The sequence below is a fragment of the Ruegeria sp. CDSA077 genome (genome assembly GCF_059612265.1).
Genome location: NZ_JBXWQG010000017.1, coordinates 1 through 54,269, shown reverse-complemented (window position 1 = coordinate 54,269; position 54,269 = coordinate 1). Strand labels below are relative to the sequence as shown.

At 56.4% G+C, this 54,269-nt stretch carries 66 protein-coding genes and 1 tRNA gene (1 of these 67 running past the window's edge); 16 read left to right on the top strand and 51 right to left on the bottom strand.

The window, feature by feature from the left end:
• Positions 1-673, bottom strand: the 5' end (the start) of a protein-coding gene (locus tag AC2FLE_RS19965) for a tetratricopeptide repeat-containing sulfotransferase family protein (protein ID WP_496699229.1). It extends 1,427 nt beyond the left edge of the window; the window shows 673 of its 2,100 coding nt (coding positions 1-673); it begins with the start codon at positions 671-673; the stop codon falls past the left edge of the window.
• A gap of 231 nt (positions 674-904) precedes the next feature.
• Here AC2FLE_RS19965 and AC2FLE_RS19960 point away from each other — a divergent pair, with 231 nt between their 5' ends.
• Positions 905-3,781 (top strand): autotransporter family protein, encoded by a 2,877-nt coding sequence (locus AC2FLE_RS19960; protein ID WP_496699227.1) that lies wholly within the window; start codon positions 905-907, stop codon positions 3,779-3,781.
• Positions 3,782-4,441: 660 nt separating this feature from the next.
• Here AC2FLE_RS19960 and AC2FLE_RS19955 read toward each other — a convergent pair.
• The 4 genes from AC2FLE_RS19955 to AC2FLE_RS19940 all read right to left on the bottom strand — a co-directional run bounded on the left by AC2FLE_RS19955 (position 4,442) and on the right by AC2FLE_RS19940 (position 8,136).
• Positions 4,442-4,518, bottom strand: a tRNA-Arg gene (locus AC2FLE_RS19955).
• 64 nt (positions 4,519-4,582) lie between these two features.
• Positions 4,583-5,965 carry an ATP-binding protein gene (locus AC2FLE_RS19950; RefSeq protein WP_496694402.1) on the bottom strand — a complete coding sequence of 461 codons (1,383 nt, stop codon included), beginning with the start codon at positions 5,963-5,965 and terminating at the stop codon, positions 4,583-4,585.
• A gap of 18 nt (positions 5,966-5,983) precedes the next feature.
• A complete protein-coding gene (locus AC2FLE_RS19945) occupies positions 5,984-7,402 on the bottom strand; it encodes a dihydrolipoyl dehydrogenase family protein (RefSeq protein ID WP_496699225.1) in 1,419 nt (472 codons plus the stop codon).
• A 2-nt stretch (positions 7,403-7,404) separates the two neighbouring features.
• A complete protein-coding gene (locus AC2FLE_RS19940; protein ID WP_496699223.1) occupies positions 7,405-8,136 on the bottom strand; it encodes a TVP38/TMEM64 family protein in 732 nt (243 codons plus the stop codon).
• Between the two features lie 297 nt (positions 8,137-8,433).
• Between AC2FLE_RS19940 and rpmH the strand changes: the two genes are divergently transcribed.
• The 12 genes from rpmH (at position 8,434) to AC2FLE_RS19880 (ending at position 18,932) form a co-directional block, all read left to right on the top strand.
• The gene (gene rpmH / locus AC2FLE_RS19935; RefSeq protein WP_005632162.1) at positions 8,434-8,568 is read left to right on the top strand and encodes a 50S ribosomal protein L34; all 135 of its coding nucleotides are present in this window, start codon (positions 8,434-8,436) and stop codon (positions 8,566-8,568) included.
• Between the two features lie 25 nt (positions 8,569-8,593).
• Complete coding sequence (gene rnpA, locus AC2FLE_RS19930; RefSeq protein WP_496699220.1) at positions 8,594-9,019, top strand: ribonuclease P protein component; 426 nt, start codon at positions 8,594-8,596, stop codon at positions 9,017-9,019.
• Positions 9,016-9,252: a membrane protein insertion efficiency factor YidD gene (yidD, locus tag AC2FLE_RS19925; protein ID WP_496694398.1), complete on the top strand. Its 237-nt coding sequence runs from the start codon at positions 9,016-9,018 to the stop codon at positions 9,250-9,252. The genes rnpA and yidD overlap by 4 nt, the downstream gene beginning before the upstream one ends.
• Positions 9,253-9,318: 66 nt before the next feature.
• Complete coding sequence (locus AC2FLE_RS19920) at positions 9,319-10,926, top strand: acyl-CoA dehydrogenase family protein (RefSeq protein ID WP_496699218.1); 1,608 nt, start codon at positions 9,319-9,321, stop codon at positions 10,924-10,926.
• 44 nt (positions 10,927-10,970) lie between these two features.
• The gene (gene ttcA / locus AC2FLE_RS19915) at positions 10,971-11,864 is read left to right on the top strand and encodes a tRNA 2-thiocytidine(32) synthetase TtcA (protein ID WP_496699216.1); all 894 of its coding nucleotides are present in this window, start codon (positions 10,971-10,973) and stop codon (positions 11,862-11,864) included.
• Between the two features lie 73 nt (positions 11,865-11,937).
• Positions 11,938-13,482 carry a putative bifunctional diguanylate cyclase/phosphodiesterase gene (locus AC2FLE_RS19910; RefSeq protein WP_496699214.1) on the top strand — a complete coding sequence of 515 codons (1,545 nt, stop codon included), beginning with the start codon at positions 11,938-11,940 and terminating at the stop codon, positions 13,480-13,482.
• Positions 13,483-13,605: 123 nt separating this feature from the next.
• On the top strand, positions 13,606-15,435 hold the full coding sequence (gene yidC, locus AC2FLE_RS19905) for a membrane protein insertase YidC (protein ID WP_496699212.1): 1,830 nt from the start codon (positions 13,606-13,608) through the stop codon (positions 15,433-15,435).
• The gene (locus tag AC2FLE_RS19900) at positions 15,432-16,169 is read left to right on the top strand and encodes an MOSC domain-containing protein (protein ID WP_496699210.1); all 738 of its coding nucleotides are present in this window, start codon (positions 15,432-15,434) and stop codon (positions 16,167-16,169) included. The genes yidC and AC2FLE_RS19900 overlap by 4 nt, the downstream gene beginning before the upstream one ends.
• Positions 16,166-16,819, top strand: a complete 654-nt coding sequence (gene yihA / locus AC2FLE_RS19895) for a ribosome biogenesis GTP-binding protein YihA/YsxC (protein WP_496699208.1) — start codon at positions 16,166-16,168, stop codon at positions 16,817-16,819. The genes AC2FLE_RS19900 and yihA overlap by 4 nt, the downstream gene beginning before the upstream one ends.
• A 60-nt stretch (positions 16,820-16,879) precedes the next feature.
• Positions 16,880-17,743, top strand: a complete 864-nt coding sequence (gene argB, locus AC2FLE_RS19890) for an acetylglutamate kinase (RefSeq protein ID WP_496699206.1) — start codon at positions 16,880-16,882, stop codon at positions 17,741-17,743.
• Positions 17,744-17,763: 20 nt separating this feature from the next.
• Entirely contained in the window at positions 17,764-18,438 is a 675-nt protein-coding gene (locus AC2FLE_RS19885; protein WP_496699204.1) for a ferredoxin, read from the top strand.
• Positions 18,435-18,932, top strand: coding sequence for a SixA phosphatase family protein (locus AC2FLE_RS19880; RefSeq protein WP_271951999.1), 498 nt, complete (start codon positions 18,435-18,437; stop codon positions 18,930-18,932). Before AC2FLE_RS19885 ends, AC2FLE_RS19880 begins: the two co-directional genes overlap by 4 nt.
• A 47-nt stretch (positions 18,933-18,979) precedes the next feature.
• On the opposite strand, the gene AC2FLE_RS19875 is transcribed toward AC2FLE_RS19880, so the two are convergent.
• From AC2FLE_RS19875 to AC2FLE_RS19830, 10 genes are all read right to left on the bottom strand, one after another.
• Positions 18,980-19,771 carry an amino acid ABC transporter ATP-binding protein gene (locus tag AC2FLE_RS19875; protein WP_142639743.1) on the bottom strand — a complete coding sequence of 264 codons (792 nt, stop codon included), beginning with the start codon at positions 19,769-19,771 and terminating at the stop codon, positions 18,980-18,982.
• 12 nt (positions 19,772-19,783) lie between these two features.
• Complete coding sequence (locus AC2FLE_RS19870; protein ID WP_142639745.1) at positions 19,784-21,088, bottom strand: amino acid ABC transporter permease; 1,305 nt, start codon at positions 21,086-21,088, stop codon at positions 19,784-19,786.
• Position 21,089: 1 nt separating this feature from the next.
• On the bottom strand, positions 21,090-22,358 hold the full coding sequence (locus AC2FLE_RS19865; protein WP_496691910.1) for an amino acid ABC transporter permease: 1,269 nt from the start codon (positions 22,356-22,358) through the stop codon (positions 21,090-21,092).
• A gap of 127 nt (positions 22,359-22,485) precedes the next feature.
• On the bottom strand, positions 22,486-23,502 hold the full coding sequence (locus AC2FLE_RS19860) for an amino acid ABC transporter substrate-binding protein (RefSeq protein WP_142639749.1): 1,017 nt from the start codon (positions 23,500-23,502) through the stop codon (positions 22,486-22,488).
• Positions 23,503-23,708: 206 nt separating this feature from the next.
• Complete coding sequence (locus tag AC2FLE_RS19855) at positions 23,709-24,416, bottom strand: ATP12 family chaperone protein (RefSeq protein ID WP_496699201.1); 708 nt, start codon at positions 24,414-24,416, stop codon at positions 23,709-23,711.
• 4 nt (positions 24,417-24,420) lie between these two features.
• Positions 24,421-25,092, bottom strand: a complete 672-nt coding sequence (locus AC2FLE_RS19850; RefSeq protein ID WP_496699199.1) for an HAD-IA family hydrolase — start codon at positions 25,090-25,092, stop codon at positions 24,421-24,423.
• Complete coding sequence (locus tag AC2FLE_RS19845) at positions 25,089-26,132, bottom strand: RluA family pseudouridine synthase (protein ID WP_496699247.1); 1,044 nt, start codon at positions 26,130-26,132, stop codon at positions 25,089-25,091. The genes AC2FLE_RS19850 and AC2FLE_RS19845 overlap by 4 nt, the downstream gene beginning before the upstream one ends.
• Before the next feature lie 109 nt (positions 26,133-26,241).
• Entirely contained in the window at positions 26,242-27,555 is a 1,314-nt protein-coding gene (locus tag AC2FLE_RS19840; RefSeq protein WP_496699197.1) for a replication-associated recombination protein A, read from the bottom strand.
• A 4-nt stretch (positions 27,556-27,559) separates the two neighbouring features.
• On the bottom strand, positions 27,560-28,942 hold the full coding sequence (locus tag AC2FLE_RS19835) for a trypsin-like peptidase domain-containing protein (RefSeq protein WP_281973751.1): 1,383 nt from the start codon (positions 28,940-28,942) through the stop codon (positions 27,560-27,562).
• A gap of 182 nt (positions 28,943-29,124) precedes the next feature.
• Positions 29,125-29,508: a hypothetical protein gene (locus tag AC2FLE_RS19830; RefSeq protein WP_496699194.1), complete on the bottom strand. Its 384-nt coding sequence runs from the start codon at positions 29,506-29,508 to the stop codon at positions 29,125-29,127.
• 91 nt (positions 29,509-29,599) lie between these two features.
• Here AC2FLE_RS19830 and AC2FLE_RS19825 point away from each other — a divergent pair, with 91 nt between their 5' ends.
• Positions 29,600-30,202 (top strand): TetR/AcrR family transcriptional regulator, encoded by a 603-nt coding sequence (locus AC2FLE_RS19825; protein WP_496694392.1) that lies wholly within the window; start codon positions 29,600-29,602, stop codon positions 30,200-30,202.
• A 104-nt stretch (positions 30,203-30,306) separates the two neighbouring features.
• Here the strand turns inward: AC2FLE_RS19825 and rplQ are convergent, their stop codons facing one another.
• From rplQ to AC2FLE_RS19785, 8 genes are all read right to left on the bottom strand, one after another.
• Positions 30,307-30,729: a 50S ribosomal protein L17 gene (gene rplQ / locus AC2FLE_RS19820; protein WP_142639761.1), complete on the bottom strand. Its 423-nt coding sequence runs from the start codon at positions 30,727-30,729 to the stop codon at positions 30,307-30,309.
• 117 nt (positions 30,730-30,846) lie between these two features.
• Complete coding sequence (locus tag AC2FLE_RS19815) at positions 30,847-31,863, bottom strand: DNA-directed RNA polymerase subunit alpha (protein ID WP_281995981.1); 1,017 nt, start codon at positions 31,861-31,863, stop codon at positions 30,847-30,849.
• Between the two features lie 115 nt (positions 31,864-31,978).
• Positions 31,979-32,368 (bottom strand): 30S ribosomal protein S11, encoded by a 390-nt coding sequence (gene rpsK, locus AC2FLE_RS19810; protein WP_037311698.1) that lies wholly within the window; start codon positions 32,366-32,368, stop codon positions 31,979-31,981.
• 14 nt (positions 32,369-32,382) lie between these two features.
• A complete protein-coding gene (gene rpsM / locus AC2FLE_RS19805) occupies positions 32,383-32,751 on the bottom strand; it encodes a 30S ribosomal protein S13 (protein WP_142639766.1) in 369 nt (122 codons plus the stop codon).
• Positions 32,752-32,951: 200 nt separating this feature from the next.
• Entirely contained in the window at positions 32,952-33,596 is a 645-nt protein-coding gene (locus tag AC2FLE_RS19800; RefSeq protein WP_142639768.1) for an adenylate kinase, read from the bottom strand.
• Positions 33,593-34,957 (bottom strand): preprotein translocase subunit SecY, encoded by a 1,365-nt coding sequence (secY, locus tag AC2FLE_RS19795; RefSeq protein WP_271951986.1) that lies wholly within the window; start codon positions 34,955-34,957, stop codon positions 33,593-33,595. Before secY ends, AC2FLE_RS19800 begins: the two co-directional genes overlap by 4 nt.
• A 109-nt stretch (positions 34,958-35,066) precedes the next feature.
• Positions 35,067-35,540 carry a 50S ribosomal protein L15 gene (gene rplO, locus AC2FLE_RS19790; RefSeq protein ID WP_142639772.1) on the bottom strand — a complete coding sequence of 158 codons (474 nt, stop codon included), beginning with the start codon at positions 35,538-35,540 and terminating at the stop codon, positions 35,067-35,069.
• 489 nt (positions 35,541-36,029) lie between these two features.
• The gene (locus AC2FLE_RS19785) at positions 36,030-36,242 is read right to left on the bottom strand and encodes a DUF1127 domain-containing protein (RefSeq protein ID WP_496691902.1); all 213 of its coding nucleotides are present in this window, start codon (positions 36,240-36,242) and stop codon (positions 36,030-36,032) included.
• Positions 36,243-36,616: 374 nt separating this feature from the next.
• Here AC2FLE_RS19785 and AC2FLE_RS19780 point away from each other — a divergent pair, with 374 nt between their 5' ends.
• Positions 36,617-37,768: a radical SAM/SPASM domain-containing protein gene (locus AC2FLE_RS19780; protein ID WP_496699191.1), complete on the top strand. Its 1,152-nt coding sequence runs from the start codon at positions 36,617-36,619 to the stop codon at positions 37,766-37,768.
• Positions 37,769-37,893: 125 nt separating this feature from the next.
• Here the strand turns inward: AC2FLE_RS19780 and rpmD are convergent, their stop codons facing one another.
• The 28 genes from rpmD to AC2FLE_RS19640 all read right to left on the bottom strand — a co-directional run bounded on the left by rpmD (position 37,894) and on the right by AC2FLE_RS19640 (position 53,392).
• Positions 37,894-38,082, bottom strand: a complete 189-nt coding sequence (rpmD, locus tag AC2FLE_RS19775; RefSeq protein ID WP_008757946.1) for a 50S ribosomal protein L30 — start codon at positions 38,080-38,082, stop codon at positions 37,894-37,896.
• A 12-nt stretch (positions 38,083-38,094) separates the two neighbouring features.
• The gene (gene rpsE / locus AC2FLE_RS19770) at positions 38,095-38,664 is read right to left on the bottom strand and encodes a 30S ribosomal protein S5 (protein WP_142639778.1); all 570 of its coding nucleotides are present in this window, start codon (positions 38,662-38,664) and stop codon (positions 38,095-38,097) included.
• Between the two features lie 116 nt (positions 38,665-38,780).
• Positions 38,781-39,140, bottom strand: a complete 360-nt coding sequence (rplR, locus tag AC2FLE_RS19765; RefSeq protein WP_142639780.1) for a 50S ribosomal protein L18 — start codon at positions 39,138-39,140, stop codon at positions 38,781-38,783.
• Positions 39,141-39,151: 11 nt separating this feature from the next.
• On the bottom strand, positions 39,152-39,685 hold the full coding sequence (gene rplF / locus AC2FLE_RS19760; RefSeq protein WP_058272374.1) for a 50S ribosomal protein L6: 534 nt from the start codon (positions 39,683-39,685) through the stop codon (positions 39,152-39,154).
• Between the two features lie 12 nt (positions 39,686-39,697).
• Positions 39,698-40,090, bottom strand: coding sequence for a 30S ribosomal protein S8 (rpsH, locus tag AC2FLE_RS19755; protein ID WP_142639782.1), 393 nt, complete (start codon positions 40,088-40,090; stop codon positions 39,698-39,700).
• A gap of 13 nt (positions 40,091-40,103) precedes the next feature.
• Complete coding sequence (rpsN, locus tag AC2FLE_RS19750) at positions 40,104-40,409, bottom strand: 30S ribosomal protein S14 (RefSeq protein ID WP_142639784.1); 306 nt, start codon at positions 40,407-40,409, stop codon at positions 40,104-40,106.
• 19 nt (positions 40,410-40,428) lie between these two features.
• Entirely contained in the window at positions 40,429-40,989 is a 561-nt protein-coding gene (rplE, locus tag AC2FLE_RS19745; protein WP_142639786.1) for a 50S ribosomal protein L5, read from the bottom strand.
• The gene (rplX, locus tag AC2FLE_RS19740; protein ID WP_142639787.1) at positions 40,982-41,293 is read right to left on the bottom strand and encodes a 50S ribosomal protein L24; all 312 of its coding nucleotides are present in this window, start codon (positions 41,291-41,293) and stop codon (positions 40,982-40,984) included. The genes rplE and rplX overlap by 8 nt, the downstream gene beginning before the upstream one ends.
• 2 nt (positions 41,294-41,295) lie before the next feature.
• Positions 41,296-41,664, bottom strand: coding sequence for a 50S ribosomal protein L14 (gene rplN, locus AC2FLE_RS19735; protein ID WP_005621870.1), 369 nt, complete (start codon positions 41,662-41,664; stop codon positions 41,296-41,298).
• A 76-nt stretch (positions 41,665-41,740) separates the two neighbouring features.
• Complete coding sequence (rpsQ, locus tag AC2FLE_RS19730) at positions 41,741-41,971, bottom strand: 30S ribosomal protein S17 (RefSeq protein WP_037311742.1); 231 nt, start codon at positions 41,969-41,971, stop codon at positions 41,741-41,743.
• A gap of 4 nt (positions 41,972-41,975) precedes the next feature.
• Positions 41,976-42,182 (bottom strand): 50S ribosomal protein L29, encoded by a 207-nt coding sequence (rpmC, locus tag AC2FLE_RS19725; RefSeq protein WP_496699186.1) that lies wholly within the window; start codon positions 42,180-42,182, stop codon positions 41,976-41,978.
• A gap of 244 nt (positions 42,183-42,426) precedes the next feature.
• Positions 42,427-43,038, bottom strand: a complete 612-nt coding sequence (locus AC2FLE_RS19720) for a hypothetical protein (protein ID WP_496699184.1) — start codon at positions 43,036-43,038, stop codon at positions 42,427-42,429.
• A 171-nt stretch (positions 43,039-43,209) separates the two neighbouring features.
• Positions 43,210-43,416 (bottom strand): cold-shock protein, encoded by a 207-nt coding sequence (locus tag AC2FLE_RS19715; protein WP_010437077.1) that lies wholly within the window; start codon positions 43,414-43,416, stop codon positions 43,210-43,212.
• A gap of 203 nt (positions 43,417-43,619) precedes the next feature.
• Positions 43,620-44,240 carry a 2OG-Fe(II) oxygenase family protein gene (locus AC2FLE_RS19710; RefSeq protein WP_496691900.1) on the bottom strand — a complete coding sequence of 207 codons (621 nt, stop codon included), beginning with the start codon at positions 44,238-44,240 and terminating at the stop codon, positions 43,620-43,622.
• Positions 44,241-44,381: 141 nt separating this feature from the next.
• Positions 44,382-44,795: a 50S ribosomal protein L16 gene (gene rplP, locus AC2FLE_RS19705; RefSeq protein WP_085823145.1), complete on the bottom strand. Its 414-nt coding sequence runs from the start codon at positions 44,793-44,795 to the stop codon at positions 44,382-44,384.
• Between the two features lie 12 nt (positions 44,796-44,807).
• Positions 44,808-45,518, bottom strand: coding sequence for a 30S ribosomal protein S3 (gene rpsC, locus AC2FLE_RS19700; protein WP_037311761.1), 711 nt, complete (start codon positions 45,516-45,518; stop codon positions 44,808-44,810).
• Positions 45,518-45,898, bottom strand: coding sequence for a 50S ribosomal protein L22 (gene rplV / locus AC2FLE_RS19695; protein WP_039538267.1), 381 nt, complete (start codon positions 45,896-45,898; stop codon positions 45,518-45,520). Before rplV ends, rpsC begins: the two co-directional genes overlap by 1 nt.
• A 3-nt stretch (positions 45,899-45,901) precedes the next feature.
• Positions 45,902-46,180, bottom strand: coding sequence for a 30S ribosomal protein S19 (gene rpsS / locus AC2FLE_RS19690; protein ID WP_005980699.1), 279 nt, complete (start codon positions 46,178-46,180; stop codon positions 45,902-45,904).
• Positions 46,181-46,183: 3 nt separating this feature from the next.
• A complete protein-coding gene (rplB, locus tag AC2FLE_RS19685) occupies positions 46,184-47,026 on the bottom strand; it encodes a 50S ribosomal protein L2 (RefSeq protein WP_008757664.1) in 843 nt (280 codons plus the stop codon).
• Between the two features lie 221 nt (positions 47,027-47,247).
• Positions 47,248-47,913 carry a hypothetical protein gene (locus AC2FLE_RS19680; protein ID WP_496699182.1) on the bottom strand — a complete coding sequence of 222 codons (666 nt, stop codon included), beginning with the start codon at positions 47,911-47,913 and terminating at the stop codon, positions 47,248-47,250.
• 546 nt (positions 47,914-48,459) lie between these two features.
• Complete coding sequence (locus AC2FLE_RS19675; protein WP_496699180.1) at positions 48,460-48,636, bottom strand: hypothetical protein; 177 nt, start codon at positions 48,634-48,636, stop codon at positions 48,460-48,462.
• An 80-nt stretch (positions 48,637-48,716) separates the two neighbouring features.
• On the bottom strand, positions 48,717-49,751 hold the full coding sequence (locus tag AC2FLE_RS19670; protein ID WP_496699178.1) for a fatty acid desaturase: 1,035 nt from the start codon (positions 49,749-49,751) through the stop codon (positions 48,717-48,719).
• A gap of 170 nt (positions 49,752-49,921) precedes the next feature.
• Positions 49,922-50,218 (bottom strand): 50S ribosomal protein L23, encoded by a 297-nt coding sequence (locus tag AC2FLE_RS19665; RefSeq protein WP_142639794.1) that lies wholly within the window; start codon positions 50,216-50,218, stop codon positions 49,922-49,924.
• Positions 50,215-50,832, bottom strand: a complete 618-nt coding sequence (rplD, locus tag AC2FLE_RS19660; RefSeq protein WP_050605826.1) for a 50S ribosomal protein L4 — start codon at positions 50,830-50,832, stop codon at positions 50,215-50,217. The genes AC2FLE_RS19665 and rplD overlap by 4 nt, the downstream gene beginning before the upstream one ends.
• Positions 50,829-51,554 carry a 50S ribosomal protein L3 gene (gene rplC, locus AC2FLE_RS19655; protein ID WP_142639796.1) on the bottom strand — a complete coding sequence of 242 codons (726 nt, stop codon included), beginning with the start codon at positions 51,552-51,554 and terminating at the stop codon, positions 50,829-50,831. The genes rplD and rplC overlap by 4 nt, the downstream gene beginning before the upstream one ends.
• 18 nt (positions 51,555-51,572) lie before the next feature.
• Positions 51,573-51,887: a 30S ribosomal protein S10 gene (gene rpsJ, locus AC2FLE_RS19650; RefSeq protein ID WP_008756422.1), complete on the bottom strand. Its 315-nt coding sequence runs from the start codon at positions 51,885-51,887 to the stop codon at positions 51,573-51,575.
• Between the two features lie 277 nt (positions 51,888-52,164).
• Positions 52,165-52,359, bottom strand: a complete 195-nt coding sequence (locus AC2FLE_RS19645; protein WP_281973758.1) for a hypothetical protein — start codon at positions 52,357-52,359, stop codon at positions 52,165-52,167.
• 280 nt (positions 52,360-52,639) lie between these two features.
• Positions 52,640-53,392 (bottom strand): FkbM family methyltransferase, encoded by a 753-nt coding sequence (locus AC2FLE_RS19640; RefSeq protein WP_271951961.1) that lies wholly within the window; start codon positions 53,390-53,392, stop codon positions 52,640-52,642.
• Between the two features lie 256 nt (positions 53,393-53,648).
• On the opposite strand from AC2FLE_RS19640, the gene AC2FLE_RS19635 reads away from it, so the two are divergent.
• The gene (locus AC2FLE_RS19635) at positions 53,649-53,990 is read left to right on the top strand and encodes a RidA family protein (RefSeq protein WP_496699245.1); all 342 of its coding nucleotides are present in this window, start codon (positions 53,649-53,651) and stop codon (positions 53,988-53,990) included.
• The last annotated feature ends 279 nt before the right edge of the window (positions 53,991-54,269 follow it).

The following is a 54,269-nucleotide window of genomic DNA, read 5'->3' as shown; positions in this document are numbered from 1 at the left end:
AAACGTGTAACCGTCCCCGATTGCGGTGCAACTCTGCGGAAATATGCCCCTTGCTAAGACAGTCATCTGCAAAATCTCTGGCTTCTTCTAGCTCCTCAGCTTCTATCATTACAGAAATGAGATTGTTGACACTCTCGAGATAGTCCGGGCGCAAATCTAGCACCCTACGATAGAACGAGATTGCCCCTTCCCTGTCCTCGTTGTCGCGCGCGATTGATCCAAGATTATTCAGCGCAGCAATCAGATCTGGATTAAGGGCCAGCGCTCTCTTCTGAGATGCCTCGGCTTCGGATAAATCACCTATATCGTAATAGGCAAGCCCAAGGTTTGAATGCGCATTTGCAACCCCCGGGGCAAGCTGGACTGCACGTTTGCCAACCCTGATCGCTTCTTCAGGTTTTCCGTTCGTGCGTAACACCTCGGTGAAGTTCGACAGGAACCCAGCATTGTCCGGCTGTAATCGGATCGCTTCGCGCATAGCATTTTCAGCTGGCCCGCTTTGACCGGTTTGAAACGCAATTACGCCAAGCAGTTGATGCGCTGGCGCGTATTCGGGCGCAGCCTTGAGCACTTTGTTCAGAACATTGACAGCTTTATTCAAATGCCCTGTATCGTAGGCCTGAACTCCTTGGTTGTAGGCCTCACCGATGGATAATGTCTGGTTTTTAGGCATTCAAGTAGCTCCGGGCTGGCGCATGACGACAGTCTGATCTCAAGCGCCGTCAAGTCGCCACATTGTGTTGCAGTTTTCCTACGAATTTCCAACAGCAATAGGTCATCCTGTGCAATGGAAAATTGGTAGATTGCATACATGTTAACGATTTATTAACGGTTCGTAAGCGGAGCCGATTGCAAAAACGCGACGAGTTTCGAGAAAAAACAAGATAATCTAACGGGATAGTAAATGACTAATAATGAGTCGAGGGCGAACGCCCCCAAGCTCCGTGGGGGGCGTATTTTCAAGTGGAAAGGCCAAATTGTCAGCGCGGCTCCAGCGGCGTTGCTGGCGCAAGTATCAATGGTTGCCCTGATGGCCGGGGACGTACATGCGGATACGATCTCGAATGTGGTGACGACACCTCAGGTTTTCTCGACCGATGCGGATCACAAAGTAACGGCAAGCGGCGCGATCGAGATAACTTCTTCCACCGCTGCAGCTTTGACGATCACGACCGATTACTCAAGCACGTTCACGAATAACGGGACAATCTCGGTCACGGCAACGGATACCGATACTGCGACGGCACTTTTGCTGGACGGAAATTTGCAGCAATCCGGTGCTTTGGTGAACAATGGCACCATTTCTGTAGATGTCACCGGGTCTGATCCTCAGGATATCTATGGCTTGCTGGTGAACGGTGACGCCGACGGGGTAATCCAAAACACCGGAACGATTGATGTCGACGTGTTGTCCACGGATGGCGATATCGAGGCCTGGGGTATCTACGTTGACGGTGACGTTTCTGAAACAGGTAAGATCGTCAACACCGGGACGATCAAGGTTGATGGGCTGATCACCGACGGAAGCACCGCATCAATCTACGGTATTGCGGTCGACCGCGACGTCGCGGGTGTGATCAGAAACAGCGGCACGATTGATGTCCGCGCCAGATCATTCGCCGATGATTATGCCTATGCCTGGGGCATTTACGTGCAAAGTGACCTGGAAGAAACCGGTCAGATCGTGAACTCGGGAACAATCAAATCGGTTGCCATATCGACCAGTGACAGTACCGCGTCTGCCTTTGGGATCGAAGTCAATGGCAATGCAGACGGTGTGATCCGCAATACCGGCACATTGGAGGTTCTGGCCTCTGCCCCGTCGACCTATGAGGCGATTGCCTATGGAATTTTGGTCGATCGTGACCTGTCCGGTCAGATCGATAACAGCGGTACCATCGAGGTAACCGCAATCGGTGTTGAATCCGACGCTTCTGCTTTCGGCATTTACGTCGATGATGACGTATTGTCCGGCGCGTCCGTACATAACAGCGGTACAATTGAGGCCTTTGCCAGCGCGGATACCGATGACGTAGCATATGCGGGCGGGCTTTACCTTGAGGACCTTGTTGACGGGATCGTGGTAAACTCGGGCACGATTACGGCCACTGCTTTGTCTCTCAACACCGCGGACGAGGCGACCGCGACGGGCATTTATGCCGGGGATGACGTTTCCGGTGCAATTCGTAACTCGGGCACTATGACGCTTTTCGCAGAAGCTGCCGAAGATTCTGCAGAAGCCTCGGGGTTTTATCTTACCGATGACCTAAGCGGCTCTCTGGCAAACTCGGGTGAGATTACAGCGACTGCGATTTCGCATGACACCTCTGCCGAGGCCTATGGGATTTATGTTGATGAAATCGTAACCGGTGACATCAAGAACACCGGAAGCATCACCGTCACCGCCAATGGTGCGCAACAGAATGGTGGGCCACCGCCAAACGCATCCGAGGCATTCGGCGTGTACGCCGGCGACATGCAGGGAACGTTTTCGAACACGGGCCCGATTACCGTGCACGCGACCGGCAGTTCCGGCACCCGTGCAGCCGGTATTCAGTTCGACAATTTCGACGGAACGATTCATGATCTGGGGACCATCAGGGTTTCGGGGAATGATGAGGTCTACGCCGTCTACCTTGGAACCGGCACGGGGACGCTGAATGTCGATACAATGGACGACGTTGAGGGTCTGATCCGCGTTCAGGACCATGACGTGAACCTAGAAGCCAAAGGCGGCAGTGGCGTGTTTGCGTTCGAAGATGCCGCGCCGGGTACGGGTACCTTCAAGACCACCGTGTCTGACGGGCAATCCGCTTGGTTCGTGCAGGACAAGGGCGGCGCGGCCCCGATCTATTCTGTGGTCGACGGCAATGACATTGCACCATCGGGCGATGTCGCGGCCTTCTTCGGCAGCATTGTCGGCGGCAGTGGCAATGCGCTTAGCTATGGTCAGGGACCGCAGGTCGCGCAGGGCGCAACTTTCGCTGGTTTCCGGCCCTTCGCAATGATCGACGCCCAGTATCGAGAGTTCGAGAGCGGCTCGAACGATGACACGGACGTGACGATGTTCAGCGGAAGCGCCGGGTATACGGGGCAAATGGACAACGGAGTGTCTCTGGCTGTTGCCATGGGCGTGTTCACTTCGGATGGTGACAACAGCACCACTGATTTTGACACGAATGGCTTCTATCTTGATGCCGCAGTGGGCCGTCAGTTTGGTGCCTACACGCTGGATGCCGGATTCGGCATTGGTTGGCTCACGACTGATCGTAGCCGGTCGATCTCGGGCAGCTCTGACGCCAAGGCCGACTATAACAGCAGGCTGTTGACCGCGAACATCGGGGTCGAGCGTGCATTCGACGTCAGTGACGATTTCGGTTTGCTTGGTTTTGCCAGCGCCCGTTACACCAACCAAAAGGATGACGGCTATACCGAGACGGGGTCATCTGCGAATGCCACCGTCGGCGATATCACCACCGAAGTTGTCGAGGCCCGTTTGGGGGTTGAGGCATCAAAGGACCTTGAAAACGGCGGTGTTCTCAGCGGTCAGCTTGGCGGCGTGTTGCGGCGCGACCTAGGCAGTTCCGAGGGCGACGTAACCGTCTTCTCTCAGACTGAGTCTCTGGCCTTTGCGTCCACCGACTTTACCGGCGCCAGCGTCGTGGTCGGCTATGAGAAAGATCTCGTTCAGGACATGCGCCTTGAACTGACGGCTGAACAGGAAATCGGCAGCGACGCTCAGGGGCCATTCCTGCGCGCCGGACTTCGCTGGTCGTTCTAGATCTAAAGAGCACTGCGGCACCCAGAGCGGTGCCGCAGAAATCAGCTCCACGCTGAACTATGTCGGGCTATTTGGTGTATAGTGTTGACCCTTTCAAAAGCCTATTTGAGCTTTTCAAGTGGTCGACAATTATCCGAACATTTTTGCGGTTGCCTGAAACCTATTGTGTAACTGTTTCTTGAGCTTGTGTACCCGCCAATGCCTCAAGGAGGGCTGCGCCGCAGCGAAGGGCCGGAATCCGCCTGATTCATTAGAGTAACAACGCGTTCCGGCGCAAAAAGTAACGGCGCAGCCAGCTCCGCCGCACTTGTTTTAGGGCCAGCGGGATTTGGGCAAGCCAAACGCCCTGGCCATCAGGGGGAAAGCGCTGCATTCCCCCTCGGGCAACCCTATTAGACAAAACCGTGTCCTCGGCTGCGCTTGCGGGCCGCACCACCCCTGTCGAATAGCATTGCCTCGCCCCCTTCCGCGTTCGCCACGTGGCAGATCAGCAGGAACAGGCGCCTACGGCGTCTGATCTGCAAATCAGCCCTGATTTTTCCGAAAGGAGGTCAGGATCAACGAAATCGGTTTGGGCGATGGATGGAAGGTGTGAGGCCAGAAAAAGGAAAGGTTCTGTCGCTGGTGGCAGAACTATGTGTCGCCTCACAAGGAAACCAGTGGCGGACCGAGGAGGATTCGAACCCCCGACCCCTTGATTCGTAGTCAAGTACTCTATCCAGCTGAGCTATCGGTCCGCGTTGGTGAGGCGCTATGTAGACCCGGCATTCGGGACGTGCAAGTCGATTCTGTAAAAATAATTCAAAAAGCCCCATCGCCCCGCGGGAGGCGAATTTCAAAGGTGGTACCTGTTGACCCTGTCTCGGTCAGAACAAGATCACCCCCATGGCCCCGCAACAGTTCCTGTGAGATCGCCAAGCCCAGACCCGACCCGCCTTTGCGGACGCCACCCTGAAAGGGTGTGAACAGATTTTCACGCGCTTTGGCCGGCAGGCCCGGCCCTGTGTCGCTGATCTGAATACACCAGTTGGCGTCCTGCTCTTGCCCGGACAGGGTGATCCGACCGGGCTTTCCTGATGCAACCAGCGCCTGACGGGCATTTCGAACGAGGTTCATCATGACACGGAAAATCTGTTCAGGATCAGCTCGTACGACCAACTCTTCCGACACATCATTGATGATCTCGACACAGGCATCGGCAACGGCAAGTTTCTCGCTAGCAACCACATCCTCGGCCACAGTGCGGAGCGGAACCAGTGTAAGCGACGGTGCAGGTTCTTCAGCGCGGCCAAATGCCAAGGTGCTTTCGCACAGGGTTACCGCTCGGGTGATCGAGTTCACCAGCTTAGGGGCCATGCGACGCACCAACGGGTCTTCGCTGGATTCGATCCGGTCGGTAAACAGCTGGGCCGAGGTCAGGATGTTGCGCAGATCGTGGCTCACCTTGGCCACAGCCCCGCCCAGCTGCGCCAGACGCTCGCGCTGTTTCAGGGCCTGGGTCAGTTCGGTTTGCAACTGTTTCAGCGCCTCTTCGGCCTCGCGCAGCTCGGTCACTTTGGAATCCGGTGAGATGATTCCACGGGCATCTTCGGGGGCGCTGGCATAGCGCTGCATATATCCGACAACGCTTTTGATGGGCTTTACCAGAACCACCCGAACCGCAAGAAACAGGAAAAAAGCCGTGATGATCGAAATCACAAATGACAGGCCCAGAATGCGTAACCCATAATCCGTCATCGCCATACGCAAAGGCATGCTGTCAGTCGTCACCTCAATCAGCAGACCTGCGCCTTTCACAGGCTCGCCAATAACACGGATGACTTCATTTTCCGGCGTGAACAACCGCACGACAGCATCCCGGATCAAAACCCATGGTCGCGCGTCACGCAGGTCATAGGTCTTGCTGATCTGCCCTGGAATAGGAGAGGACAGCATCAACTGGCGCATCTCGTCTCGCCGCAGAACCACGTTATAGACGCCCGCATTGGCCAGCAGTTCAGCCTCAAGGTCCTCGGCCAGCATATCATCGGCCAACAAAGCGAGCGAGGCGATCTGAGCGCGCTCCAGCCGGTTCAGCAGGAAATCTTCGCGGAATCGCGCAATCGAAGGGACAAAAATCAGAACCTCGGCCAACATCACGAAGACCGTCGTCAGGATCAGAAATCGGCCTGACAGCGAGTTCACATTGCTCTCCCTTCCAGGTCAGGGCATCCAGCGCTGGACGAACCTGACCACACGTTTAACCGTTTGATTCTCAAACAGCCTTGGTGAGAAATAAGCGCCAGCCACCCGTTTGTTAAGCTCTCCAATCGTCGGATAGGGCGAAACCATGGCGGCAACCTGCCCCATCTTCAGATTATTGGCCAGCGCCAGCGACCACAAGCTGATCAGCTCACCCGCCTGATGGCCAACAATTGTGGCACCTACAGGTCGGCCTTTGACGACCATGACCTTGATGAAACCATTCGTTTTACGCTCGGAAATGGCGCGGTCGTTGTGGTGATAGTCAAACCGCGCAATTTCCATCTTATCGCCATGCTCGGCGCGCGCCTGCACCTCGGTCAGGCCAACCTGCGCCAGCTCGGGGTCGGTGTAGGTCGCCCAGGGGATATGTGCGGTTTTCGCCTTGGAGGGCAGCCCAAACAGCGCCGAACGAATGATAATCCCCGCGTGATAGCCCGCCACATGAGTGAATTGCAGCCCACCCGCGACATCTCCGATCGCATAGACCCTGCGGTTTGTAGTGCGCAGAGAGGCATCCACCTTGATGCCGGATCGCGTTGGCTCAATTCCGGCGGCGGCAAGATCAAGACGTTCGATATTGGCTTTCCGCCCCGCACCCAGCAGCAGGTGCGTGCCCGAGAAGATTTCCCCATTCTCTGTCACGACCTCAACCGCGCCATTTGTACTGCGAATCTGTGCCGCCATCGCCCGTTCATGGATCTCGACGCCTTCAGCGCGCAGGCTGTCCAGCACGACCTCTGCCGCCTCGGGATCATCCTTGCCCAACGCCTTCTGCCCTTCGATGACTGTGACCTTGCAACCGAGCCGAATATGCGCCTGCGCCATCTCCATACCGATGGGGCCGCCGCCGATGATCAGCAGATGATCGGGCTTGTCGCGCAAGTCGAAGACGGTCTCGTTGGTATAATACGGCACCTTGTCCAAACCGGGTATCGGCGGGACCAAGGGGGATGAACCTGTTGCAATCACAACCCGCCGCGCGGTGATCAGGTGATCCCCCGCCTGAACCTGTGTCGGAGAGACGAAGCTGCCAAATTCCCGGATTACCTTGACACCAAAGCTTTCGAACCGCTCTTGGCTGTCCATCGGCTCGATCTGCGCAATCACATCATGCACGTGGTCCTTGGCGGCGGCGTAATCCACCTGTGGCACCACATCCGCCACACCCAGCGCCGAGGCATGCGCCTGCCCATAGGCGGCCTTGCCGCTGGCAATCAGGGCCTTGGACGGGACGCAGCCGAAATTCAGACAATCCCCGCCCATCTTGTGACCTTCCAGCAGGATCACATCCGCACCCATCTGGCTCGCCCCCGCGGCGACCGACAGCCCACCTGACCCGGCCCCGATCACCAGGATATCGGATTTCAGTTCTTGCATGATCAGCTGTCCTTTTGGCCGCGCAGCGTTTTGATCAGAATGGGCAGAGCCGCCAGCACGCACAAGCCAACAATCGGGCCGATAACGAAGGGCTCCCACAGCAGTGAGACGTCCGGCGTCTCACCCCGGTCGAACACTCCGCCCAGCCCGACGCCAATCCAAGTATAGACGATACCGCCGGGAATGATGCCCAGCGCCGTGGTGAACAGAAAGTTGCGGAACTTCACCCCCACCAGCGCCGGCACCAGATTGGCCACAAAGAACGGAACCACCGGGACAAGGCGCAGCAGGAACAGGACCGAGATCTCATTCTCGCGCAGGCCGTCCTTCAGCTTTTTGATCGTGCCTTCCGAGGCCTCAAGACGCGCCGTCAAGGACGCCCCCAACCCCCAGCGCGCCGCCAGAAAGATCACCGAGGCGCCGATGGTTGCTGCAAAAATGTTGAAGACCGTGCCTGCGAAAAGGCCAAACAGGAACCCTCCGGTCATCGAGGCCACCGCTGCGCCAGGCAGCGAAAAGGCTACGATGGTAATGTAGATCGCGATGAACGCGCCTGCCATTGCCCAGTAATTGGCGTCCCGCCAGCCCAAAAGGGCCTCTCGATTGTCGCGCAGGGTCTCAAAAGTCAGGTAATCACCCAGAGTAAAGAACCCCACAGCGGCGACGGAAAGAATCACCAGCAAAGGAATATGTTGCGCAAGCCCGCTGCGCGGGGCCTGAGTTGTATCGCTCATGGGGTTGTCCGGTTTTATACGTTTCATTCTGGCCCCAACATGCGACGTCGCGCCTCTGTGCAACAGGGGGTCTCACGTTGCCTTGATCTTCTCGACAGTGAATGTGAGGGTTTCGTGCCGCAAATCCGCGTTTTTGAAATCTTTCGCCCCGCCGGATTACAGAATTGTTGCAAAAGGCGGCAAAACCCCCACCAAGGGGTTTGACTTACCCCCCGCTTGGCAGTAGAGGACGGGCTTCGAACACCACGGGCAGGCGAATCCGCGCTGCACCCGACCGAATAGATTGGAGACGGAGCGATGAAACGCACCTATCAGCCTTCGAACCTGGTTCGCAAACGCCGCCACGGTTTCCGCGCGCGCATGGCCACCAAGGCCGGCCGCAAGATCCTGAACTCGCGCCGCGCACGTGGCCGCAAGTCGCTGAGCGCATAAACCGCTCACCGATCAGGTTATGAACATGACGCCGCCGGAGGCCCCTGAGGATGGTAAGAACCAACCTGGGGATACGCCCCCGGCGGCGTCCGTTTGCGCATCCGAAACTTTGACCATTCTCAGGAAACGATCCGAATTCCTGAACGCTGCGCGTGCGCGTCGGCAGGGCACATCATCAATGATGGTGCAGGCGCGCAAACGCGCCGAGGGCGAGGCGGACGGGATTCGCGTCGGTTTCACCTGTTCCAAAAAGGTCGGCAATGCCGTGGCTCGCAACCGGGCCAAGCGACGCCTGCGCGAAGCTGCGCGCGCGGTACTGCCTGAGAAGGGGCAGGACGGCTGGGATTACGTGCTGATCGGTCGCGCCGATGTCACAGACGGACGCCCCTATGCGGCGCTGCTGGATGATTTGCGCTATGCTCTGCGTAAAGTCCATGCTGCGCGGAAATGACATTGCTCTCGCATATCCTTGCCTTACCCATTCGGGCGTACCGGTTGCTGTTCAGCCCTTGGGTCGGGTTCAACTGCCGCTATCAGCCTACATGCTCGGCCTATGCGTTGGAGGCACTGGAAAAACACGGTGCCATCAAAGGCACATGGCTGGCCGCGCGACGGATTGGGCGCTGCCACCCTTTGGGTGGTGACGGGTATGATCCGGTTCCGGACCGTGAAGATCACTCCTGACCCGTCGTCGGACTTGACCGGAGCGCACCTTCGCTGAACAGTTGTGCTGTTCAATTCGAGGGCCAGATGACATCTGACGCGCGCCATTCCCTACCCACGCATGACGTTCTGAACCAGCCGCCTGTGCGCGGAGATTTAGACCTTTGGGCCTCTGACCCAGTACTGCAAAATGTGACAGGCGCGCGAAGCTCTATTCTTCGCAACTATGGTGCAGACCTTGGGCGTGCTGCAGTGAGAGACATGGCGCGCGAGGCCAATTTCCACTCCCCAGAACTTGTTCTGTTTGACCAAGGTGGACGCCGCCTGGATGAAGTGCGTTTCACTCATTCATACCATCACCTGATGCAACTCAGTCAATCATCCGGATACGCAGCCGTTGCCTGGTCTGACCTACCGAATGGTCACGCCACCCACGCCGCCATGGTCTACCTTGCCAGTCAGGTCGAACCCGGACATTGCTGCCCGCTGACCATGACTTACGCAGCCGTTCCAGCACTTGCGGCGAATGAAGAGATTGCCTCGATCTGGGTTCCCCGATTGACGGAATGGAACCACGATTCCTCTATCGCTCCTATCGCCTCCAAAAAAAGCGCCACGCTGGGCATGGCGATGACTGAGAAACAGGGCGGCTCGGACATTCGCGCCACTACAACGACGGCCACACGCGACGGAGATCACTGGCGGTTGCGTGGGCATAAATGGTTCTGCTCGGCCCCGATGTCCGACGGTTTCCTGACACTTGCCCAGACCCCCGGCGGTCTGACCTGTTTCCTTGTGCCCCGCTGGCTGGACGGCGAACGCAACGCAATCCACCTGATGCGGCTGAAGAACAAGCTGGGCAATCGGTCCAACGCTTCGGCCGAGATTGAATACCATTATGCGCTGGCCTATCAGCTTGGCGATGAGGGCGCGGGTGTGCGCACAATCCTGGAGATGGTGCAACACACACGGCTCGACACTGCGATGGCCCCGGCAGGTTTGATGCGGGCGGCCCTCAGCGAAGCGCATCACTGGGTCAGCCATCGCAGCGCCTTTCAGCGCCGGTTGATTGACCAACCCCTGATGCGCATCGTTCTGGCCGATCTCGTGCTGGACTGGGAGGGGGCGCTGACACTGGGAATGCGTGTGGCGCAGGCTTTTGACGGTCATACACCCGAGGATAAAGCCTTTTCCCGCATCGCTGTTGCACTCGCCAAATTCCTCAACAACAAACGCTGTCCAGCCGTCGTGGTCGAAGCCATGGAGGTGTTGGGCGGCATGGGCTATGTCGAGGACACCCCCCTGCCCCTGCTCTACCGTGAAGCCCCTTTGAACGGCATCTGGGAAGGTTCGGGCAATGTGATCTGTCTGGATATCCTGCGCACCCTGACCCGCGACCCCTTGGCCGCCCAGGTCCTGCAGGCCGAGCTTGAAGCGGCAATCGGAGTGAACCGCCACTATGATGCGGCGCTGAGGGACCACCGCGCCCGCTGGACCAATATCCCACCCGAAGCCGAGGCGCGCTGGTTTGCGGAGCGCACTGCTTTGCTGCTGACGGCCTCTCAACTGATACGCCAAGCGCCCGGGCCGGTCGCTGATGGATTTGTGGCGTCTCGGTTGACAGGTAACAATGGCCGCATCCCCGGTTCGGTGTCCGGGCTGGACACTGGTGCCCTGCTTGCGCGGTTGGGCTGACCCGCACACTTGCCCGGATACGCCATCTGCTGTAGGGGCAGCGCATGTTTGACGAAGCTGACGATATCCATCCGCTGTTTGCCGGCGCGCCTTCGACCACCGAGTTCAAGAAGCTGCGCAAACGCATCGTTCGCCACACCCGCGAAGCCATCGAACACTATGGCATGGTGGACCCGTCCGCGCATGAGAAAGACGGCAAGCCACCCCGCTGGTTGGTCTGCCTGTCAGGCGGTAAGGACAGCTATACCTTGCTAGCGGTTCTGTACGAGCTGAAATGGCGCAGCCTACTACCGGTCGATCTGCTGGCTTGCAATCTGGATCAGGGCCAGCCGGGTTTTCCCGCTACCGTCCTACCCGAGTTTCTGGAACGCATGGGTGTACCGCACCGCATCGAATATCAGGACACTTACTCGGTCGTCATGGACAAGGTTCCCCAAGGCCGCACCTTTTGCGCGCTATGTTCGCGCCTGCGCCGGGGCAACCTGTATCGCATTGCACGGGAAGAGGGATGCTCGGCCGTAGTGTTGGGCCATCACCGCGACGATATCCTTGAGACGTTCTTTATGAACATGTTCCACGGCGGCCGTCTGGCGACGATGCCGCCGAAGCTGGTCAACGAAGAGGGTGATCTGTTCGTCTTTCGCCCGCTGGCCCATGTCGCCGAAGCGGATTGCGAGAAGTTCGCCAATGCGATGAACTATCCGATCATCCCCTGTGACCTGTGCGGCAGCCAGGACGGCTTGCAGCGCCAACAGGTCAAACAGATTCTCGACCAATGGGAAAAGAACAGCCCCGGACGTCGGCAAGTGATGTTCCGCGCCTTAACAAATGCGCGCCCATCGCACCTTTTGGACCCGAAATTATTTGATTTTGTTAATCTTTCCATCAATTCGAGCGAAAAAACTGAAAAAACGGATGATATTCCACAGCTGCGTTAACGAGTGACTCAGACTGATTTTCTACGGTTTGACCTGAGCGCAAGATGCTCAGGGTAAAGGCGAAGACGAACCGATGAGGAAATCTGTTTCCGTTGATCAATTTCTCGATACTCTCACCACGTATCTGAGTGGCCCGCCGGTGCTGGCCTTTGCTCCCGCCATTTCGCTTGCGGCTTTCTGGATCGGTGGAGAACGTGCGCTTGTCGTTGTGGCACTGAGCCTACCGTTGCTGATCGTCGCCTTCGCCTCAATCAGACGCACGCAAACTGCACGCAACTCTCCACTGCACCAACACGGAAGACTCACGCCAACGGATAAGTTTGCCGCCGAACTTGAAAATTTCTTTGACCGTACCGATCACGATAACATGGGATCGGCTTGTATGATTATAGCCTTAGACGGGTTCACAGAATTTGTTGACCTGCACGGAAATGCGGCCGCGACCCATCTGTCCAGCCAATTTTGTGACCGCATCTTCTCGGTCATTCGAACCGGCGATATTGCGACACGATTAGACGAGTGCAGAATAGCCATCGGCCTGCGCCCGTCACAGCATCTCGATCTCGAAGCCTGCATTCAGATGTCGGGCCGCATCCAATCCGCCGTTGAAGAGCCGATCACCCTAAACGGCACCACTGCCTATGTCTCGTGTTCAATCGGTTTTTGCCTGCAATCCGCAGTTCGCGGATCCGGGTTTGAAAATTGGATTGATGCCGCATCTGCTGCGCTATGCGAAGCTCAGCGTAATGGGCCCTCAACGATCCGCGCCTTTTCAAACGAAACCCGCCGTCGATCCAATATCAGGGCCAACCTTCGCAAAGAGTTCGAGGCTGCGCTGGACAACGGACAAATCCGCCCCTGGTTTCAGCCTCAGGTTTCCACAGACACAGGGCGGGTTACGGGGTTTGAAGCCCTGGCCCGCTGGGAGCACCCGCAAAAAGGCATCTTGAACCCACAGATATTTCTGCCTTTTGCCGAACAGGCCGAGCTGATGGAGAGGCTTGGCCAGACGATGCGGCATCATGCATTTTCCGCGATGTGCTGCTGGGACCGGAACGGGATTCACGTCCCACGAATCGGAATCAACTTTTCTTCGGACGAGCTACGAGACCCCGCTCTGCTGGACCGATTGAAATGGGAACTGGACCAGAACGACCTGACGCCCGACCGACTGGCTGTCGAAATTCTGGAAACCGTGTTTTCGCGGCGTCCGGACGATGTGATTACCCGCAACGTAACCAGCCTTGCAGCACTTGGCTGTTGTATCGATCTGGATGATTTCGGCACTGGACATGCCTCGATCGCCTCGATCAAACGGTTTGATGTGACGCGGATCAAGATAGACCGAACTTTTGTGGCCAAGGCGGACAGTGATGCATCGCAACAACAATTGGTCAGCGCAATTCTGACTATGGCCGAAAGGTTGAATGTGGAAACACTCGCCGAGGGTGTTGAAACCACCGGTGAGCACGCGTTGATGGCACAGCTTGGTTGTGACCACGTTCAAGGCTTTGGCATTGGCAAGCCCATGCCGTTCGAAAAGACCATGGATTGGATCTCGGCCCATCAGAACAAAGTCAAAGGCATTCCCAAGATTGGACGGCAAGCGGGTTCCTGATCGCAGGTTTTCACCACAAAAGCCCAATCTGGAACCATAAGGCGGGCGAATCCGCTTGACCTTTGGGGCTGCACTCTGTTGAACCCACCGGGTGTGTTTCACTGCTTAAGGTGGCTGTCCCAGATGGACGATCAGAACAAGAATCTCATCCTCGCAACCGCGCTCAGCTTTGTCGTGATCCTGGTTTGGTTCGTGCTGTTTCCACCGCCCGAGCAAACCACCATTACTGATCATGCTGAAATCAGCGCCATCGAAAGCGATGAGGTTCAGACCCCCAGCGCCTCGAGCGCGGGCACCGTAGGCGAAGCCACGGCGAGCGCAGAAGAAACGCTGCCCGGGTCCGAGGCCGCGCGGATCAAGATCGACACGCCCCGCCTTGAGGGCAGCCTGTCGTTGTCCGGTGGCCGCATCGATGAATTGTACCTGAAGGATTATAAAGTCTCGATCCAGGACGACGCACCGATTGTCGAACTGTTCTCTCCGGTCGGATCTGAATCTGCATATTATGCGCTCTACGGATGGGCGCCTGGCGCTGGTGTCACCGGCACGGACGTACCCGGGCCGAACACGGTCTGGATGGTCGAAAATGGTGAAACACTTGGGGTGAACGCCCCAGTTACGTTGAAGTGGGAGAATGGCAATGGCCTGACCTTCCGCCGTACCATCTCGGTAGACGAGAACTATATGTTCGAAGTCACACAAGCGGTGGAAAACAACACACAAGCCGAGGTCGGCATGGCGCCATATGGCATCCTCGCCCGCCATGGCATCGGCGAAGATGGCGACCTGCCCGGACTGAAGAATTTCTTCATCCTGCATGAAGGCGTGATGGTCATGGCCGACGGTGTTCTGGATGAAATCGACTACGGCGATGTGCGCGACTTTGACATTGATCCGAACGAACGGGCGCAAGCCGAGGTCTTTCAGGTCAAAGACGGTGGCTGGGTCGGCTTTACTGATCACTATTGGATGACCACCCTGATCCCGGCTGAGGGCACGACCTTCAAGGCAGCAGCCAAATACGATGCCCGTCGCAAGATCTATCAGACGGAAACTGTACTGCCGACATTGCTTGTCGCACCTGGGGCTACTGAAGAGGTCACAACCCAGCTGTTTGCCGGTGCCAAGGAATGGGAAACCATTCGTGAATATCAGGCCGAAGGCGTTCAAAAGTTCATCGACAGCATCGACTGGGGCTGGTTCTATTTCCTGACCAAGCCAATCTTCTGGCTGCTGCACAACATTAACGCCCAGATCGGCAACATGGGCTGGTCGATCATCGGCCTGACCCTGATCATCAAGGCGATCTTGTTCCCGCTGGCGTTCAAGTCCTATGTCTCGATGGCGAAGATGAAGGAACTGCAGCCGCAGATGGAGGCCCTGAAAGAGGCCGCTGGTGACGATCGTCAGAAAATGCAGCAAGGTATGATGGAACTGTACAAGAAGGAAAAGGTTAACCCCGCCGCGGGCTGTTTGCCGATCCTGATGCAGATCCCGATCTTCTTCTCGCTGTATAAGGTGATCTTTGTCACCATCGAACTGCGTCAAGCACCATGGTTTGGCCCGTTTCAGGATCTCAGCGCACCGGATCCAACGTCAATCATGAACTTCTTCGGCTGGCTGCCTTGGGCCGGGCCGCAACCTGACACCCTTATGGCGCTGATCTTCATCGGCATCCTGCCACTGTTGCTGGGGATTTCGATGTGGCTGCAGCAAAAGCTGAACCCGGCACCAACAGACGCGACACAGGCAATGATCTTTGCCTGGATGCCCTGGGTCTTCATGTTCATGCTCGGTGGGTTTGCCAGCGGCCTTGTGGTGTACTGGATCGCGAACAACACGATCACCTTTACCCAACAGTATCTGATCATGCGCAGCCAGGGTTATAAACCGGATGTATTTGGCAACATCAAATCCGGTTTCAAGCGCGCCGCTAAGACGGATGACAAATGACGGCTGAAGTCAACCATATTTGGCGGCATCCTATGAAAAGCCACGGCCACGAAGCCGTGCAGACCGTGACAGTGACCCCCGGGCAGACAATGCCCGGGGATCGCGTTTGGGCAGTTGCGCACGAAGCGTCAAAAGCCGATGGCACGAAATGGGTACCCTGCGTCAATTTCAGCCGAGGGTCAAAAGCCCCAAACCTGATGGCCATTTCCGCCAATCTGGACGCGAATCTGCTGACCCTGACCCATCCCGATCGCCCCGATCTAACCTTTGACCCGGATCGGGAACAGGACGTTTTTCTGGATTGGGTGCGCCCACTGATGCCCTCGGACAGGGCGGCATCTGCCCGGATCGTTCGGATACCAGGGCGTGGGATGACAGACAGCGATTTCCCGTCAATCAGTCTGTGCAACATGGCCTCTCACCGGGCGGTTGAACAAAAACTGGGGCAAGACCTGTCAATCAAACGCTGGCGCGGTAACATCTGGTTCGATGGCCTGCCCCTGTGGGAAGAATTCGACTGGCTCGACCACGAGTTGCAAATCGGTGAGGCCGTGTTCCGTGTCCGCGAGCGGATTGTGCGCTGTTTGGCGACCACTGCGAACCCGGATACCGGCGACCGCGATGCCGACACTTTGGGCGCGCTGAACAGCTGGGGCCATCAGGATTTCGGCATCTATACCGAAGTGGTTCGCGGCGGGGTAATCTCGGTCGGTGACAAGGTGATACCGTTATGAGCACCCTACCCTTCCCTCTGGCCCAAGATCCCGATGAATTCTCGTTGGAGCGCGGGCGCAAGCTGTTTGCGGGCCCGTCCGAGTTTGTCAAAGGTGTCGTCGCCATGAGTGGGCTGCCCGACCCTGACCGGCTTGAGGTCTGCTTTGCGGGCCGCTCCAATGTTGGCAAGTCCAGCCTGATCAACGCGCTGACCGGCACCAAGGGGCTGGCGCGTGCATCGAACACGCCGGGCCGCACGCAGGAAATCAACTTTTTCACCCAGGGCCCAGAGCTATATCTGGTCGACCTTCCCGGCTATGGCTATGCCAATGCGCCGGTTCAGGTGGTGGAAAAGTGGCAGCGGTTGCTGAAACAATATCTCAGTGGCCGACAGACCCTGCGCCGGGCCTTTGTCCTGGTTGACGCGCGCCATGGGGTAAAGCCTGTTGATGCCGAGATTATGAAGCTGCTGGACACCAGTGCCGTAACCTTTCAATGCGTGCTGACCAAGGCAGACAAGGTCAAGGCCAATGAACGCGAAAAGGTTCTGAACCAGGTCCGCTCGGCCCTGTCAAAACACCCCGCCGCTTTCCCCGAAATCGTGCTGACGTCGTCCGAAAAAGGGGATGGTATCCCAACGTTGCGCTCGATCATCACGCATCTGGAATAGCTTGGCCCTTGGCAGCACCTTTCAAAGGCCCTAACACGGTGGGCCAGAGGGACCTTAGCCATGAAGACAAGAGATATGAACCGGGATTGGATCGCCACCGCCGCCACATTGAACAGCGCACTGCCCTATCTGCAGCGCTATGACGGGGCCATTGTCGTCATCAAGCTGGGCGGACACGCCATGGGCAGCGATGAAGCGATGGAAAGCTTTGCCCGTGACGTGGTTCTGATGCGCCAGGTGGGCATCAACCCGGTCGTAGTACATGGCGGCGGTCCCATGATCAACGCGATGTTGGACAAGCTCGATATCCAATCCGGTTTCGTGAACGGTAAGCGTGTGACGGACAAGGCAACTGTCGAAGTGGTCGAGATGGTGCTCTCGGGCCTCGTGAACAAACGCATTGTTCAGGCCATCAACGGACAGGGAGGGACTGCGGTTGGCCTGTCGGGCAAGGACGCCAACCTGATGATCTGTGATCAAACCGATGCCTCGCTGGGGTTTGTTGGCTCTCCTTCCGAGATGAAACCCGAAATCCTGCACGATCTGTTTACGCATGACGTGATCCCGGTAATTGCGCCTCTGGGCGCCGGGCGCGAAGGTGAGACGTTCAACGTCAACGGTGACACCGCCGCCGGTGCCATCGCCTCGGCCTTGAAGGCAGACCGTCTGCTGTTGCTGACCGACGTATCAGGCGTCAAGAACGCTGCCGGAGAGGTCGTGACCGAGCTAAAAGCCGGTCAGATCCGCGAGATGACCCTGGACGGGACCATCGCAGGCGGAATGATCCCCAAGACCGAAACGGCGCTGGACGCACTACATAGTGGGGTGCGGGCCGTAGTCATTCTGGATGGGCGCGCGCCCAATGCGGTGCTACTGGAACTGTTCACCGAACACGGGGCTGGGTCGCTGATCCGACCCGATTGATCGACTGCGACGGAGGTGACATGACAGAACAAACCGCACCTTCTCCGAACATTTATCAACGTGTCGACAGCGCGGCAGCTGAGGTTGGGCTTATCGTGATGGGTGCGTTGCATCCTGGGCGCGCTAATGCCAAGCAATTGGACAGCGGCACCCTGATCCTGCTAGGTGCAGGGCCCACGTTCTGGCCTGTTTTGAAATCAGCCCTTGAATGGCAAGGTCCCGACCCTGTTGACCGGTGGTCGTACCGCGTCGTCAATCAGATGGCGCAGGATTTGGGGGCGCAAGCCTATTTCCCATTCGGTGGCCCACCCTATGTGCCGTTTATCGACTGGGCGCTGAAATCGGGGCGTACATTCAGCAGCCCGGTTGGCGCCTTGGTGCATGACACGGTCGGTATGATGATCTCGTATCGCGGCGCGCTGCATTTTGATCAGGAATTCGAGATTCCCGGTGCCCATAATTCATCGCCCTGTGTTACATGCGATGCCCCTTGCGCTCAGACCTGCCCAGTCGGGGCCCTGAACACCCACAGCTTCTATGACGTTGAGGCCTGCCACGGGCATCTGAGCACAGAGCAGGGCAAAACCTGCATGACCGGTGGCTGCCTTGCGCGCCTGGCCTGCCCTCTCAGCCCCGGGGCCGGGCGGGACCCAGAACAATCCGCCCACCACATGAGGTCTTTTCACCCGTCATGACTCGCACCCTGATCCTGACCCGCCATGCCAAATCCAGTTGGGATGAGCCGACGCTCAGCGATCATGATCGGCCACTGAACAAACGTGGACGCTGCTCCGCACCTGCTGTGTCCGGCTGGCTACTCAGGAATGGCTGGCTACCGAATGAGGTGCTCAGCTCTACCGCCCTCAGAACCCGCGAGACGTGGGATCGAATGGGGCTGCAGGCTGATCTGATCCAGTTCGAACGCTCGCTGTATCTGGCCGGTCCCGATCTCATGATGCGGGCCCTATCACAGGCTTCTGGCCAAACCGTGCTGATGCTGGGCCACAACCCCGGGATCGCTGAATTCGCCAGACAGCTTGTGCGGCAGGCGCCAGATCACGGCCGTTTCGATGACTACCCGACCTGCGCAACAACAGTCATACAGTTCGAGATCAACTCCTGGGCCGCGCTTCGGTGGCACAGTGGGGATGTCTTGGGGTTCGTCATTCCACGCGAGTTGCCGGAATAAAAAAGGCGGGGCAAAAACCCCGCCTTTCATGGTTCTTCCGATCGGGATCAGTGACCCAAAATCTGGCTCAGGAACAGCTTGGTCCGCTCGCTTTGTGGGTTGTTGAAGAACTCTTCTGGTTCGTTCTGTTCCACAATCTGACCGGCATCCATAAAGATCACGCGGTTGGCGACCTGACGGGCAAAACCCATCTCGTGGGTCACACAAAGCATGGTCATGCCTTCTTCGGCCAGCTCGATCATAGTGTCGAGCACCTCTTTGATCATCTCAGGGTCCAGCGCCGATGTAGGTTCGTCGAACAACATGATCCGCGGCATCATGCAGAGCGAACGGGCAATCGCAACACGCTGCTGCTGACCACCCGAAAGCTGGCCAGGATACTTGTCGGCCTGTTCTGGGATTTTCACCTTCTCTAGGAAGTGCATCGCACGCTCTTCAGCCTCTTTCCTGGGCGTCTTGCGCACCCAGATCGGGGCCAGCGTACAGTTTTCCAGAATGGTTAGATGCGGGAAGAGGTTGAAGTGCTGGAACACCATCCCGACCTCGGACCGGATCTTGTCGATGTTTTTCAGGTCATTCGACAGTTCCGTCCCATCCACCATGATCGTGCCTTGCTGGTGTTCCTCCAGCGCGTTCAGACAGCGGATCAGGGTGGACTTACCCGACCCTGACGGCCCCGCGATAACAATCCTCTCGCCCTGATTGACGGTCAAATTGATGTCGCGCAGCACATGGAAAGACCCATACCACTTGTTCATGTTGTTGATTTCGATGGCGACCTCGTCGCTCACCTGCATCTTGGATCGGTCGATTTCGCGGTCTATTGCAAGTTCAGACATGTGTTGAACTCCTTAACGATGGCCAGTCTGAAGCTTGCGCTCCAGATACATGGAATAACGGGACATGGAGAAGCAGACGACGAAGAACAGCGCGCCGATAAAAGCGAACAGTTCCCAGTAGATGCCGTTCCAAGCGGTATCAGCGCGGATCGCGTTGGCAAGGCCAAGCACGTCGAACAGTCCGATGATCGACACCAGAACCGTATCCTTGAAGATCCCGATGAATGTGCTCACGATGCCCGGAATTGAGATTTTCAGGGCTTGCGGCATGATGATCAAACGCTGTGCCTGCCAGTAGTTCAGGCCCAAACTGTCGGCGCCCTCGTACTGACCGCGTGGCAATGCAGCCAGGCCACCCCGGATCACTTCGGCCATATAGGCGGCTGAGAACAGGGTCATCATGATCATCACCCGCAGGATGATGTCAAAATTGGTGCCTGGTGGCAGGAACAGATTCAACAGCAGCGAGGCCACGAACAGTAGCGTGATCAGCGGCACGCCGCGAATGAACTCGATAAAGCCCACACACATGTATTTGACGATAAGAAGGTCCGACTGACGGCCCAGCGCCAACACGATACCAATCGGCAGCGAGACACCGATGGCGACAACACCCAGCAGGATCGCCAGCATGAAACCACCGAACTGACGACTTTGCACGGCTTCGATACCGATCGGCAGGATCGAATCCATGGCACCAACGAAATAGCTCGATAGAAACAGCCACCAGATCAACGCAGCCACTGCACCACCGATCATCCCGAGCAATTCGCTTTGTTGCTTGCTGACGACGGTGTAGACGGCCCAGCCGGCAACAAATCCAAGTGCCGCCGACAATGGCCCCCAGATGGTACCACCCCACATCAACCAAGGCATCAGGAAGGGGTAGATCGCGCTAAAGATCAGCAACTTGCTCGGAACACGGTCCGAATACAGCACTGGTGCCAGAGCAACCAGCAACAGAACAAGCGCCAGAATCGGCCGCCAGTACAGATGGCTCGGGTAGAATCCGAACAACAGCTGCAGCCAGCGATCATTGATGACAGCCCAGCAAGCATGACCATGGGTGTCTCCCCAGGTTGCCATCATGATCTCACGGCACTCAGTCAGTGAATTGGCATTCCAGACGGATTGGAACGTCCATGGCAGAACGCCCGACAACACATAGTAGATCGCATAGAGCGAAACCAAAGTCAGGATCGAATTGAACCAGCCGGAAAACAGGTTGTGCTTAACCCAACCTACTATTCCCACTTCGGACGCTGGTGGCGCTTTCTCCGGCAACATTTCCGCGCGGACAAATGAAACATCACTCATATTACCGCTCCACCAATTTGACACTATTGTTGTACCAGTTCATCACTGCCGAGATGCTCAGCGAGATGCACAGATAAACCAGCATCAGCAGTAGAACGCATTCCAGCTCGCGGCCGGTTTGGTTCATGGTGATGCCACCCAAGGTACCTGTGATATCCATATATCCCACCGCAATCGCCAGAGACGAGTTCTTGGTCAGGTTCAGGTAGTTCGAGATCATTGGCGGGATGATCACGCGCAACGCTTGCGGCAGGATCACCAGACGCATAATCCGGCTCGGGCGTATACCCAGCGCGGCGGCGGCCTCGGTCTGCCCCTTGGAAATGGCGAGAATTCCGGCCCGCACGATCTCAGCGATGAAAGCCGCAGTGTAAAGGGACAGGGCCAACCACAATGCGATAAGCGAGTTCCGCAAATGGGTGCCGCCTTTGAAGTTGAACCCTTTCAGTTCCGGGTATCCCAAATGGAATCCCAACGCAGTCAGCAGGATCAACATCGGCACAAACAGTATACCCAACTGAATGTGCCAAATGGTTGGGCGATCACCAGTTGCTTCCTGTTTTGCAGCGGCATTAGCGGATACTTTGCGCATCACAAAAATGCTGCCCGCCAAAACGACCAGAAAGGCGACCAGATCCAATGAAATGTCGAAGCGTAAGCTGGACGCACCAAACAAGTGTATATCGCCAAGACTGCGTGAAAACAGGAGCTCTGGGATATAGACACCGCGATTGGTGACGGCGACAGAGTTGAAAAAATCCATCGTGGCCGTCGGGGTTTCGCCTCGGAATGCATTGGGTGCCGGTAAACCTTCGATCAGAATGGCCATAGCCAGAACGATCCAAAGCAGCACAGGCACGTTACGGAACATCTCGACATAAACAGTCATGATCCGCGCGATCAACCAGTTGTTTGAAAGCCGTAATACACCAACGAAAACACCGATAATCGTCGCCGTGATACAGCCGAGAACTGCAACAACAAGTGTGTTTAGCAATCCGATAAGCCCAGCACGCAAGTGGCTGTCTCGAGAATCGTATTCCAGCAGTCGTTGGTTGATATCGTAACTTGCAGGTTCGCCGAAGAACCCGAATTCTACAGGTTTACCAAGTGCTTCGAGGTTCTGAATGGTGTTGGAAATGATCCAGGCTGCCAAAAGCATGAAACCGATCATTGCAATGACCTGGATGGTCGCAGATCGGTACCGCGTATCGTAAAGGAGCATGGACAGCCGGAACTGCTCCTTTGGCGGGTCAGTGAGAGTCGACATGACCTATGTATATCCCCGTGTCATCCCGTTATTCGCAGACAGAGTTGATCTCTGTTCAATCTAACCGGGACTGTTTCTTATGGATTGAAAAAGGGCGCAGGATGAACTGCGCCCTCTTCAATGGATATTAGCGGAACGGCGGCGAGTACAGCAGGCCGCCATCGGTCCACTGACCGTTCAGGCCGCGTGCCAGACCGATTGGGGTTTCTTCACCGATGTTCTTGGCAAAGACCTCACCATAGTTACCACCCGCCTTGATAGCGCGCATTGCCCACTGTGCGTCCAGACCCAGCATCTCACCCAGAGTGCCTTCGCTGCCCAGCAGACGGTTCACTTCGGGGTTGTCGGTGCCAGCAGACATCTCGTCGATGTTCGCCGAGGTCACACCCAGCTCTTCAGCCGAAACCAGTGCGTTCAGTGTCCAGCGAACAACGTCGCCCCACTCGTGGTCGCCATGACGGACCAGCGGGCCCAGCGGCTCTTTCGAGATGATTTCGGGCAGCAGGATGTGATCACCGGGGTTTTCGAACGTGGCGCGCGTTGCGGCCAGGCCCGATGCGTCGGTGGTATAGACGTCACATGCGCCAGCCAGATACTGCTGCTGCGCTTCTGCGTTGGTTTCGATCGGAACCGGCTCGTAGCTGATGTTGTTCGAGCGGAAGAAATCCGCCAGGTTCAGCTCGGTGGTGGTGCCGGTCTGGATGCAGACAGTCGCGCCGTCCAGTTCCTTGGCTGAGCTTACGCCCAGCGCTTTGGGAACCATAAAGCCCTGACCGTCGTAATAGTTTACACCGACGAATTCGAACTTCAGGTCTACGTCGCGGCTGAAGGTCCAGGTGGTGTTCCGGGCCAGCATGTCGATTTCGCCCGAAGCCAGCGCGGTAAAGCGTGTCTTACCTGTGGTCGGAACGAATTCAACGGCGCTTGCGTCACCCAGAACCGCAGCGGCAACGGCGCGGCACAACGAAACGTCAAAGCCCTGCCATTCACCATTTGCGTCGGGCGCGGCAAAGCCGACCAGACCGGTGGTCACACCGCAGTTCAGCTTACCGCGCGCCTTGACGTCGTCCACGGTTCCCGCCATGGCTGCGCCTGCGGCCAGACCGGCAACTGTGGCCGCGCCCAAGATTACGGATTTTTTCATTTTTACCTCTTCCTGATTGTCCATCCCGTTCAGGGACGGTTCTATCCGGCACCTCAGGTACCAGAAAGGTTTCCCCAAAGGTGTCTCCCCTTTAGTGCGCACGAGTTTGGTCGCATTCATAAACAAACGTCAAGGGTCGGATCAGGGAAAACGATGGATCAACTCACAGATGTCCATCAGAGCGGTAAAAATTCAGAAATCTAAGATCAATCAGAGACGTCGTAGAAGCGTTTAGCGTGTAAAAAGGCAGAACGTTTGACTTCGGCTGCTTCATGCGCCTCGTCGTCATGGCCCCATTGCTCGATTTGCCACAGCTCGTCCAACCGCGAAATCCGCCAGATCTCTTGCGCATCACACCAATCGGAAGTGGCCGCAAACCCAAGGATCAACGAGCCCGAAAGGCTGACCAGATCGTGGAAGGCAGCCAGTTGGAAGTTGTTGAAATCATGCACTCGCCGGCGCAACTGATCCAGCGCCGCCACGTCTTGCGGCTGATGCAGGATACCTGTGACGGGCTGCAGGCGAACCGACATGGCTTCCGCGGCCCAGTCCAACACCGGGTCCCACTGCTCAGCTTGCCGCTGCTGCAACTCTTGCGGGTGGGCGGCGCGATAGCACAGCAAATCCGAATCGCCATAATCGGCCAGCATGTCTGCAACTTCGGCGTGCTGAATCTGTACCTTGTCGATGGCTGCATTGGCCGAACGCGTGTAGGGCATCGTCCCTGGGTCAACCTGTTCTTCCTGCGCGTCCCATTCGGCCGCAACGGCCTGAGCCATCGGCAAGGTCGGCAGGATCAGTCCGGCCCGCGCAGGTGTTTTGACCCGACGACCGTCCAGTTCGACCGTAAATCCGCCATCGGCCTCGACCACCTGACATGCAGTCCAAAATCGTTTCGGTTTCCAGTCACTCATGTCTTCAGGTCCAGATATCGTCCAGTGCGCCCGGCAACTGGTCAAACGTTTCGATAATACGAGAGGCAGCGGCCAGGGCAGGCCGTTCGTGATACCCCCAGGTGACGCCAATTCCCGTGACACCGGCGGCGGCGGCCATATCCATGTCGAATCGGGTATCCCCGATCATGACAGTATCAACCGCATCGACGCCGGTTTCGGCCCGTGCCGTGTCGATCATCGAAGGATGCGGTTTTGACGGGTGGTGATCTGCGACCTGCCGGGTCACGAAATAGCCTTGCAGACCGTGACCTTCGATCAAAGCATCCAGACCACGTTGCGATTTGCCTGTCGCCACGCCCAGCAACATCCCGGGGATTGCATGCAGTGCCTCGATAACCTCACGGGCTCCGGGGTAGAGCGGCGAACTGGCCATTCCCTGTTCCAGCCGATGTGCGTGATAGGCCTGTTTATAGCCCTCTACCAACCGCGCCTGATCCACAGCAGAACACTCGGGCACCAACTGTGCCATGGCTTGTGGTAGAGATAATCCGACTATGGACAAGATCCCCGCCCTATCCGGTACCGGAAGAGACAAGGCATCAAAGCTGGCGGTCATGGCCGCGATAATGCTGCCCTGGCTATCGACCAGGGTACCGTCCACATCAAATAGTACCAGACGCAAGGGTCTGCTCATTGCAGAGACTCGAACGGATCATCCGCAGCCAGGTCTTCGGCCCATCCGAATGTGTCCCAGCTGTGTTTCATATGATCAGGCAAGGGTGCGGTGACCGTGATCTTCTTACGCGTCACCGGGTGCTGAAACGAAGCCTGCCGCGCATGCAGGTGCAGCTTTTTGCTGATCACACCGCCCAACTGCGCACCCCAGCCATCGCCAAGGTTCTCTTGACCCGAACCGCCGTATTTTCCATCCCCGATGATTGGGTGCCCAATCGCTGCCATATGCGCACGCAACTGATGGGTGCGGCCGGTGATCGGCTCCATCGCGACCCAGGCGGCGCGTCCGGCCACGCGGTATAGCGTAGCGTAAAGTGTATGGGCCCGCTTCGCGCCTGGCGTGTCGTTGATTTCGTTCAGATGAACGGGGATCATCTTTTCGCCCTCGCCCTGGCTGCCATGGCCCGGGGCCTTGACCAAACCGGTCTTGATCTCGCCCAGATAAGGGGTCGGCACCCCAGCGACCAGGGCCCAATATATCTTGCGCGTGTCCCGGTGGCGGAAAGCGGCGGTCAGTGCTTTGGCGGCCTCGCGTGTGCGGGCCAGCAACAGAACGCCCGAGGTATCCTTGTCCAGTCGGTGCACCAATCGGGGGTTTTCGTCATATCCAAAGCGCAGCACCTCGGACAGGCCGTCCACATGGCGGGTCTGGCCGCTGCCGCCTTGCACCGGCAAGCCTTGCGGTTTGTTCAGCGCGATCACGTGATCATCGCGATAAATCACGCAAGCCTGCATCATCTTGGCATCCGCATCTGTGATCCGCGGTTTCACCTCGACCGGTTTGTGGTCCGCATCCGGCAGAGGTGGCACGCGTACAACCTGGCCGACCTCAAGCCGGGTCGAGGCCTTGGCCCGTCCGCCATCCACACGCAGTTCGCCCTTGCGGCACATTTTCTCGATGCGCCCCTGGCTGACATGCGGAAACAGACGCCGCAGCCAGCGGTCCACCCGCTGATCGCCATCCCCATCCGCAACCGTAATCATCTGCACGCCACTCATGCCATTGCCCCTTGCGCCGCGCGGCAGACCCGCCCGGACCACGCTGTAAACATTGTCCCAGAAAACATGCGCGTCTGTCGCGCGCATCGGCCAAAGAGTCAAGCCGGTGCTAGTCTGGTTTCCGTTGCGAGCGCAGCTTGGCAAAGTAGTCCAGCCGTTTCTTCAGCTCACGTTCAAACCCACGCTCAACAGGTTGATACAGAACAGGGCGCGATATGGACTCGGGAAAGTAGTTCTGCCCAGAAAACCCATCCTCGGCATCGTGATCATAAGCATAGCCCGCACCATAACCCTGATCTTTCATCAAAGAGGTTGGTGCATTCAGAATATGTTTGGGCGGCGGCTCACTACCTGATTGCTTGGCCAGACGCATCGCGGCCTTGTAGCCCACATAGGCTCCGTTCGATTTCGGAGCCAGAGCCAGATAGACCAGCGCCTGCGCCAAAGCCAACTCGCCTTCGGGGCTGCCCAGCCGCTCATAGGTTTCCCATGACTGCAGACAGATCGCCTGAGCCTGCGGATCAGCCAGACCAATGTCCTCGACCGCCATTCGCGTGATCCGGCGTGCCAGATACCTTGGGTCCTCGCCTCCCGTCAGCATTCGCGCGAACCAGTACAGGGCGGCATCGGGGTCGGACCCCCGCACCGATTTATGCAGGGCCGAGATCAGGTTGTAATGCTCATCCCCCGACTTGTCGTATTTCGCAGCACGGCGCATGAGCCGGGTCGACAAAGCGTCAGTGTCTAGCGGGCCATCCACTTTCCACGCGGCCACCTGTTCGATCAGGTTCAACAGCGCTCGTCCGTCACCATCGGCCATTTCCTGCAGCGCATCACGGGCCGCAGGGGCCAACGGCAACCCGCGGTCCAATTCCTGTTCAGCGCGCTGCGTCAGACGCTCAAGATCAGCCAGGCTGAGCCGTTCCAGCACCAGCACTTGTGCCCGACTGAGCACAGCGGCGTTCAACTCGAACGATGGATTTTCCGTGGTCGCACCGACCAGGAGGATCGTGCCATCCTCCATATGCGGCAGAAACCCGTCCTGCTGCGCCTTGTTGAAGCGATGGATTTCGTCAACGAACAGCAACGTCCCCTGCCCGTTCTGACGCCGGATCTTCGCAGCTTCGAACACTTTCTTCAGGTCGGGTACACCAGTAAAGATGGCACTGATCTGCACAAAATGCAGGTCCGTCTCTTGCGCCAAAAGCCGCGCGATCGTGGTCTTGCCGACACCGGGCGGCCCCCAGAATATCAGGCTCGACAGACTGCCCGAGGCCAGCATCACGCCCAAAGGCGCATCCGGGCCCAACACCTGTTCCTGCCCGATCACCTCGGCCAGCGTTTGCGGGCGCAATCTGTCGGCCAGCGGGCGATGTACAGGTGGCGCAGGGTCAGGTGACCCGGTATCGAAAAGGTCACTCATCCGATCACAGCCTGAACCGCAAGGAAACCGGCCGCCCGCCCCTGAGGATATCCAGATTGATCCGACGCCCCGGATCGGTCAGCGCCTTCACGACATCAGCAGGTCGCTCGACCCGCGCGCCGTTTATTCCATCGACCACATCGCCCGGACGCAGCCCGGACCGACCGCCATAGCGGCCCGCGTCGACCACAACCACCCCCGTCTGCGACAGCAAAAGCCCCAGCCGCGCGATAACAGCAGGGTTGATCCGCGACACGGTCAGGCCTGGCATCACGGTTTCATCGTTCAGCGTCGTCACTTCCGCTGCCGGAACCTCGGGCGCTTTGACCAAAGCGACCTCAAGTTCAGCTCGGTCCTCGCCGCGCAGTCGCGTCACCACCGACGTGCCGCCCACACCGGCCACTGACATGCGGAATTTCATCTCTGCCGGCGAGTTCACCTCATCCCCGTCGACATGGGTCACGACGTCCCCAACCTGCAACCCTGCCTCGGCCAACGGGCTGAGCGCATGGAGATCCGAAATCACCACACCCTGCGGGATGACCAAGCCCAGAGACTCAGCGATATCCGCACTCATGTGCTGCCCTGCCATTCCGGCCCAGGGGCTGACAAAACTGTCATTGCCGGCCTGCGCTTGCCGCAGGAATTCGGCAACCAGATTGGCAGGGATGGCAAAGCCGATCCCGTTCGATCCGCCAGAACGTGTCAGGATCGAGGTGTTGATGCCAATCAGATCACCGTTTACATCGATCAGCGCCCCGCCCGAATTGCCGGGATTGATCGCCGCGTCCGTCTGAATGAAATAGCCCCGCGCATTGCCCGTCGCCGTACCGGTCCGCGCCAGCCCCGAGATAATGCCCGATGAAACCGTCTGCCCGACGCCGAACGGGTTGCCGATGGCCAGAGCCAATTCACCCACCTCAACCAAATCGGAATCCCGCATGTCGATCGAAGGCAACGCCTCGGCATCTTTCAGACGCAGAATGGCGATGTCGCTTTCCTGATCGCCCAGAACCACCTCGGCCGAAAACTCGCGCCGGTCCGTCGTGACGACCCGTATTTCTGTCGCTGAACCAACAACATGATAGTTAGAGACCACATAACCGTCATCCGTCAGGATCACACCCGACCCCAGCGAATTCTGAACGCGCGGTCGCGGTTCGCCAAAGCCGCCGCCAAAGAAATCCTGAAAGAACGGGTCAGAGAACAGTGAATTCGAGCGCCCTTCGCGTACGATCTTGGCGTAGATATTCACCACAGCCGGCGCGGCCTGTTTCACCACCGGCGCAAACCCTAGGCTGATTTCGGCCTGAGAACGTGGCACCCTGGTTTCCGCCGCGGCAGAGGCAGACAAAAGCGATAAAGCGAAGGCCGTGGCGCGAAGCATCATAGTTCCCGAAAATTTTTGGACTGTTTTGGATATGCGGCGCGATGTCTGGGTTTGCAAGCGCGGTATTGGAGTTTCTGCCAGACTTCAGTCATCACCACCCTTACAAGATAAAGCCAGTCCTGCCACATTTGACATGTCCGACCGCCTGACTACGACGTTCATAGTCAGACGGTTAGGTATTAGCTGAGCTGTCTCGGTTTCAAGCGAACCGATCTGTATGCCAAAACGACAAGCGTAAGTATGGCCCCCTGCCCTACGAGTACTGCGGGCCAGATCAGGGGAAACTGCGCGTCTGCGTACTTTTGCGGTCCGAAGGAAACCGAAGCAAGAAGTGCTGCTAAAAGTGTCAGGCATATACCGGCCTTTGTTTCCGTGGCGCCAAGGAGGATCGCAGCGCAGGCTGCGCTGAGTGCGGCTCCAATAAAAGGCGCGATCCCAAACAGTGGTGTAGCTGTGGGCGGATGTGGCGGTACTCCGGCATAGAGAGCACTCAGCATAACGATCTGCAAAACGATAAGTGTCAACAAAGCAGCATTGGCCGCCCGATCTTTCTCATAAATCAAATTCGCCTCCTTTTTCCGTAACAAAGTGTACGGTTGCGTTAAGCCGTAACCCAATGTACGGCTTAGTGTCAACACCATTCAGGAGGCCAGATTGAAAGATCACCTACGCACTGCCCGGCAGGAACAGATCGAAACAGCGGCTTATGAACTGCTCGCAGAAAAAGGTTTCGCGGGAACTTCGATGCTGAGCATCGCCAAACGTGCCCGCTGCTCAAACGAAACGCTCTACAACTGGTATGGCGATAAGCTTGGCTTGTTCCGCACCATGGTGTCACGAAACGCTGCGGAAGCAAAAACGTTGCTTGAAAACGCGCTTGCACAGCGTGAAGCCTCGATCGAAACACTCGACGCCTTTGGGCCGGTATTGCTGGATATCATATTGGGCGAGAAGGCAGTTTCTCTGAATCGCGCGGCCGCAGCTGACGCAACCGGCCAACTAGGTAAAGCCTTGTCAGAGGCGGGTCGGGAAACGATTTCCCCTCTCCTGGCACAGCTGTTTGAAGCTGCCAGAACCAATGGAGAGCTAATCAGCAGCGACGATATTTCGGACGTGGTTGATTTGTATTTGGGATTGTTGATTGGTGATCTTCAGATCCAGCGCGCGATCGGGCGCACAGAAAAGCCCGATCCGGGAACATTGGCAAGGCGCGCCGAAGCAGCAACCAGACATTTGCAAACGCTTCTCGGGCCCTGACTAAAGCTGACACATACCATGAGCAGAGCGGACTTGCGACTGGCTCCATAAGAAAAACCCCCGCGTCCGAGACACGGGGGTTTTCACATGAAAGCCAGGCTTTCTTATTCTTCGTCTGCGGCCTCTTCGGCGGCGGTACGCGCTTTGTCTGCAGCGCCTTTGGCGTCCAGATCGCGGTCAACGAATTCGATTATCGCCATCGGGGCCATGTCGCCATAGCGGAAGCCTGCTTTCAGGATCCGGACATAACCGCCCTGACGCTCGGCGTAACGGGGGCCCAGGATTTCAAACAGCTTTGCGACGTCTTTGTCTTCTTTCAGCTGCGATGCGGCCTGACGACGAGCGTGCAGGTCGCCGCGCTTGCCCAGAGTGATCAGTTTTTCAACGATCGGGCGCAGTTCTTTTGCCTTGGGCAGAGTTGTTTTGATCTGCTCATGTTCGATGAGCGAGCCAGCCATGTTCGCAAACAGAGCCTTGCGGTGCTCATGAGTACGGTTCAGGCGGCGGTAACCACGTGCGTGACGCATTTTCTAGTTCCTTCTTTAGCGTTTTGCTTTGTCTGGCCGGCGATGCGTGTCACCGACTCTCCTTGGGGCAAGATCGCCCTTGATTCCCCGGCAGCCCGGGCATTGGGGAAGACGCGCTTAAAACGCGTCTTCGAATTTCTTCGCCAGATCTTCGATGTTGTCGGGCGGCCAATCCTCGACATCCATGCCAAGGTGCAGACCCATGCCGGACAGCACTTCTTTGATCTCGTTCAGCGACTTGCGGCCGAAGTTCGGGGTGCGCAGCATCTCGGCTTCGGTCTTCTGGATCAGGTCGCCAATGTAGACGATGTTGTCGTTCTTCAGACAGTTTGCCGAACGGACAGACAGTTCCAACTCATCTACTTTCTTCAGCAGCAGCGGGTTGAACTCCAGACCATCATCCTCGTCCTGACGACCAGCCGCTTCCGGCTCATCGAAGTTGACGAAGATCGACAGCTGATCCTGCAGGATGCGTGCGGCATAGGCCAACGCGTCCTCGGGGGTGATCGAACCGTCGGTCTCAATCTTCAGGGTCAGCTTGTCATAGTCTAGAACCTGACCTTCACGCGTCGGCTGAACGTCATAGGCGACCTTCTTAACCGGCGAATAGATCGCGTCGATCGGGATCAGGCCGATAGGTGCATCTTCTGGCTTGTTCTTTTCAGCCGAGACATAGCCCTTACCGGTGTTGACGGTCAGTTCCATGAACAGGTCGGCACCATCATCCAAGTGACAGATGACGTGATCGCGGTTCAGAACCTCGATGCCAGCGCTTTCGCTGATGTCGCCTGCGGTGACGATTGCCGGTCCTTTTGCATTGATCGACAGACGCTTGGGGCCTTCGACCTCCATGCGCAGGGCGACCTGCTTTAGGTTCAAAATGATGTCGGTGACGTCTTCACGCACGCCTGCAACCGAACTGAATTCGTGCAGGACGTTGTCGATCTGAACGCTGGTGATGGCCGCACCTTGCAGCGAGCTCATCAGAACGCGGCGCAGGGCGTTGCCCAGTGTCAGACCAAAGCCACGCTCCAGCGGTTCTGCAACCAGCGTTGCCTGGCGCGCAGGGTCGTTGCCCGGCTTGCTTTCCAGCTGGGTTGGCTTGATCAATTCTGCCCAATTCTTGTGGATCATGTAATCCCTCCATTCCTGTCCGCGCCCCATGACCAACAAGGTGCAGACGCCCGAGGTTCAAAATGACGTGCTGGGGCCGTGCAAAAACGCGGGCCCCAGCTCAATTCTAATTCGCTTAGACGCGGCGGCGTTTCGGCGGGCGACAGCCATTGTGAGCGATTGGCGTCACGTCGCGGATCGACGTGATGTTGAAGCCCACTGCAGCCAGTGCGCGCAGAGCCGATTCACGACCCGAACCGGGGCCCTGAACTTCGACTTCCAGCGTCTTGACGCCGTGATCCTGCGCCTTTTTACCTGCGTCTTCCGCAGCCATCTGAGCAGCATACGGTGTAGATTTACGCGACCCTTTGAACCCCATGGTCCCGGCCGACGACCATGCAATGGCGTTGCCTTGCACGTCCGAGATCAGGATCTTGGTATTGTTGAAGGTCGAATTCACATGGGCCACGCCCGATGCGATATTCTTGCGCTCTTTTTTCTTGGTACGAGTCTTTTCGCGTGCCATCGGTCAGACCCTCCTTATTTCTTCTTGCCAGCAATGGCCTTTGCGGGGCCTTTGCGGGTACGAGCGTTGGTATGGGTACGCTGACCGCGAACGGGCAGGTTACGACGATGACGCAGACCGCGGTAGCAACCCAAATCCATCAGGCGCTTGACGTTCATCTGAACTTCGCGACGCAGGTCACCTTCGACGGTGAAGTTTGCGTCGATATGTTCGCGGATGGCCAGAACTTCGGAATCCGACAGCTCATTGACGCGACGGTGCGCTTCAATGCCTACGGCTTCGCAGATGGCCTGCGCCGAGGTGTTGCCGATACCGGTGATATATGTGAGGGCGATAGGTACCCGCTTTGCAGTCGGGATGTTTACGCCGGCAATACGTGCCACGTGTCACTTTCCTTTTTGTTGCGGTTCCGTAGCTCCGGAACCTTTTTTCACAACACTTGACCGTGGCAGTGACGCCAGAGGGCCCAGTATTATTCGAGGTGGTCGGGGCAGTTAGGACGAATCCCGCCTGCGATCTTGATTCCCTTTAGGGATGGGGGTCGATATGGGCTTTTGCGCTTGGCGTCAAGGCCATATTGGAGCTAGCCGAGTACGGCCTCGATCGACGCAGTCACTTCCTTGATATCGGCCAACCCATTGACCGGGCGAAGATCGCCTTTGGCGTAGTAATAACCAATCAGCGGCGACGTCTTTTTGTAGTACTCCATCAACCGCGTGCGCAGGCTGTCTTCGTTGTCGTCGGCGCGACGCGTGAACTCTTTTTGCTCACCACAGTTGGTGCAGCGACCATCTGCCGGGATCGGCTTGGTCTTGTCATTATAAACTTCGCCACAGCCCGAACAGGTCGAACGTGCGGTGATCCGATCCACCAGGGCATCGTCATCCACCCGCATCTCGATCACAGTGTGCAGTGACTGGCCCAGCTTGGTCAGCAAAGCCGCCAATGCGTCGGCTTGTGCCAATGTGCGCGGAAAACCGTCAAAGATGAAACCGGCACCGGTTTCGGTGGTCAGCTTCTCTTCGATCAGGCCGATCACGATCTCATCGGTGACCAGCTTGCCGGCATCCATGATGGCTGCGACCTTCAGGCCCATCTCGGTGCCCGAGGTTTTGGCTTCGCGCAGCATGTCTCCGGTGCTCAGCTGCACCATGCCGCGTGTTTCAACAAGATGACGCGCTTGCGTTCCTTTACCCGCCCCCGGGGGGCCCAGAAGAATGATGTTCATCGACGAGCGGGTCCCTTCCTGCCGCGTTTCTTACCCTTCCCGCGCAGTTGGGACTTTTCGATAAGCCCTTCGTATTGATGCGCCAGCAGGTGGCTCTGAACCTGTTGGATCGTATCCATGGTCACAGAGACGATAATCAGAACCGAAGTACCACCGAAATAGAACGGAATAGCAAACTGGCCCCGCAGGATTTCAGGCAGCAAACAAACCGCCGCCAGATAAGCCGAACCCAGAACCAGAACGCGGTTGACCACGTATTCCAGATACTCGGCGGTTTTCTTACCCGGACGGATACCCGGCACAAAACCGTTCTGCTTTTTCAGGTTATCCGCCACGTCATCCGGTTTGAACGACACGTTGAACGTGTAGAAATAGGCAAAGAACACGATCATCGACGCAAAGAACAGCAGGTACAGAGGCTGACCGGGTCCAAAATTGGCCAGCAGCCAGGACATGATCGGCCCGTTGGTCGCACCCGATGAGAAGGTTGAGATCGTCACCGGCAGCAACAGCAAAGAGCTGGCGAAGATCGCCGGGATAACGCCAGCCGGGTTCACTTTGACCGGCAAGTGGCTCGAGCCACCTTCATAGATCTTCATACCGGCCTGACGGCGCGGGTATTGAATATGGATCTTGCGCAAAGCGCGCTCCATGAACACCACAAAGGTGATCACGGCGATGACCATGACGATCACTCCGATGATCACTGCGGGGCTGATTGCGCCGCTGCGGCCACTTGCGAAGAACTGAGCCAACGCTGCCGGAACCTCGGCGATGATGCCAACGAAAATAATCAGAGAGATACCGTTGCCGATGCCGCGCGCGGTGATCTGCTCACCCAGCCACATCAGGAACATGGTGCCGCCAACCAGTGTAATCATAGTCGACAGACGGAAATAAAGGCCCGGATCGGTCGCCAAATCGCCAGACTCCAGCGAAACGGCCAAGCCATAGGCCTGAACCGTGGCCAGCGCCACGGTGCCGAAACGGGTATATTGGTTGATCTTCTTACGACCCTGCTCGCCTTCTTTCTTGAGCTGTTCGAGCGCGGGAACCATCGAGGTCAGCAGCTGAATGATGATCGAGGCCGAGATGTAAGGCATGATGCCGAGGGCAAAGATACCCATCCGCCCAAGCGCCCCGCCGGTGAACATCGAAACCATACCGCCGATGCCCTGCCCCGCTTGCTCCATGAACTCACGTAGGGCCTGTCCGTCGATCCCCGGCACCGGTATAAAAGTGCCCAGGCGATAGACGATCAACAAACCCAGTGTGAACAGGATGCGGTTGCGCAGATCGGTGGCTTTGCCCAAAGCAGCCCAGCTAGTGTTGGCTGCCATTTGTTCTGCTGCTGATACCATAAATCGGTCTCTCTTATGAAAACACCGCCCGGAACCGTTTTCCGGCTCGGGCGGCGTCTTGGAAAACTCTGAGGTCTATGTAAGCGGGTCTTGGCCCGCTCACAAGCGCTTACTCTGCCGCAGCGGCTTTTGTGACCGTCAGTGAACCGCCTGCTTTTTCGACTGCCTCAACGGCAGCTTTCGAAGCACCAGTTACTTCCAGGGTCACCTTGGCGCTGATTTCGCCTTTGGCCAGAACGCGGATACCGTCCAGTTTACGGCGAACCAGACCGGATGCAACCAGTGCGTCCTCGGTGATCGCGGCTTTGGCGTCCAGCTTACCGGCGTCGACGAATTTCTGGATCAGGCCCAGGTTGATAACGGCAAACGCCTTGCGGTTCGGCTTGTTAAAGCCACGCTTGGGCAGGCGTTGGTACAGCGGCATCTGGCCACCTTCGTAGCCATTGATCGCCACACCCGAACGGGATTTCTGACCTTTGATACCACGGCCACCCATTTTACCTTTACCGGAACCGGGACCACGGCCGACGCGGGTCCGTTTCGGTGTGGCGCCTGGGTTGTCGCGCAATTCATTCAGTTTCATTTCGCTTCTCCTTCGCCGGAAATGACCCCGAAGCGTGATGGGTCAAACACGGCATTTCTTGGTTTTGATTCTTGCGGCGCAGTACGCCACCGGAGCCCGATACAGCTTTGTGGCTGAGGATGCAAGTTTTGAAGTGAACAACGCCCAAACTGTCTAGCCTTCAGCATTTTGGATTGGCGCGTCCAGTGGATTAATCCGGTGTTTGGGCAGCCATGGAGGAATCCGATATGGGTCCGTTGTATATTCGATGAGCAGATCCAGCGCCGGGCAGTCTGACGGAATACCCAATACGCCAATCTGATAGTCTCGCACTGTGTCAGCCTCGTGATCGCGTTATTGGGACATAGCCCCCTCTAATAGTTCTCATGGAAAATTTCCAAACGATCCACAATGCAGAGCGACCAATTTCACCGTGCCTGTGCCTTTCAAGCACGCAGAATCAAAAGAGGCGCCAAATGGCGCCTCGGTGTTGTTCAGCCTGCCAGGTTCTCAGCAGTAGACGTGCTTATGCGCAATATCACTTATATCGCACCGGCGGATACCAATGTCGTTCAGTTCACGATCAGTCAGGTTCTGAAGCTCTGAATAGGTGCGGCCGAATTCGGCGCGCAGGGCATAGGCCTCTTTCACGCGTGCGATCAGAGTTGCGATGCGGGCGGTCAGACCAAAGCCTTCGCGGGAAAAAGTTGCTGTGTTTGCCATTTCTATATTCCTTTCTAAACCGGAGCGTATTCTCCAGATTTCGTTTGCGTTCCTATTTGGGACAAAGCTCAAATAAGAACGCCAGATAACGCTAACAACAGAAGATTCGGTCTGGCCGGTATGCATTGGGGGAATGGCAGTGAAAACACTGTTTAGACATCCCACTACAGGCTTTCGTTGAAATAGACCTGTGGATTTCTCGGCTAAAGATAAGATCTATCAAATTTATATATTTTAATATCTTTTTTCTTTTACGGACCCATATTTTCACTATTCTATCACATATCCGTGAACTATCGGGCTATTTCGGCCTGTTTTACCATTTTCGCCTCGCACGTTTAGGGCGTCCTCGACTTCATGAATGAGGATACTCCATGCCTTTGGTTTCAAGCGTTATTAGAAGGTTGCGCTGGATTCAGCGCCGTCCTTCCTTGAAGCAATCGGCAAACCTGTTGCGCAACGTTCGGGGCTATCTTCTTCACTCTCAACAAGCCGCCCCGCTGCCGTCTCTGGTGAAAATTGATATTTCGCCGCTGTGCTCACTAGCCTGTCCACATTGCGTCCATGCGAACCCGTCCCGACGCAACCGGCCATTACTCAGCGATCAGAATTTCGGAAAGCAGGACAAACTCAGCCTTCAGCAGTACCGGCATATCATTGGCCAGATCAAAGATCGCGCGCTTGGTGTAAGCCTGTTCTACTATGGCGATCCTCTGGCACACCCGGACCTCAACGACATGATCCGGGCCACGACCGCAGCCGGTTTGGAAAGCCATATCACCACCCATTTCAGCTATCGGCTAAAAGCCGAGAGGATTCATGACCTGGTCGATGCCGGGCTTAGCCATATCACAATCTCAGTTGATGGCGCGACGCAGGAAAGCTTTCAGGTTACCCGTGTTCGCGGACGCCTGGATTTCGTTCTGAACAACCTGCGACTACTGGCTGGCTATAAAAAGAGGAAGGGTCTGAAATCTCCGTTCATAGAAATACAGCATATCTCTTTCCCCCATCACGCCGAGGATGAACTGGATCAGGTGAAGGCCATCGTAGACGAGATTGGTATCGACGCCTTTACCACGTTTGAAGGGCTACGGTTCGATGCAAATGGAGATCTGTACAACGTCGTAGACGACGATCCCGATCGGATTGAAAATGGCGCGCCCCTGTCATCATCCCTCACGCCAAGGTGCCATTGGCCCCACAGCAGCACGGTCATTCGCTTTGATGGCGATGTGATTCCCTGCTGTCTCTGGCGATCCGGCCGCCAATATGTTTCCGACAAGAACCGTGATCCGCATGTGTTGGGAAATGTTTTCGACGAACCACTTGAAACCATCTGGAACAACGAAAAATACAAAGCTCTGCGCCGGCAGGTCTGGAACCCGCGTGCTCATTCCAAACGCGAGGCAGCAGCCAGTTTTTGCGATGGATGCCCCAGGCTGTACGAAAAACCAGGCAGAGAACCTTCGTTGCGCCATGAAGTCGACATTGAGTTTGCAGAAAAAAAGGCGCTCGGGTCATAGCCGAGTTTGCGCCGAGGCACTGAAAAGCAACATAAGACGAGCCGGAAAAAAAACGACCGGCCAAACAAGAAGAAAACGCCCCCGATCAGATCGGAGGCGTTTTTAAGTCTTCAAAGAACTCGCGATTAGCCGCGTTCTTCGATGATCTCTACCAGATGCGGGATCTTGTTGACCATGCCGCGGACCGAAGGAGTATCCTCCAGTTCACGGGTTTTGTGCATCTTGTTCAAGCCCAGACCGATCAGGGTCGCGCGCTGTTCAGCGGGGCGGCGGATCGGGGAACCAATCTGCTTGACGACGATGGTTTTTGCCATGGGTCGCTCTCCTTATGCTTCTGCTTCAGCAGCAACAGGCGCTTCGTCCCGCTTGGGCAGGATGTCAGCAACTTTCTTGCCGCGACGCTGTGCAACCGAACGCGGGCTCTGCTCTTTTTGCAGGCCGTTGATGGTGGCGCGGATCATGTTGTACGGGTTCTGCGAGCCCAACGACTTGGACACAACATCCTTGACGCCCAGCATTTCGAATACAGCACGCATCGGACCACCGGCGATGATACCAGTACCTTCAGGTGCCGAGCGCATAACCACTTTACCGGCGCCGTGGCGGCCTTCGATATCGTGGTGCAGGGTCCGACCTTCGCGCAGCTGCACGCGGATCATCTGACGCTTGGCTTGTTCAGTTGCCTTACGGATGGCCTCGGGTACTTCTTTTGCTTTACCCTTGCCAAAGCCGACGCGGCCCTTCTGATCGCCGACAACCACCAGAGCGGCGAAGCCAAAGCGCTTACCACCTTTTACGGTTTTCGACACGCGGTTGATCGCGACCAGACGGTCTGCGAATTCCGGAGTTTCGTCGCGGTCGCGGCCACGGCCCCGACGGTTTTCACGTTCTGCCATTTGGCATCCCTTTTCTCATGTGGCGCATTGCGGCGCCGTTGTTTCAATCCAAGTGAGCCTCGACTATTGCCGAGGCCCCCGGATCATCGGGGCAGCTGAGGCGCTGCCCGCAAGTCTTAGATCTTCAGACCACCTTCACGCGCAGCGTCGGCGACAGCCTTCACTTTGCCGTGGAACAGGAAGCCGCCACGATCGAAATAAGCCTCTTCGACGCCTGCCTTCTTGGCACGCTCGGCGATGGCTGCGCCCACTTTCGTAGCCGCTTCGACGTTGTTTGTGCCAACTACACCCAGATCTTTTTCCAGGGTCGAGGCCGAGGCCAGGGTCACGCCACGAACGTCGTCGATCAGCTGAGCGCTGATGTTCTTGTTCGAACGGTGAACCGACAGGCGTACACGACCTGCATTGACCTTGCGAAGTTTGTTCCGAACGCGCAGGCGGCGCTTCAGAAACAGGGTTCTTTTGCTGTTTGCCATTGTTTGCGTCCTTACTTCTTCTTGCCTTCTTTGCGGAAGATGAATTCGCCCTTATAGCGGATACCCTTGCCTTTATACGGCTCGGGACGGCGCCATTCGCGGATTTTCGCCGCGACTTCGCCCACCTGCTGCTGGTCGTTACCTTCCACAATGATCACGGTCTGCTTCGGTGCGGTGATGGTGACACCTTCCGGAGCAACGAAATCAACGTCGTGGCTGTAGCCCAGGTTCAGCTTCAGGGTGTTACCCTGCATCTGAGCCCGGTAACCAACACCCTGGATCTCCAGCTCTTTTTTGAAGCCTTCGGTCACACCGGTTACCAGATTGGCAACCATGGTGCGGCTCATGCCCCATTGCTGACGGGCACGTTTGGACATGCCACGCGGGTTGATTTGAACCACATTGTCTTCGACCGACAGCGTAACGTCATCAGTCGCAGTGAAGCTACGGGCACCTTTCGGGCCTTTGACTTCGATGGTCTGGCCGGAAACCGAGGCGGTTACACCGCTGGGCAGTTCGACCGGACGTTTACCAATACGAGACATTGACAGACCTCCTTAGAAGACGGTGCAGAGCACTTCGCCGCCAACATTGTTGGAGCGTGCATTCTGGTCCGACATCACACCTTTCGGAGTGCTGACAATCGACACACCCAGACCCTGACGGACCTGCGGGATGTCATTGACGCCCATGTATACGCGACGACCGGGCTTGGAGACCCGCTTCAACTCGCGAATGACAGGGGTGCCTTCGTAGTATTTCAGGCTGATTTCGATGGCCGGATGACCGTTTTCACCAGTCATCTTTTCGTAGCCACGGATGTAACCTTCGTCCGCCAGCACGTCCAGAACCCAGGCGCGCAGTTTCGACGCCGGAGTGTTTACAGTGGACTTGCCGCGCATTTGCGCGTTGCGGATACGGGTGAGCATATCGCCGATAGGATCGTTCATATCTATGTCTCCCTTACCAGCTCGATTTCACCATGCCGGGGATCTGACCTGCAGAACCCAGCTCGCGCAGCATGATACGGCTGACCTTCAGCTTACGATAGTAAGCATGAGGACGACCTGTCAGCTGACAGCGGTTGTGAAGACGAGTTGCCGAGCTGTTGCGCGGCAGTTTCGCCAGTTTCAGACGCGCTTTGAAACGCTCTTCCATCGGCTTGCTCTCGTCATTCGCGATTTCTTTCAGCTCGGCACGCTTTGCGGCATATTTGGCCACCAGGCGTTCGCGCTTCTTCTCGCGTTCGATCATTGCTTTTTTAGCCATGTCTCAATCCTCCCGGCGCTTAAGCGTTGAACGGCATGTTGAACGCTTTCAACAGGCTTTTCGCTTCAGCGTCGGTTTTCGCTGTGGTGGCAATTACGATATCCAGGCCCCAGACTTCGTCGACCTTGTCGAAGTCGATTTCCGGGAACACGATGTGCTCTTTCATGCCCATGGCAAAGTTGCCACGACCATCGAAAGAAGGCTTAACACCGCGGAAGTCACGAACGCGCGGCAGCGCGATGGTGATCAGACGATCCAGGAATTCATACATCCGGTCACCGCGCAGGGTAACTTTCGCACCCAGCGGCATGTCTTCACGGACGCGGAAACCCGCGATCGACTTCTTCGCCAGTGTTGCAACAGCCTTTTGGCCTGCAATCGCGGTCAGATCTTCAACAGCGGCTTTCGCCTTCTTCGAGTCTCTGACGGCCTCTGCACCACAACCGATGTTCAGAACGATCTTTTCCAGCTTGGGCAGCTGCATATCGCTCTTGTAACCGAACTCTTCTTTCAGAGCGGCACGGATGGTTTCAGCGTACTGAGCTTTCAGACGCGGGGTGTAGGTTGCGGTATCAAGCATCGATCACGTCCCCCGTGGTCTTGGCAAAACGAACCTTCTTGTCACCTTCCATGCGGAAGCCAACGCGGGTTGCTTTACCGTTTTTGTCCAGCAGAGCCAGGTTCGACAGCTCAATCGGGTTTGCCTGAGGCAGGCGACCACCTTGCGAGGTCTGCGACTGGCGGGTGTGGCGAATGGCGATGTTCACGCCATCAACAACGGCTTTACCGGCTTTCGGGTCGACCGAGGTGATAGTTCCCTCTTTGCCCTTGTCCTTGCCAGCCAGCACGACGACCTTGTCGCCTTTGCGGAGTTTAGCAGCCATGATTACAGCACCTCCGGAGCAAGCGAGATGATTTTCATGAAGTTCTTCGCGCGCAGTTCACGAACAACAGGGCCAAAGATACGGGTACCTACGGGCTCGTTGTTGTTGTTCAGAATGACGGCGGCGTTGCGATCGAAACGGATCGCGGTGCCGTCTTCGCGACGGACTTCTTTGGCGGTGCGTACGACGACGGCCTTACGGACGTCACCTTTCTTCACGCGGCCGCGTGGGATGGCTTCCTTCACCGAGACGACAATGATGTCGCCTACAGAGGCGTATTTACGCTTGGAACCACCCAGGACCTTGATGCACTGAACTCGGCGTGCGCCGGAGTTGTCAGCGACATCCAGATTGGTCTGCATCTGGATCATGTGGTTTCTCCCGACCTGTGGGGGCTGGTCTTGTTAGATCCCCCAGGGTTTCGACAAATGGGAAAATCCCGGAGGCTTACGCTTCCAGAACTTCCCAACGTTTCGTCTTCGATTTCGGCGCGCATTCGATGATGCGAACTGTATCGCCGACCTTAAAGGCGTTCTTTTCATCGTGAGCCCGGTATTTCTTGGACTTACGGATGGTTTTCTTCAGAACCGGATGCGTAAAGCGGCGCTCGACGGATACGGTTACAGTCTGTGCGTTGGCATCGCTCGTTACGGTGCCGGAAAGGATACGCTTAGGCATAGGATTACTCCTCCGATGCCGCAGCAGCGGCCTTTTCGTTCAGGATGGTTTTAACGCGGGCGGCGTTGCGGCGGGCCGCTTTGATGCCAGCGGTGCTTTCCATCTGACCGGTTGCCTGTTGAAAGCGCAGGTTAAAGCTTTCTTTCTTCAGGTTGGACAGTTCCTCGCGGAGCTGGTCAGGGGTCTTGTCACGCAGTTCTTGGGCGTTCATCGCCTTTTCCTTTGCTCAAAACACCAGAAGGCCCCTATGCAGGGTCACCTTTGACCTGGTGGATGAATGATAGACATACGAATCCCCCGACTCGGCCGGGGGAACGCAAGATGCCGCTCTATAGGGGGTTCTGGGGTGGGTGGCAAGGGAAAGTATGGAGGATTGATCGAGAGGCCGTTTTTAGCGCTCTGCTCACTTGAGCAACCAGCGACGGGCACGAGATGTTTGAACCGAATTTGGAAGCCTATTCGCTCTTGGAGCGAATTCCATCGAAACCTCTTCCCCAAACCAATCCAGAGTTCGGCAGCATATGCGCCTGCTTCAAAACTATCTTTAGCTCTGGAGAATACAACACCTTTACCGTTCGTTCGTCATCCCCTGATACATGCTCACGCACCAGAACTTCCCAAACTTTGTATTTACACGTTCCAACCCGTTCAATTCGATTTTTCTGGAACTCAACCGTTACAGTGCCGAGTAAGGCTTCTTTATCGCCATCTTGTATCGTGAAGCCTGACTGCCACTCTTTTTGCTGCTCTAGGTCATCTAAGGAACTAACTGATTGCTCGTATGAACGCTTTGAGGCGGTGAACTTCATAAAGGTCTCGCTGAACAGCAAAGGATGCGCGTAGTGGCTAGCGAAACCTATGCGCCTAGAGTCTTCGGTTCTTAACTCAACGACAAACCCCGTCTCAACAACGGTTTGAACTCGTAAAAGCCATGTTCCGCCATAGTCCAACCAGACGCCTTTACCGACATCTACACGGGTTGGGCACGTCGCAAGTGCAGGTGCGACGGCCAACGCCAAAAAAAGTGAAACCGCTAGTACAACCTTTGCTAGTTTTGGCGCGCCCATGGTTTACCCCCACAAAATAGAAAAGCTGGCATTAATCCCGCCACCCTAGGCCTCGTTGACAGGTGCGTTGAATGCACCAGCCATTACAGCATGTAGACATCCCACTCACAAACGCAAAACGCGGCCTCGTTTGCACGAGACCGCGTCTTCAACTGTCTAAGTCTGAGTGACTTACGCCAGAGCGATGTTCACAGCCGACTCACGACCGTCACGGCCGGGTTCGATGTCGAACGTTACTTTCTGGTCGTCGGCCAGGCCGGTCAGACCCGAGCGCTCGACAGCAGAGATGTGTACAAACACGTCTTTGCCACCGGTCTCCGGTGCGATGAAGCCAAAACCTTTAGTTGTGTTGAACCATTTTACGGTGCCGTTGGCCATATCCGTAGTCTCCTAGTAAATTGCTGTCCGCGGAATTGCGACAGCGCGGCGTTGTCGGTCTGGATCGAAAGACTGAACGCCGATATTCGGGAGACAGTGGTCGAAAAAGAAAAACGTAAGCGCCCTCCACATCGTTTATCTGACGACACAATGCAAGAACTTTTCACACATTCCTTTGAATCAGAGTCCCTTAAACGACCGTGCTAGTCCCATTTATAGTTAAAGCTGACGGAAATCCGCTCATCCTCGGCCATGTTCATCGGCACCTCGTGGCGCAACCAGCTCTCCCATAGCAAAACATCGCCAACCTGAGGCTTCACATAGATAAATGGCTGCAGGTCCCGACGGCCCCCTTTCATACGCGTGGGCGCTGCCATCATGCGGCCCGAGCGCGGGTCTTCAAGCTTCAGCGCGCTAGCGCCTTCGGGCATCGAAACATAAGTCGTGCCCGAGATCACGCTGTGTGGGTGCAGGTGGCTGGAGTGCATTCCGCCCTCGGGCAAAATGTTGATCCAAAGGTCTTCAAGCTTTAGTTCACCCTCACCCAGATCAAACTCCAGATCCTTAGCAAAAGCTGCAACGTGCTGGTCCAGCACCTTAACCAGATCAGCAAAGATCGGAAACCGCCAGGGCAGATCCGTCAGCGAGGCATAGCTGGTATAACCGGGATAGCCGTTTTCTTCGCACCATTCCTGCCCGGCCTCATCATCCTCGGCGATGACAAGACAGGAGCTTTCCAGCTCCTCCGGGTCGATCTTGGGATCAAACTCGGACAAAGCTGCGCGATAGAGACGGGTGACAAAAAGTGATTCAATCTGTGCCATGGGCCTGTCTTAAACCAGCCTCTCGATGAAGGCGATGGGTGTTTTGCGAGGCTGTGGCGGAGCAACGCCATCAAACCAAAAACCCCCGCCGGTTTCCCGACGGGGGTCAATCTTGTCGCGAGCGGGGTCGCCCACAATCGCTTACCAGTCTTCGCGAACCACGACGCGAGTCTTGATCGGCAGCTTCATCGCAGCCAGGCGCAGGGCCTCGCGGGCGATGTCGTCATTGACGCCGTCGATTTCGAACATCACGCGGCCAGGCTTGACTTTGCATGCCCAGCGGTCGACCGAACCTTTACCTTTACCCATACGAACTTCGATCGGCTTAGCCGTAACCGGAGTGTCGGGGAAGATGCGGATCCAGACACGGCCCTGACGCTTCATGTGACGCGTCATGGCACGACGTGCAGCTTCGATCTGGCGTGCAGTTACACGCTCAGGCTCAAGAGCTTTCAGTCCATAGGTGCCAAAGTTCAGATCAGAGCCGCCCTTGGCTTCACCCTTGATCCGGCCTTTGTGCATCTTGCGGAATTTAGTACGCTTTGGTTGAAGCATATCTTTCCCTCCTTAGCGACGACCGCCACCAGCACCACGAGGTGCAGGGCCGTCCTGGAGTTCCTGTGCTTTACGGTCACGTGCCTGCGGATCGTGCTCCATGATCTCACCTTTGAAGATCCAGACCTTGATCCCGATGATCCCATAAGGAGTCATCGCTTCGGCTTGTGCGTAATCGATGTCGGCGCGCAGCGTGTGCAGAGGCACACGGCCTTCGCGGTACCACTCGGTCCGTGCGATTTCGGCGCCACCCAGACGGCCAGCGACGTTCACCCGGATACCCAGGGAACCCATACGCATGGCGTTCTGAACCGAACGCTTCATTGCGCGACGGAACGAAACCCGGCGCTCCAGCTGCTGAGCGATAGACTCGGCAACCAGCTGCGCGTCAAGCTCGGGCTTGCGCACTTCGACGATGTTCAGGTGCAGTTCGCTGTCTGTCATCAGGGCGATTTTCTTGCGCAGAACTTCAATGTCCGCGCCTTTCTTGCCGATGATGACACCCGGACGTGCAGTGTGGATCGTAACGCGGCACTTCTTGTGCGGACGTTCGATGATCACACGGGCGATGCCGGCTTGCTTGCACTCTTTGTTGATGAACTCACGGATCTTCAGATCTTCCAGCAGAAGATCACCGTAGTCCTTGGTGTCGGCGTACCAGCGGCTGTCCCAGGTGCGGTTCACCTGAAGGCGCATGCCGATCGGATTTACTTTATGACCCATTAGGCTTGCTCCTCAACTTGACGCACCTTGATGGTGATCTCCGAGAACGGCTTCATGATCTTGCCGAAACGGCCACGGGCCCGGGGGCGACCGCGTTTCATGACCAGGTTCTTACCAACCCATGCTTCGGCAACGATCAGCTCGTCGACGTCCAGGTTGTGGTTGTTCTCGGCGTTGGCGATTGCGGACTGCAGGCACTTTTTGACGTCCTGCGCGACACGCTTGTTCGAGAAAGTCAGGTCGGTCAGAGCCTTCTCAACTTTCTTGCCGCGGATCATCTGCGCAACCAGGTTCAGTTTCTGCGGGCTGGTACGGAGCATGCGCGTTTTCGCCATTGCTTCGTTTTCAGCCACGCGGCGGGGGTTCTTTTCCTTGCCCATGACTTACTTCCGCTTCGCTTTTTTGTCAGCGGCGTGACCGTAATAGGTACGAGTTGGCGAATACTCACCGAACTTCTGACCGATCATGTCTTCCGAGACGTTGACGGGGATATGCTTCTGGCCGTTGTACACACCAAAGGTCAGACCCACGAACTGGGGCAGAATGGTGGAACGACGCGACCAGATCTTGATAACTTCGTTGCGGCCCGACTCGCGCGCTGCTTCGGCTTTTTTCAGCACGTAAGCATCGACGAAAGGACCCTTCCAAACAGAGCGAGACATGGATTAACGTCCCTTCTTCTTGGCGTGCCGCGAGCGGATGATCAGCTTCTGGGACGCTTTGTTTTTGTTGCGAGTACGCTTACCCTTGGTGTCCTTACCCCAAGGCGTAACCGGTGTACGGCCACCCGAGGTACGACCTTCACCACCACCGTGCGGGTGATCGATCGGGTTCATAGCGACACCACGAACCGACGGACGTACGCCTTTGTGGCGCATACGGCCGGCTTTACCGAGGTTCTGGTTGCTGTTGTCGGGGTTGGACACGGCACCAACGGTGGCCATGCATTCCTGACGAACCATACGCAGCTCGCCCGAGCTCAGACGGATCTGAGCGTAGCCGCCATCACGGCCCACGAATTGCGCGTAAGTACCGGCCGCACGTGCGATCTGACCGCCTTTACCAGGCTTCATCTCGATGTTGTGGACGATGGTACCAATAGGCATACCCGAGAACGGCATTGCGTTACCCGGCTTGATGTCGGCCTTGGCCGAAGCCACAACCTTGTCACCAACAGCCAGACGCTGCGGAGCCAGGATATATGCCTGCTCGCCGTCTTCGTATTTTACCAGTGCGATAAACGCGGTCCGGTTCGGGTCATATTCGATCCGCTCGACGGTTGCCGCGACATCAAATTTATTCCGTTTGAAGTCAACGATCCGGTAGAGACGCTTTGCGCCACCGCCGCGGCGGCGTGAAGTGATCCGTCCGGTGTTGTTCCGGCCGCCCGATTTGGTCAAACCCTCAGTGAGAGACTTGACCGGACGTCCTTTCCAAAGCTCCGAACGGTCGATCAGCACCAGCCCGCGCTGGCCCGGCGTCGTCGGCTTGTACGACTTGAGTGCCATGCTTTCTGTCTTCCGTTTAGCAAGTGCGAGGCAGTGCCTCGCTATGTGATAGGCCCCCGTAGGTGCCAAGGGTATAGGGCCCCGAAGGTCCCCGGTTACAAATATCAGAAGCCCCGGAACGAATCCGAGGCCGCGAGATTGGGTGCATATAGCCGTGTTGGGGGTGGGTGTCTATAGGGGACACACTGTTTACTCGCGAATGAGTAAACTACGTAACCGTTTCAGGTTTCACCATCATCTGCCATGAGGAGCGCGAGGTGTTTTTTCAGCTGTTTTATAGCTTTCTCCATAAAAAAATGAAACCGAACCTCCCTTTTCTCTTCGTCGCTTAAGCTTTCGAACTCCCATAGCATCGCCTTGATTTGTAAATACTTTTCATCACCCAAACCGGTTCTCTTTGTAAAAGAAAATGGTACCGCGCCGAGAACAGCTATGGTCAAACCCGCAAGACTCACGGAGAACGGGTCAACTATTAGTCCTCTTTCCTCAAGCAGACGAAGTTCTAGGCTCAAACGTCTTTCAGCTTCAGGAATCTGAAGGTTTTTGGCTGGAGTTCCAAAATCTTTCCTAATCGCTTGAAATGATCCAGGCTTTGAGCGCACATATTGACTTCCTGCATTGGAGAAATCTACAGGGTTCTCTTCAAGAAAATTCCCAAAGTGCCTGCCTAGATAGGTGTCGATTCGCTCAATTTCCTTGGGAAATTCAAAGCCCTTTCGCCCCTCCAAATGCCAAGCATACGCCGCGAACACAAGCGGCCAAACATAAGCCGATTTGCCGGTAACCAGATGGGAAAATTCATCGCACTCTTCTTCGTTTGGCCACTCACCCGGATTTGTAAGTGCCAATATCCCGTAAGAGAACGGGCTTAAGTCAACGCTTTGCATATTAACCTCTAGAAATTGACAAGGCGGCAATAACGGTACGCGTAAAGCAAGCGCAACCCCTCTGTAGCTCGGCAGAAGAGTAATCAGAACTACCTAGTTCATTCAACCACTAGCCATCTCTGTGCATCTTTCTCCTATGACGGCTCGATCAGCGTCGAGTAGAGATGTCATGGTGTTACCTATTTTGAGGTTGCATATGATTCTTTGGCGCCTCTTCAATTACTCACACAAGCGCGGAACAAGGCCGAAGGTCGCCGCGCCAGCGACTGCCCGTCCCGGCGGGCTGGCGCTATGGGGACGTTTGCGCCTCGCTCTGAGTTCGGATGTAGTTGGCACTATAAAGCGCGCAGATCAGTCGCTGCGGCGCCATCCCACGGGCAGTCACCGGCGCGGCTAGCGGATATACACAACAAAAAACCCGCTTTCGCGGGGGCCTAATATCTCTCTCCAATGACGAGTCCGATCAGAGGCTGGTGGGCACGCCGATGATTACCCTCTTCCATGGTTACACCAGCAGCCTTGACGCTCACCCATAGCCCCGCACAATCACTTCTTGTCGCGCGCGGCCTTTTCTTCTTTGGTCAGCTTGTTGTTCCAGACGTTATTGCTCAAACCCAGCTCTGCCGGCGCAGGTTTGGTTTTTCCAACGCTGACTTTGCCTCCTTTATCCAGGAACTCCTGAATAAGGGCGTCATCTGTCGTTTCTTTGGGGACATGTTTCATAACAGCGACCGTATCCGCATCACACGGCGGGAGCAACGACCGGATTTCCGGCTATCGCTCAGACCCTCTGAATGAGCCCTTCACCCATACAGCGCGCGTGCTTCGGCGAAGGACAGCAGGCGGCGGTTATTCTCATCCCACAGGTGCAGCCGCGCGTTGGCGAGGCTTTCGCGGATAGTCATCCGGTTGCTGTTGGCCAACTCGTCATGGTCCCGCAGCACCTCGGTCAGGCGGTAGAACGGGATACGGCTGTACAGATGGTGTACGTGGTGGATGCCGATATTAGCCGTGAACCACTGCAAGACGGACGGCAGGATATAGTGAGAGCTGCCGTGCAGGGCGGCCTCGTGCAGTTGCCAGTCCTGATCCGGATCCCACTGCGTCTCTTCGAATTGATGCTGGACGTAGAACAGCCAGACGCCAGCCGTTGCAGCGATAAGGGTCGAAGGCAGGAAAATCAGCAGCACCGGCATCAGGCCACCAAAGTAATAGATGGCCCCTAGCGCGGCCAGAATGGCCAGGTTCGTCGCCATCGCGCTGACCCAGAATTTCGGAATACCGGTCAAACCAAGCGGGAGGCGGTTTTGAAACAGGAACAGATAGCCGGGACCAAAACCAAACAGGGTGATCGGGTGGCGATAGAGCCGGTAAAATAACCGGTTCAAAGGCGTCAGCGCCCGGTATTCGGCCACCGTCAGCGTATGGATGTCTCCCATCCCGCGCTTATCCAGATTGCCAGATGAGTTGTGATGCGAGGAATGTGTGCGCCGCCAAACATCGTAAGGCGTCAACGTCAGCACCCCGAGCCCCCGACCGACCCAGTCACTGACCGTCCGGTTCGTAAAAAATGCCCCGTGACCGCAATCATGCTGAATGGCAAACAGGCGCAGCAGAAAGGCCGCGTTCAGAACCGAGATCGCAAGCGCCAGCCAATAGCTGACCGACAAAGACATCCAGGCCAAGGCCCAAAGCGCTATGAAGGGAACACAGGTAACCCCCAGCTCGAACCAGCTACGCGGTTGGCTTGGCTCTCGATATTTGGCCAGCGTCGACACCCAGTCCCGCGCGACAGTCACATCCGGGTTGTCCCGGGTCGAGAGAGTGGATTGGGTCATGCGCCTGCCATATCGTTTGTTTGTTCCATACCGGATAGACGACCCCACCGGCATAGCAATCATTTTCTGTTCGAGACGCTGGGAATGGCGCTCAACTTTTGGTGTCACTACCTAAAGAAAAACCCCCGCTTTCGCGGGGGTCTTAATGGTTTGTCCAAAGACAGGCCCGATCAAAGACCGGTGGAAATGTCGATGGTGTTACCCTCTTCAAGGGTCACATATGCTTTTTTGACGTCTTTCCGCTTGCCCAACTGGCCGCGGAACCGCTTGACCTTGCCTTTGGTCACAGAGGTGTTCACCGCTTTGACCTTCACACCAAACAGTGCCTCAACGGCCTCTTTGATCTGTGGCTTGTTGCTGTCAATCGCAACCTCAAAGACAACCGCGCCATTTTCGGACGCCATGGTCGACTTTTCGGTGATGATCGGTTTGCGGATCACGTCGTAGTGTTCTGCCTTCGCGCTCATTTCAGTCGAGCCTCCAGTGCTTCGACAGCCGCTTTCGTGAGCACCAGAGTGTCACGCTTGAGGATGTCATAAACGTTTGCACCCATCGACGGCAGGATATCCAGACCTTCGATGTTGCGCGACGCCTTCAGGAACCCTTCGTTCACGGTCGCCCCGTCGATGACCAGAGCGCGTTTCCAACCCAGGTTTGCAACCTGCTTGGCCAGAGCGGCGGTCTTGCCTTCGGCTTCGGCGTTCTCGATCACAACCAGCTCACCAGCTGCCATTTTGGCAGACAGCGCGTGGCGCAGACCAAGTTTACGGAACTTTTTCGGCAGGTCATGACCATGCGAACGCACGACCGGACCTTTGTAAACGCCACCACCCCGGAAGATCGGTGCCGAACGGGCGCCGTGGCGTGCGCCACCGGTGCCTTTTTGGCGATAGATCTTTTTTGTCGAGTAGGACACTTCCGAGCGGGTCTTGACCTTGTGGGTGCCAGCCTGCGCGTTGTTGCGCTGCCAACGGACCACACGGTGCAGGATGTCCGCGCGCGGCTCCAGGCCGAACAGGTCCGCATCCAGCTCGATGTTGCCGGCTTTGCCGCCGTCCAGTTTGATTACATCAAGTTTCATGCTTCACCACCTTCCGCGGGAGCTTCTTCCGCAGGTGCTTCGGTTGCAGCCGATTTCACAGCAGCCGGGAAAGGCAGGCCTTCCGGTGCTTTCTTCTTGACGGCGTCCTTGACGGTAACCCAACCGGATTTCGGTCCGGGAACGGCGCCTTTGATGAAGACCAGACCACGGTCGGCGTCGGTTTTGACGACTTCCAGGTTCTGGGTGGTTACACGGGCAGCACCCATGTGACCGGCCATCTTTTTGCCTTTGAAAACCTTGCCCGGATCCTGACACTGGCCAGTTGAACCGTGCGAACGGTGGCTGATCGAAACACCGTGCGAGGCGCGAAGACCACCGAAGTTCCAGCGCTTCATTGCACCGGCAAAGCCTTTACCGATCGAAGTACCCGAAACGTCAACTTTCTGACCTTCCAGGAAATGTTCTGCCGAAATCTCGGCACCTACTTCGATCAGGCCATCTTCAGAGACGCGGAACTCGACCAGCTTACGCTTGGGTTCAACCTTGGCAGCGGCATAGTGACCGCGCATGGCTTTCGAGGTGCGTTTTGCCTTGGCAGCACCGGCACCCAGCTGAACAGCAGTATAGCCGTCCTTCTCGTCCGTGCGCTGTGCAACAACCTGCAGGTTGTCCAGGTGAAGAACGGTTACAGGGATCTGCTTGCCGTCTTCCATGAACAGGCGGGTCATGCCTACTTTTTTTGCGATAATACCAGAGCGCATAATCTATACCCTCCGATCTTACGACTGCAGCTTGATCTCGACGTCCACACCAGCAGCGAGGTCGAGCTTCATCAGCGCGTCAACGGTCTGGGGGGTCGGATCAACGATGTCGAGCAGACGCTTGTGCGTGCGGATCTCGAACTGGTCGCGGGATTTCTTGTCAACGTGAGGGCCACGGAGAACCGTGAACTTCTCGATCTTGTTCGGCAGCGGGATCGGGCCGCGCACGTTCGCGCCGGTCCGCTTGGCAGTGTTGACGATCTCTTGCGTGCTGGCATCCAGAACGCGATAGTCAAATGCCTTCAGCCGAATACGGATATTTTGGCTTTGCATAATAACAGCCTTTTATCAGGCGTTGAGGTTGAGAGGAGGACAAGCGCGCATCGCCAACCCTCATCGAACCCAAAAGGCGGGAATCACCCCGCCTTGATGTTCTTATAGAGAACTCGCGCGATCTACAGGGGTGTGAGGGGTTTGGCAAGGGGGGAAGTTCAAACAAGTCGAATGCGCTCACCTGGCTCATTCCCTATGCGTACATTTTCTGAATTTGGGCGTCTTAACAAGATCGACTCAATCTAAATTTGGTCCACCAAATTCCTGTACTGAATGCCTAGGGATTTTCTTGGACAGACACAAAAAGCCAAAGCAAGATAATTGCCCCAAACGGGTTGATAAACAGTGCTGCCACTTGCCAAAGTAATCGATCTTGTCCGCGCCGCTCTGCCATATCCCCCACTAGCGCAAACAGTTGCCAGATCGCCCAGAGCAAAAAGGCCAGAAACAAGAGGATGAATATTGCTTCCATCGTGTGTCTTCACTCTGCCCTTGTTCGTAACGTTCGATATGTCATCAGTGCAACTGAGGCGATACATGTTTCTAACTTCAAATTGGTTGAGGCTTGCACGACCTCTTTCAGATTTGTGGGCGCAGAGTAACCGCATCTCGATCCGAACCTCTGTAAAGGCCGTCCTTTGAGGAGCGGCCACTTTCACGGATAGCGAAAAGCGGGGCGTCTCCCAGCGCGATTGGCTCAACGCCTTCGCGGACAACACAACTCGCGTTGCATGCGGAAAGATGCCCTTAGACTATGTCTTGGCTACCCGTGCCGCCATACGAGACAGTCTGGTATCCTGATAGTCGAACACTGAGCTTTCGAATGGGGCAAAAATGGCATCGCAATCGGTCGCTTCTGCAGACGGTGGCCTGACGAATTCGTGTAGCTCAAACCCGTGATCTGCCATCGCGGCGACAAAATCGCTGAACCTATAACCGCCGTGATACCGACGCCGTACAGAGACTTCAGCCAATACAAAGGTGCATTTTTTTAGCATCTCCGATGCACCTTTAATAACCTCGATTTCAAAACCTTCCGTGTCGATTTTCAATCCGAAAGGTTCCTTGTAGGAAGACGCAATCTCATCCAGTGTTTTTACCGGGACTTGTCGCTCTTCAACTTGCGAGGTGTGTTGGATTGCCGCTTCGTCAAACTCCTGCATCGTTGCCCGTGTGCCGAGCCAACGATCGCCGACCGTTGGAATTCGAAGAGTCGTCTGTCCGCTTTCGGCACCAACTCCGCAAGCATGGAAATCAAAATCGATCTTGTCGCCCCAGTTTTTCCGTACCTTGGTTTCGTAATCCGAAATGGGCTCAACCAACACAAACTTGGCTGCGGGGAAAGCTTCGTACAAATGCTCGGTTCCCGAGGCCACCCCGACATCGAATACTGTCTCGACCTCAAAACCCAGATTACCGATATAGGCACCCGTCTCCTTCATTGGCGAAACCTGATATCCTCGCCGCTTCAGGCGCTTGGACAGTCGTTCTACGGTTTCGTCCATGTCGAAGTATCCTTCTTGCGGTTTCGCCCGATGCAATCCACTGAAACCAACTAGAGAGCACTTCAACGGCAAAAGCGCAATCTGGTATACTGTGTCGCTGGCAAGCTAGCCTAGGCGCGGCAAAATGCTATCGACCCGCCCCGTCCCCGACCAGTTCAACTTTTCTGAAAGTTACTCAAGCGGTTTCCGTTTGCCATGCGGGGCATCTTATGACCATGAACGCGTGCATCAAACAGGAAACAGCGAGATCACTCCAATGATAGAACGCATCGAAACCGGCGAGAGATCGTCCAAAATCGTTAAACATAATGGTGTGGCCTATTTGACCGGGCAAGTCGCCGAAGGTGATACCATTCAGGAACAGGTGCGTATTTGCCTTGGGAAAATTGACGACCTGCTAGAGCGCGCAGGTTCATCACGGGAAAAAATGCTGCGTGTGACCATCTGGCTAGCCGATATGAAGGACTTTGCTGGTTTGAACGAGGTCTGGAATGCTTGGGTTCCTACAGGATACGCACCTGCGAGGGCGTGTGGCGAAGCAAAATTGGCGCGGCCCGAACTTAAGGTGGAATTCATAGTGGACGCTGCATACGACTAAAGCATGCTGCTTCTTTAGGTATTCCCCGTCTTGAATTACCAAATTCAAACAGAAAAAGCCCGCCCCGGTTTGGGGCGGGCTTTTTTGTTTCGACGGTTAGGTCTGAGACTATTCGGCGAACGATCTCATCACCGCCTCCGATCACTCAACACTCTTTAGTGTACGATATGGGCGCGTCGCGGGCTTGTCGAGATCAAACGAGAAAGGGCGCCGGATGGGCGCCCTTTCCATTTGATCATTCGCTTGCGCGAATTACTCGACGATTTTCGACACAACGCC

Bases quoted from the DNA above. Each gene is read 5' to 3' on its own strand.
- rnpA (WP_496699220.1), top strand. From the start codon at position 8,594: ATGACGCCGCCGGAGGCCCCTGAGGATGGTAAGAACCAACCTGGGGAT.
- AC2FLE_RS19835 (WP_281973751.1), bottom strand. From the start codon at position 28,942: ATGCTTCGCGCCACGGCCTTCGCTTTATCGCTTTTGTCTGCCTCTGCC.
- rplR (WP_142639780.1), bottom strand. From the start codon at position 39,140: ATGGCAAACAGCAAAAGAACCCTGTTTCTGAAGCGCCGCCTGCGCGTT.
- AC2FLE_RS19815 (WP_281995981.1), bottom strand. From the start codon at position 31,863: ATGATCCACAAGAATTGGGCAGAATTGATCAAGCCAACCCAGCTGGAA.
- AC2FLE_RS19875 (WP_142639743.1), bottom strand. From the start codon at position 19,771: ATGTCTGAACTTGCAATAGACCGCGAAATCGACCGATCCAAGATGCAG.
- rpsC (WP_037311761.1), bottom strand. From the start codon at position 45,518: ATGGGTCATAAAGTAAATCCGATCGGCATGCGCCTTCAGGTGAACCGC.
- AC2FLE_RS19885 (WP_496699204.1), top strand. From the start codon at position 17,764: ATGACAGAACAAACCGCACCTTCTCCGAACATTTATCAACGTGTCGAC.
- yidC (WP_496699212.1), top strand. From the start codon at position 13,606: ATGGACGATCAGAACAAGAATCTCATCCTCGCAACCGCGCTCAGCTTT.
- AC2FLE_RS19680 (WP_496699182.1), bottom strand. From the start codon at position 47,913: ATGCAAAGCGTTGACTTAAGCCCGTTCTCTTACGGGATATTGGCACTT.
- AC2FLE_RS19940 (WP_496699223.1), bottom strand. From the start codon at position 8,136: ATGAGCGATACAACTCAGGCCCCGCGCAGCGGGCTTGCGCAACATATT.
- rpsH (WP_142639782.1), bottom strand. From the start codon at position 40,090: ATGAACGATCCTATCGGCGATATGCTCACCCGTATCCGCAACGCGCAA.
- AC2FLE_RS19670 (WP_496699178.1), bottom strand. From the start codon at position 49,751: ATGACCCAATCCACTCTCTCGACCCGGGACAACCCGGATGTGACTGTC.
- rpsS (WP_005980699.1), bottom strand. From the start codon at position 46,180: ATGTCTCGCTCTGTTTGGAAGGGTCCTTTCGTCGATGCTTACGTGCTG.
- AC2FLE_RS19720 (WP_496699184.1), bottom strand. From the start codon at position 43,038: ATGGGCGCGCCAAAACTAGCAAAGGTTGTACTAGCGGTTTCACTTTTT.
- rpmH (WP_005632162.1), top strand. From the start codon at position 8,434: ATGAAACGCACCTATCAGCCTTCGAACCTGGTTCGCAAACGCCGCCAC.
- rplB (WP_008757664.1), bottom strand. From the start codon at position 47,026: ATGGCACTCAAGTCGTACAAGCCGACGACGCCGGGCCAGCGCGGGCTG.
- rpmC (WP_496699186.1), bottom strand. From the start codon at position 42,182: ATGAACGCCCAAGAACTGCGTGACAAGACCCCTGACCAGCTCCGCGAG.
- AC2FLE_RS19635 (WP_496699245.1), top strand. From the start codon at position 53,649: ATGATAGAACGCATCGAAACCGGCGAGAGATCGTCCAAAATCGTTAAA.
- AC2FLE_RS19840 (WP_496699197.1), bottom strand. From the start codon at position 27,555: ATGAGTGACCTTTTCGATACCGGGTCACCTGACCCTGCGCCACCTGTA.
- yihA (WP_496699208.1), top strand. From the start codon at position 16,166: ATGAGCACCCTACCCTTCCCTCTGGCCCAAGATCCCGATGAATTCTCG.
- argB (WP_496699206.1), top strand. From the start codon at position 16,880: ATGAAGACAAGAGATATGAACCGGGATTGGATCGCCACCGCCGCCACA.
- rplD (WP_050605826.1), bottom strand. From the start codon at position 50,832: ATGAAACTTGATGTAATCAAACTGGACGGCGGCAAAGCCGGCAACATC.
- rpsJ (WP_008756422.1), bottom strand. From the start codon at position 51,887: ATGCAAAGCCAAAATATCCGTATTCGGCTGAAGGCATTTGACTATCGC.
- AC2FLE_RS19800 (WP_142639768.1), bottom strand. From the start codon at position 33,596: ATGAACATCATTCTTCTGGGCCCCCCGGGGGCGGGTAAAGGAACGCAA.
- AC2FLE_RS19845 (WP_496699247.1), bottom strand. From the start codon at position 26,132: ATGAGTGGCGTGCAGATGATTACGGTTGCGGATGGGGATGGCGATCAG.
- AC2FLE_RS19900 (WP_496699210.1), top strand. From the start codon at position 15,432: ATGACGGCTGAAGTCAACCATATTTGGCGGCATCCTATGAAAAGCCAC.
- rplP (WP_085823145.1), bottom strand. From the start codon at position 44,795: ATGCTTCAACCAAAGCGTACTAAATTCCGCAAGATGCACAAAGGCCGG.
- rplO (WP_142639772.1), bottom strand. From the start codon at position 35,540: ATGAAACTGAATGAATTGCGCGACAACCCAGGCGCCACACCGAAACGG.
- rplC (WP_142639796.1), bottom strand. From the start codon at position 51,554: ATGCGCTCTGGTATTATCGCAAAAAAAGTAGGCATGACCCGCCTGTTC.
- ttcA (WP_496699216.1), top strand. From the start codon at position 10,971: ATGTTTGACGAAGCTGACGATATCCATCCGCTGTTTGCCGGCGCGCCT.
- AC2FLE_RS19910 (WP_496699214.1), top strand. From the start codon at position 11,938: ATGAGGAAATCTGTTTCCGTTGATCAATTTCTCGATACTCTCACCACG.
- AC2FLE_RS19710 (WP_496691900.1), bottom strand. From the start codon at position 44,240: ATGGCACAGATTGAATCACTTTTTGTCACCCGTCTCTATCGCGCAGCT.
- rplV (WP_039538267.1), bottom strand. From the start codon at position 45,898: ATGGGCAAGGAAAAGAACCCCCGCCGCGTGGCTGAAAACGAAGCAATG.
- AC2FLE_RS19715 (WP_010437077.1), bottom strand. From the start codon at position 43,416: ATGGCCAACGGCACCGTAAAATGGTTCAACACAACTAAAGGTTTTGGC.
- AC2FLE_RS19640 (WP_271951961.1), bottom strand. From the start codon at position 53,392: ATGGACGAAACCGTAGAACGACTGTCCAAGCGCCTGAAGCGGCGAGGA.
- rplQ (WP_142639761.1), bottom strand. From the start codon at position 30,729: ATGCGTCACGCACGTGGTTACCGCCGCCTGAACCGTACTCATGAGCAC.
- rpmD (WP_008757946.1), bottom strand. From the start codon at position 38,082: ATGGCAAAAACCATCGTCGTCAAGCAGATTGGTTCCCCGATCCGCCGC.
- AC2FLE_RS19780 (WP_496699191.1), top strand. From the start codon at position 36,617: ATGCCTTTGGTTTCAAGCGTTATTAGAAGGTTGCGCTGGATTCAGCGC.
- rpsE (WP_142639778.1), bottom strand. From the start codon at position 38,664: ATGGCAGAACGTGAAAACCGTCGGGGCCGTGGCCGCGACCGCGACGAA.
- rpsN (WP_142639784.1), bottom strand. From the start codon at position 40,409: ATGGCTAAAAAAGCAATGATCGAACGCGAGAAGAAGCGCGAACGCCTG.
- AC2FLE_RS19850 (WP_496699199.1), bottom strand. From the start codon at position 25,092: ATGAGCAGACCCTTGCGTCTGGTACTATTTGATGTGGACGGTACCCTG.
- secY (WP_271951986.1), bottom strand. From the start codon at position 34,957: ATGGTATCAGCAGCAGAACAAATGGCAGCCAACACTAGCTGGGCTGCT.
- AC2FLE_RS19960 (WP_496699227.1), top strand. From the start codon at position 905: ATGACTAATAATGAGTCGAGGGCGAACGCCCCCAAGCTCCGTGGGGGG.
- AC2FLE_RS19675 (WP_496699180.1), bottom strand. From the start codon at position 48,636: ATGAAACATGTCCCCAAAGAAACGACAGATGACGCCCTTATTCAGGAG.
- AC2FLE_RS19645 (WP_281973758.1), bottom strand. From the start codon at position 52,359: ATGGAAGCAATATTCATCCTCTTGTTTCTGGCCTTTTTGCTCTGGGCG.
- rplE (WP_142639786.1), bottom strand. From the start codon at position 40,989: ATGCTTGATACCGCAACCTACACCCCGCGTCTGAAAGCTCAGTACGCT.
- AC2FLE_RS19665 (WP_142639794.1), bottom strand. From the start codon at position 50,218: ATGAGCGCGAAGGCAGAACACTACGACGTGATCCGCAAACCGATCATC.
- AC2FLE_RS19945 (WP_496699225.1), bottom strand. From the start codon at position 7,402: ATGCAAGAACTGAAATCCGATATCCTGGTGATCGGGGCCGGGTCAGGT.
- yidD (WP_496694398.1), top strand. From the start codon at position 9,016: ATGACATTGCTCTCGCATATCCTTGCCTTACCCATTCGGGCGTACCGG.
- AC2FLE_RS19785 (WP_496691902.1), bottom strand. From the start codon at position 36,242: ATGGCAAACACAGCAACTTTTTCCCGCGAAGGCTTTGGTCTGACCGCC.
- AC2FLE_RS19920 (WP_496699218.1), top strand. From the start codon at position 9,319: ATGACATCTGACGCGCGCCATTCCCTACCCACGCATGACGTTCTGAAC.
- AC2FLE_RS19870 (WP_142639745.1), bottom strand. From the start codon at position 21,088: ATGAGTGATGTTTCATTTGTCCGCGCGGAAATGTTGCCGGAGAAAGCG.
- AC2FLE_RS19865 (WP_496691910.1), bottom strand. From the start codon at position 22,358: ATGTCGACTCTCACTGACCCGCCAAAGGAGCAGTTCCGGCTGTCCATG.
- rplX (WP_142639787.1), bottom strand. From the start codon at position 41,293: ATGGCTGCTAAACTCCGCAAAGGCGACAAGGTCGTCGTGCTGGCTGGC.
- AC2FLE_RS19860 (WP_142639749.1), bottom strand. From the start codon at position 23,502: ATGAAAAAATCCGTAATCTTGGGCGCGGCCACAGTTGCCGGTCTGGCC.
- rpsK (WP_037311698.1), bottom strand. From the start codon at position 32,368: ATGGCACGCGAAAAGACTCGTACCAAGAAAAAAGAGCGCAAGAATATC.
- rplN (WP_005621870.1), bottom strand. From the start codon at position 41,664: ATGATCCAGATGCAGACCAATCTGGATGTCGCTGACAACTCCGGCGCA.
- rplF (WP_058272374.1), bottom strand. From the start codon at position 39,685: ATGTCTCGTATTGGTAAACGTCCGGTCGAACTGCCCAGCGGTGTAACC.
- AC2FLE_RS19880 (WP_271951999.1), top strand. From the start codon at position 18,435: ATGACTCGCACCCTGATCCTGACCCGCCATGCCAAATCCAGTTGGGAT.
- rpsQ (WP_037311742.1), bottom strand. From the start codon at position 41,971: ATGCCTAAGCGTATCCTTTCCGGCACCGTAACGAGCGATGCCAACGCA.
- AC2FLE_RS19855 (WP_496699201.1), bottom strand. From the start codon at position 24,416: ATGAGTGACTGGAAACCGAAACGATTTTGGACTGCATGTCAGGTGGTC.